The sequence below is a fragment of the Streptomyces sp. NPDC111656 genome, from assembly GCF_055656965.1.
Window position 1 is genome coordinate 511,353 of record NZ_JBVKCA010000006.1, and the last position, 57,671, is coordinate 569,023.

At 71.4% G+C, this 57,671-nt stretch carries 45 protein-coding genes (2 of these 45 cut by a window edge); 21 read left to right on the forward strand and 24 right to left on the reverse strand.

Translation table 11 applies throughout. The features are described from left to right. The 4 genes from ACZ7M3_RS21335 to fxsA form a co-directional block, all read left to right on the forward strand. A protein-coding gene (locus ACZ7M3_RS21335) for an Lrp/AsnC family transcriptional regulator (RefSeq protein ID WP_028803629.1) crosses the window boundary here: on the forward strand, positions 1-238 show its 3' portion. The gene continues 203 nt to the left of window position 1, outside the view; only the last 238 of its 441 coding nucleotides appear in the window; its start codon lies off the left edge, out of view; the stop codon is at positions 236-238. 47 nt (positions 239-285) lie between these two features. Further along, entirely contained in the window at positions 286-1,902 is a 1,617-nt protein-coding gene (locus ACZ7M3_RS21340) for an amidohydrolase (RefSeq protein ID WP_472065143.1), read from the forward strand. A gap of 539 nt (positions 1,903-2,441) precedes the next feature. Beyond that, a complete protein-coding gene (locus ACZ7M3_RS21345) occupies positions 2,442-3,236 on the forward strand; it encodes a polyprenol monophosphomannose synthase (protein WP_351310674.1) in 795 nt (264 codons plus the stop codon). 132 nt (positions 3,237-3,368) lie between these two features. Then, the gene (fxsA, locus tag ACZ7M3_RS21350; protein WP_472065145.1) at positions 3,369-3,944 is read left to right on the forward strand and encodes an FxsA family membrane protein; all 576 of its coding nucleotides are present in this window, start codon (positions 3,369-3,371) and stop codon (positions 3,942-3,944) included. Positions 3,945-4,146: 202 nt separating this feature from the next. Here fxsA and ACZ7M3_RS21355 read toward each other — a convergent pair whose 3' ends face one another. From ACZ7M3_RS21355 to yczE, 4 genes are all read right to left on the reverse strand, one after another. After that, positions 4,147-4,521 carry an RNA polymerase-binding protein RbpA gene (locus ACZ7M3_RS21355; protein ID WP_003977404.1) on the reverse strand — a complete coding sequence of 125 codons (375 nt, stop codon included), beginning with the start codon at positions 4,519-4,521 and terminating at the stop codon, positions 4,147-4,149. A gap of 255 nt (positions 4,522-4,776) precedes the next feature. Next, on the reverse strand, positions 4,777-6,126 hold the full coding sequence (locus tag ACZ7M3_RS21360) for an MFS transporter (RefSeq protein WP_472065147.1): 1,350 nt from the start codon (positions 6,124-6,126) through the stop codon (positions 4,777-4,779). Between the two features lie 43 nt (positions 6,127-6,169). Further along, a complete protein-coding gene (locus tag ACZ7M3_RS21365; protein WP_472065149.1) occupies positions 6,170-6,937 on the reverse strand; it encodes a glycerophosphodiester phosphodiesterase in 768 nt (255 codons plus the stop codon). Next, positions 6,934-7,623: a membrane protein YczE gene (yczE, locus tag ACZ7M3_RS21370; RefSeq protein WP_472065151.1), complete on the reverse strand. Its 690-nt coding sequence runs from the start codon at positions 7,621-7,623 to the stop codon at positions 6,934-6,936. Before yczE ends, ACZ7M3_RS21365 begins: the two co-directional genes overlap by 4 nt. Positions 7,624-7,757: 134 nt before the next feature. Between yczE and ACZ7M3_RS21375 the strand changes: the two genes are divergently transcribed. Next, positions 7,758-9,257: an SCO1417 family PLP biosynthesis transcription factor gene (locus ACZ7M3_RS21375; RefSeq protein ID WP_121416749.1), complete on the forward strand. Its 1,500-nt coding sequence runs from the start codon at positions 7,758-7,760 to the stop codon at positions 9,255-9,257. Positions 9,258-9,398: 141 nt separating this feature from the next. Here the strand turns inward: ACZ7M3_RS21375 and ACZ7M3_RS21380 are convergent, their stop codons facing one another. Further along, positions 9,399-10,964, reverse strand: a complete 1,566-nt coding sequence (locus ACZ7M3_RS21380; RefSeq protein WP_472065153.1) for a P-loop NTPase family protein — start codon at positions 10,962-10,964, stop codon at positions 9,399-9,401. Between the two features lie 37 nt (positions 10,965-11,001). Continuing rightward, the gene (locus tag ACZ7M3_RS21385; RefSeq protein WP_235455802.1) at positions 11,002-11,196 is read right to left on the reverse strand and encodes a hypothetical protein; all 195 of its coding nucleotides are present in this window, start codon (positions 11,194-11,196) and stop codon (positions 11,002-11,004) included. A gap of 358 nt (positions 11,197-11,554) precedes the next feature. On the opposite strand from ACZ7M3_RS21385, the gene ACZ7M3_RS21390 reads away from it, so the two are divergent. The 5 genes from ACZ7M3_RS21390 (at position 11,555) to ACZ7M3_RS21410 (ending at position 16,935) form a co-directional block, all read left to right on the forward strand. Further along, positions 11,555-11,947, forward strand: a complete 393-nt coding sequence (locus ACZ7M3_RS21390; RefSeq protein WP_472065155.1) for an ankyrin repeat domain-containing protein — start codon at positions 11,555-11,557, stop codon at positions 11,945-11,947. Between the two features lie 300 nt (positions 11,948-12,247). After that, positions 12,248-13,666 (forward strand): HEAT repeat domain-containing protein, encoded by a 1,419-nt coding sequence (locus ACZ7M3_RS21395; RefSeq protein ID WP_382177920.1) that lies wholly within the window; start codon positions 12,248-12,250, stop codon positions 13,664-13,666. 139 nt (positions 13,667-13,805) lie between these two features. Then, entirely contained in the window at positions 13,806-14,930 is a 1,125-nt protein-coding gene (locus ACZ7M3_RS21400) for a glycosyltransferase family 4 protein (RefSeq protein ID WP_351310687.1), read from the forward strand. Next, entirely contained in the window at positions 14,927-16,081 is a 1,155-nt protein-coding gene (locus tag ACZ7M3_RS21405; RefSeq protein WP_351310689.1) for a glycosyltransferase, read from the forward strand. The genes ACZ7M3_RS21400 and ACZ7M3_RS21405 overlap by 4 nt, the downstream gene beginning before the upstream one ends. Beyond that, positions 16,078-16,935: an SGNH/GDSL hydrolase family protein gene (locus ACZ7M3_RS21410; RefSeq protein ID WP_472065158.1), complete on the forward strand. Its 858-nt coding sequence runs from the start codon at positions 16,078-16,080 to the stop codon at positions 16,933-16,935. The genes ACZ7M3_RS21405 and ACZ7M3_RS21410 overlap by 4 nt, the downstream gene beginning before the upstream one ends. 27 nt (positions 16,936-16,962) lie before the next feature. On the opposite strand, the gene ACZ7M3_RS21415 is transcribed toward ACZ7M3_RS21410, so the two are convergent. From ACZ7M3_RS21415 to ACZ7M3_RS21435, 5 genes are read right to left on the reverse strand one after another with little or no spacing between them, the layout of a single operon-like run. Next, complete coding sequence (locus ACZ7M3_RS21415) at positions 16,963-17,832, reverse strand: 5-oxoprolinase subunit C family protein (protein WP_097226459.1); 870 nt, start codon at positions 17,830-17,832, stop codon at positions 16,963-16,965. Then, positions 17,829-18,500 carry a 5-oxoprolinase subunit B family protein gene (locus ACZ7M3_RS21420; protein ID WP_472065160.1) on the reverse strand — a complete coding sequence of 224 codons (672 nt, stop codon included), beginning with the start codon at positions 18,498-18,500 and terminating at the stop codon, positions 17,829-17,831. The genes ACZ7M3_RS21415 and ACZ7M3_RS21420 overlap by 4 nt, the downstream gene beginning before the upstream one ends. Continuing rightward, entirely contained in the window at positions 18,497-19,255 is a 759-nt protein-coding gene (locus ACZ7M3_RS21425) for a LamB/YcsF family protein (protein WP_355616705.1), read from the reverse strand. The genes ACZ7M3_RS21420 and ACZ7M3_RS21425 overlap by 4 nt, the downstream gene beginning before the upstream one ends. 30 nt (positions 19,256-19,285) lie before the next feature. Then, entirely contained in the window at positions 19,286-20,116 is an 831-nt protein-coding gene (locus ACZ7M3_RS21430; RefSeq protein WP_121416754.1) for a putative hydro-lyase, read from the reverse strand. After that, complete coding sequence (locus tag ACZ7M3_RS21435) at positions 20,113-21,432, reverse strand: MFS transporter (RefSeq protein ID WP_472065163.1); 1,320 nt, start codon at positions 21,430-21,432, stop codon at positions 20,113-20,115. The genes ACZ7M3_RS21430 and ACZ7M3_RS21435 overlap by 4 nt, the downstream gene beginning before the upstream one ends. A gap of 172 nt (positions 21,433-21,604) precedes the next feature. Between ACZ7M3_RS21435 and ACZ7M3_RS21440 the strand changes: the two genes are divergently transcribed. The 4 genes from ACZ7M3_RS21440 (at position 21,605) to ACZ7M3_RS21455 (ending at position 29,833) form a co-directional block, all read left to right on the forward strand. Next, positions 21,605-22,309, forward strand: a complete 705-nt coding sequence (locus ACZ7M3_RS21440; RefSeq protein ID WP_121416755.1) for a GntR family transcriptional regulator — start codon at positions 21,605-21,607, stop codon at positions 22,307-22,309. Between the two features lie 327 nt (positions 22,310-22,636). Continuing rightward, a complete protein-coding gene (locus ACZ7M3_RS21445; protein WP_472065165.1) occupies positions 22,637-24,154 on the forward strand; it encodes a hypothetical protein in 1,518 nt (505 codons plus the stop codon). A gap of 37 nt (positions 24,155-24,191) precedes the next feature. After that, positions 24,192-25,073 (forward strand): hypothetical protein, encoded by an 882-nt coding sequence (locus ACZ7M3_RS21450; RefSeq protein WP_472065167.1) that lies wholly within the window; start codon positions 24,192-24,194, stop codon positions 25,071-25,073. 62 nt (positions 25,074-25,135) lie between these two features. Beyond that, the gene (locus ACZ7M3_RS21455; protein WP_472065169.1) at positions 25,136-29,833 is read left to right on the forward strand and encodes a hypothetical protein; all 4,698 of its coding nucleotides are present in this window, start codon (positions 25,136-25,138) and stop codon (positions 29,831-29,833) included. On the opposite strand, the gene ACZ7M3_RS21460 is transcribed toward ACZ7M3_RS21455, so the two are convergent. From ACZ7M3_RS21460 to ACZ7M3_RS21500, 9 genes are all read right to left on the reverse strand, one after another. Beyond that, positions 29,830-31,380: a GMC family oxidoreductase gene (locus ACZ7M3_RS21460; protein WP_388523207.1), complete on the reverse strand. Its 1,551-nt coding sequence runs from the start codon at positions 31,378-31,380 to the stop codon at positions 29,830-29,832. The two genes, ACZ7M3_RS21455 and ACZ7M3_RS21460, sit on opposite strands and share 4 nt — an antisense overlap. Before the next feature lie 50 nt (positions 31,381-31,430). Continuing rightward, the gene (locus tag ACZ7M3_RS21465; protein ID WP_472065171.1) at positions 31,431-33,014 is read right to left on the reverse strand and encodes an APC family permease; all 1,584 of its coding nucleotides are present in this window, start codon (positions 33,012-33,014) and stop codon (positions 31,431-31,433) included. A gap of 91 nt (positions 33,015-33,105) precedes the next feature. Beyond that, complete coding sequence (locus tag ACZ7M3_RS21470; RefSeq protein ID WP_472065173.1) at positions 33,106-34,572, reverse strand: aldehyde dehydrogenase family protein; 1,467 nt, start codon at positions 34,570-34,572, stop codon at positions 33,106-33,108. Further along, a complete protein-coding gene (locus ACZ7M3_RS21475; RefSeq protein WP_472065175.1) occupies positions 34,565-35,710 on the reverse strand; it encodes an aromatic ring-hydroxylating oxygenase subunit alpha in 1,146 nt (381 codons plus the stop codon). Before ACZ7M3_RS21475 ends, ACZ7M3_RS21470 begins: the two co-directional genes overlap by 8 nt. Positions 35,711-35,721: 11 nt before the next feature. After that, entirely contained in the window at positions 35,722-36,876 is a 1,155-nt protein-coding gene (gene solA / locus ACZ7M3_RS21480; protein WP_472065177.1) for an N-methyl-L-tryptophan oxidase, read from the reverse strand. 48 nt (positions 36,877-36,924) lie between these two features. After that, the gene (locus ACZ7M3_RS21485; RefSeq protein ID WP_472065179.1) at positions 36,925-39,486 is read right to left on the reverse strand and encodes a GcvT family protein; all 2,562 of its coding nucleotides are present in this window, start codon (positions 39,484-39,486) and stop codon (positions 36,925-36,927) included. Between the two features lie 44 nt (positions 39,487-39,530). After that, the gene (locus ACZ7M3_RS21490; RefSeq protein ID WP_472065181.1) at positions 39,531-40,187 is read right to left on the reverse strand and encodes an MBL fold metallo-hydrolase; all 657 of its coding nucleotides are present in this window, start codon (positions 40,185-40,187) and stop codon (positions 39,531-39,533) included. Then, entirely contained in the window at positions 40,184-41,269 is a 1,086-nt protein-coding gene (locus tag ACZ7M3_RS21495) for an S-(hydroxymethyl)mycothiol dehydrogenase (RefSeq protein WP_121416765.1), read from the reverse strand. Before ACZ7M3_RS21495 ends, ACZ7M3_RS21490 begins: the two co-directional genes overlap by 4 nt. A gap of 244 nt (positions 41,270-41,513) precedes the next feature. Continuing rightward, complete coding sequence (locus tag ACZ7M3_RS21500) at positions 41,514-42,335, reverse strand: IclR family transcriptional regulator (RefSeq protein ID WP_472065183.1); 822 nt, start codon at positions 42,333-42,335, stop codon at positions 41,514-41,516. 215 nt (positions 42,336-42,550) lie between these two features. On the opposite strand from ACZ7M3_RS21500, the gene ACZ7M3_RS21505 reads away from it, so the two are divergent. Further along, positions 42,551-42,871, forward strand: a complete 321-nt coding sequence (locus ACZ7M3_RS21505) for a bifunctional 3-phenylpropionate/cinnamic acid dioxygenase ferredoxin subunit (protein WP_095855871.1) — start codon at positions 42,551-42,553, stop codon at positions 42,869-42,871. A gap of 34 nt (positions 42,872-42,905) precedes the next feature. Continuing rightward, positions 42,906-44,099 carry an NAD(P)/FAD-dependent oxidoreductase gene (locus tag ACZ7M3_RS21510; RefSeq protein ID WP_472065185.1) on the forward strand — a complete coding sequence of 398 codons (1,194 nt, stop codon included), beginning with the start codon at positions 42,906-42,908 and terminating at the stop codon, positions 44,097-44,099. A 177-nt stretch (positions 44,100-44,276) separates the two neighbouring features. Here the strand turns inward: ACZ7M3_RS21510 and ACZ7M3_RS21515 are convergent, their stop codons facing one another. Then, on the reverse strand, positions 44,277-44,840 hold the full coding sequence (locus ACZ7M3_RS21515) for a hypothetical protein (protein ID WP_472065245.1): 564 nt from the start codon (positions 44,838-44,840) through the stop codon (positions 44,277-44,279). 689 nt (positions 44,841-45,529) lie between these two features. Here ACZ7M3_RS21515 and ACZ7M3_RS21520 point away from each other — a divergent pair. From ACZ7M3_RS21520 to ACZ7M3_RS21540, 5 genes are read left to right on the forward strand one after another with little or no spacing between them, the layout of a single operon-like run. After that, the gene (locus ACZ7M3_RS21520; protein ID WP_472065187.1) at positions 45,530-48,418 is read left to right on the forward strand and encodes a sensor histidine kinase; all 2,889 of its coding nucleotides are present in this window, start codon (positions 45,530-45,532) and stop codon (positions 48,416-48,418) included. Beyond that, positions 48,415-48,855: a roadblock/LC7 domain-containing protein gene (locus tag ACZ7M3_RS21525; protein ID WP_054237190.1), complete on the forward strand. Its 441-nt coding sequence runs from the start codon at positions 48,415-48,417 to the stop codon at positions 48,853-48,855. The genes ACZ7M3_RS21520 and ACZ7M3_RS21525 overlap by 4 nt, the downstream gene beginning before the upstream one ends. A 9-nt stretch (positions 48,856-48,864) precedes the next feature. Then, the gene (locus ACZ7M3_RS21530; protein ID WP_054237191.1) at positions 48,865-49,260 is read left to right on the forward strand and encodes a DUF742 domain-containing protein; all 396 of its coding nucleotides are present in this window, start codon (positions 48,865-48,867) and stop codon (positions 49,258-49,260) included. 24 nt (positions 49,261-49,284) lie between these two features. Then, positions 49,285-52,914 (forward strand): hydantoinase B/oxoprolinase family protein, encoded by a 3,630-nt coding sequence (locus ACZ7M3_RS21535; protein ID WP_472065190.1) that lies wholly within the window; start codon positions 49,285-49,287, stop codon positions 52,912-52,914. Continuing rightward, entirely contained in the window at positions 52,895-53,500 is a 606-nt protein-coding gene (locus tag ACZ7M3_RS21540; protein WP_472065192.1) for a GTP-binding protein, read from the forward strand. Before ACZ7M3_RS21535 ends, ACZ7M3_RS21540 begins: the two co-directional genes overlap by 20 nt. Before the next feature lie 118 nt (positions 53,501-53,618). Here ACZ7M3_RS21540 and glpK read toward each other — a convergent pair whose 3' ends face one another. The 3 genes from glpK to ACZ7M3_RS21555 form a co-directional block, all read right to left on the reverse strand. Next, a complete protein-coding gene (gene glpK / locus ACZ7M3_RS21545) occupies positions 53,619-55,139 on the reverse strand; it encodes a glycerol kinase GlpK (protein WP_472065194.1) in 1,521 nt (506 codons plus the stop codon). A gap of 55 nt (positions 55,140-55,194) precedes the next feature. Further along, on the reverse strand, positions 55,195-55,935 hold the full coding sequence (locus ACZ7M3_RS21550) for an MIP/aquaporin family protein (RefSeq protein ID WP_472065196.1): 741 nt from the start codon (positions 55,933-55,935) through the stop codon (positions 55,195-55,197). A gap of 424 nt (positions 55,936-56,359) precedes the next feature. Then, positions 56,360-57,671, reverse strand: partial view of an EAL domain-containing protein gene (locus tag ACZ7M3_RS21555; RefSeq protein ID WP_472065198.1) — the 3' portion only. The gene runs 314 nt beyond the window's last position; the window shows 1,312 of its 1,626 coding nt (coding positions 315-1,626); its start codon lies off the right edge, out of view; it ends in the stop codon at positions 56,360-56,362.

The window sequence follows — 57,671 nt, forward strand, 5'->3', positions numbered from 1 at the left end:
GGTGAAGCCTTTCGACCCGAGCGCCCCCGACGACATCGCGGAACGCCTCGCCGACGTGCCCGAGATCGAGGCCTGCCACAGCGTCGCGGGCGACGAGAACTACATCCTGAAGGTGCGGGTCTCGACCCCGCACGAACTGGAGGAGCTCCTCGCCCGCCTGCGCACCCTCGCAGGCGTGTCGACCCGCACGACCGTGGTGCTGTCGACGCCGTACGAGGCGCGCCCGCCCCGCATCTGACCCACCCGGGGACCGACCGGACACCGGCAGGCGCGAGACTGTTCCCCATGAGTGAGAGCACCGCCACGTCGGACACCGTGCTGTTGCGCGGTGGAGAAGTCCACAGTCCCGCCGACCCCTTCGCCACCGCGATGGTCGTCGAACGCGGACAGATCGCCTGGGTCGGCTCGGAGGGCGCGGCCGACGCCTTCGCCGACGGGGTCGCCGAGGTCGTGGACCTGGAAGGCGCACTGGTCACCCCGGCGTTCACCGACGCCCACGTCCACGCCACTACCACCGGGCTCGCGCTCACCGGCCTCGACCTGTCCCACACGCCCTCCCTGGACGCCGCCCTCGCCCTCGTACGCGAGTTCGCCGCCGCCCGCCCCGCCGACCGGGTGCTGCTCGGCCACGGCTGGGACGCGGCCCGCTGGCCCGGCGGCCGTCCCCCGACACGCGCCGAACTCGACGAGGCGGCCGGCGGACGCCCGCTCTACCTCTCCCGCATCGACGTGCACTCCGCCGTGGTCACCACCGCGCTCCTGGACCTGGTCCCGGGGGTCACCGCACGAGCGGGGTACGCCGCCGACGGCCCCCTGACCCGGGACGCCCACCACGCCGTGCGCGCCGCCGCGCTCGGCGCCGTGACCCCGGCCCAGCGCACCGAGGCCCAGCGCGCCGCGCTCGCCCACGCCGCCTCGCTCGGCATCGGATCCGTGCACGAGTGCGCGGGCCCGGAGATCTCCTCCGAGGACGACTTCACCGGACTGCTGCGCCTCGCCGCCGAGGAAGCCGGCCCCCGGGTCGTCGGCTACTGGGCCGAACAGGATGTCGAAAAGGCCCTGGCGCTGGGCGCGCTCGGCGCCGCGGGCGACCTCTTCGTCGACGGGTCCCTGGGTTCGTACACCGCCTGCCTGCACCAGCCCTACACCGACGCCGACCACACCGGTACCGCCTACCTGGACGCCGCCGCCGTCGGCGCGCATGTGGTCGCCTGCACCGAGGCGGGCCTTCAGGCGGGCTTCCACGCCATCGGGGACGCCGCCGTGACCGCCGTGGTCGAGGGAGTCCGCGCAGCCGCCGAGAAGGTCGGCCTGGCCCGCGTGCGCGCCGCCCGGCACCGCGTAGAGCACGCCGAGATGCTCACCCCGGAGACCATCGCCGGCTTCGCCGAGCTCGGCCTCACCGCCTCCGTGCAGCCCGCCTTCGACGCGCTGTGGGGCGGTGAGGACGGCATGTACGCCCAGCGTCTGGGCGCCGAGCGGGCCCGCGCCCTCAACCCGTTCGCGGCCCTGCTGCGCACCGGCGTGCCGTTGGCCTTCGGTTCCGACAGCCCCGTCACCCCCCTCGACCCCTGGGGCACCGTGCGCGCCGCCGCGTTCCACCGCACCCCGGAGCACCGGGTCTCCGTGCGCGCCGCGTTCACGGCGCATACGCGCGGCGGGTGGCGGGCGATCGGACGGGACGACGCGGGAGTCCTGGTGCCGGGCGCGCCCGCCGACTACGCCGTGTGGCGCACCGAGGAACTGGTCGTGCAGGCCCCCGACGACCGGGTCGCACGCTGGTCGACCGACCCTCGTTCGGGTACTCCTGGACTGCCCGATCTGAGCCCCGGCGGCGACCTGCCGGTGTGCCTGCGTACGGTCGTCGGCGGGCGGACGGTCTTCGTACGGCCGGGCGAGTGATCTCCGGGGGTGGCGCCGCGGTGATCATCCGTCGCCGCCCCGTCGCGCGACCTGCGCATCCTCCGCGCTGACCAGGCAATTGAGGGAAAAACGGCAGGTCAGACGGGTGTTGACAGCTGGCCTCAGGGGGCCGGTAGGTTCGGCCGGGTCCACCACCGGACGTCCGACCGGAGAACTTCCACGCAGTCGCCGGAGCGCCGCTGGGTCAGGGGTGGTGTGCCGCACCGGCGCACCACCACTGGGAGCCAGGCTCAGCGCCAGTGCGACGGCGAGGGAACGTTCATGCCTGTCGGAAGGGTGTGACCCGGGTGGGGCCCGGACGTCCAGTAGACAACGGCTTTCGGTCGATCCGCAGCCAGCGGGTCCCAGGTCGGCCCGAAGGGCGCCGGGCCCCGATCCGCAGTACGGTGCTCCGGCGCGGCGGGCTCTCTCTTACCCGGCTCTTGCCGAATCGACACCCCCGTACTAACGCGCGGACGCGTCAGTGCAGGCTGCGGCCACTATGGTGGACCCCTGCGTACGGACATGAAGGGGCAGTAGTGAACGACGGCGACGGGACCCTCGCGGCAGGAGCCAAGGGGAGGCAGTTCGGCCCGCTCGGCACGGCCTTGGTGATCATCCCGACCTACAACGAGGCGGAGAACATCAAGAAGATCGTCGGCCGGGTACGAGCCTCGGTGCCCGATGCACACGTTCTCGTGGCGGACGACAACAGCCCGGACGGCACGGGCAAGCTCGCCGACGAGCTGGCCGCCGAGGACGACCATGTCCAGGTGCTGCACCGCAAGGGCAAGGAAGGCCTGGGCGCCGCGTATCTCGCGGGCTTCGCCTGGGGCCTGGAGCACGGCTACGGCGTCCTCGTGGAGATGGACGCGGACGGCTCGCACCAGCCCGAGGAACTGCCCCGGCTGCTGACCGCGCTCAAGGGCGCCGACCTCGTGCTGGGGTCGCGCTGGGTGCCGGGCGGGCGGGTCGTGAACTGGCCCAAGTCCCGCGAGTTCATCTCGCGCGGCGGCAGCATGTACTCCCGCCTCATGCTCGACGTGCCGATCCGGGACGTCACCGGAGGCTTCCGCGCCTTCCGCCGCGAGACCCTCGAAGGTCTCGGACTCGGTGAAGTCGCGTCCCAGGGGTACTGCTTTCAGGTGGACCTGGCCCGGCGTGCGGTCAAGTCCGGTTTCCACGTCGTCGAGGTGCCCATCACCTTCGTCGAGCGCGAGCTCGGCGACTCCAAGATGAGCCGCGACATCCTCGTGGAGGCGCTGTGGCGGGTCACCACGTGGGGCGTGGGGGAGCGGGTCGGCCGGATCACCGGCCGGAAGCGCACGTCGTAGGAGCGCTTGTGCGGTGGGGGGCGGGCCCGGGTGGGGTCGCCCCCCACCGCCACTTCGCCCTCACGTCACTCCACAGCCACGGCTGATCATCCGCTTATCCCGTACTGAGCTGTGCCCAGGCACACTGGGTGCATGACGACTGGCGCACCGACCCCTACATACCCCGCGCGGCCGCGGCGATCCCGGCTGCGCGCCTACCTGCCGCTCGGCATCGCCGTCTGGCTGGTACTGGAGATCTGGCTCCTGACCCTGGTCGCGGGCGCGGCGAGCGGTTTCGCGGTCTTCCTGCTGCTGGTCGCCGGTTTCATCCTCGGTTCCGTGGTCATCAAGCGGGCCGGCCGCCGTGCCTTCCGCAACCTCACTGAGACGCTGCAACAGCAGCAGAGCGGGGTGCCTCCCACGACCACGAGCGGGGGCGGCGAAGGCAACGGGCTGATGATGCTCGGCGGTCTGCTTCTGATGATCCCCGGGCTCATCTCCGACGCGCTGGGCCTGCTCCTGCTGATCCCGCCCGTCCAGAAGGCGCTGAGCCGTTACGCCGAGCGCGCCATCGACCGCAGGATCCGCGAGGCCGCGCCGGGCAGCGTCGGTGACGCCTTCCAGCAGGCCCGTATCCATCGCCCCGACGGCAAGGTCGTCCAGGGCGAGGTCATCAGGGAAGAGAACCCGACGACGGACCCGGGCCCGCGGCCGCCACTGAACCGCTGACCACGCACCGGCGCAGTTCCCACCGGCCCTTCAGGGGCGCGGGGAACTGCGCGACCAGCCCCCACCGGCCCGCGGGTGAAAACCCACGGGCTCGGACGGGGGGCGCCGCCACGCGCACAACGCACAGAGCCGCGGGCCCCGTACGACATGCGTACGGCGCTCGCGGCTGCGTGCGTGGTATGCCGCCCAACCCCCGGAGGGGTTACGCGGACTTGCGGCTGTCCCGCGGATGCACCGCGATGTTCATCGCGCCGGAGCGAAGAACGGCCAGACGCTCCTCGAGGACCTCTTCGAGCTCCTCGCGAGTGCGCCGCTCCATCAGCATGTCCCAGTGCGTGCGCGCGGGCTTCGCCTTCTTTTCCTCAGGGCCGTCGCCGTCGACGAGAAGTGCCTGGGCCCCGCAGACCTTGCACTCCCACTCCGGCGGAATTTCGGCCTCCACCGAGAAGGGCATCTCAAACCGGTGCCCCTTCTCGCATGCGTACTCCACGGCCTGGCGCGGGGCCAGGTCGATGCCGCGGTCCGTCTCATAGCTGGTCACTACGAGGCGTGTGCCGCGAAGAGCTCGCTCACTCATGAATCGTGCCTCCCGGGCTTGTCGCCCACAGGACAGGTGTCGCTGTCGTCGTCATCCGGTCAACGTCCGGTCGGCGGTAAAGATTCCCGTTCCGGGTCATGCGTCGCCGTCGTAGCCGCCCCTTGTTGTACCCACCGGCGCCCGGTTTGTCACATCTGGCAGCAGATGTCACCCAACGCTTCAGTATCTTTGACGCGCAGTAACGGTACGCCTGGCAGGCCAAACGCGTACACTACCGGCCTTTGGCCTCAGGTGCTAAATCCTGTCCGGTACGGGATTACCCGCGTCGTGCACGGCCTGCCGCACCGGAACCCTCGCGAGCAGCACGAATCCGATGACGAAGAAGGCCACGAGCGAGATGATCGCGTCCCGATAACTTCCCGTCAGCTGGTAGGTCAAACCGAACAGAAGCGGGCCGAGCCAGCTCATCCCCCGGTCGCTCATCTCGTACGCGGAGAAGTACTCGGCCTCCTTCCCGCTCGGCACCAGATGGGAGAACAGCGAGCGCGAGAGCGCCTGGCTGCCGCCCAGGACCAGGCCGATCCCGGCGGCCAGGACGAAGAACCAGACCGGCGCGCCCGCCGGCAGGAAGTACCCGGCGCCGAGCGTCACGGTCCAGGCGACGAGCGAGCCGAGGATCGTGCGCTTCGCACCGTACGTCCGTGCGAGTCGGCCCATCCCCAGGGCGCCTCCCACCGCGAGCACCTGCACCAGCAGCACGGCGACGATGAGGGTCGACTGGCTCAGCCCCAGCTCCTCCGATCCGTACACCGACGCCTGCGAGATGACCGTCTGGATCCCGTCGTTGTAGACGAGGTAGGCCACCAGGAAGGCGAGGGTGAGCGGTTTGCCCCGCATGTCGCGCACGGTCGCCGCCAGCTGCCGCCATCCGTGCCCCGGCGCCTGCCCCGCGGATGCCGTGGGCCGGTCCCGCAGCCGCTTCAGCGGTACGAGGGTGAAGGCGCCCCACCAGATGCCCGCCGAGGCCAGACAGATGCGGACGGCCGTCGACTCGGAGACACCGAAGGAGTCGTGGGCCGAGTACAGGACCAGGTTCACGACCAGCATCAGCGAGCCCGCCGCGTAGCCGAAGGCCCAGCCGCGGGACGAGACCGCGTCACGCTCCTCGGGCGGGGCGATCTGCGGCAGGTAGGAGTTGTACAGCACCATCGACACGGCCACCGAGGCATTGGCGACGATCAGCAGCAGACCGCCGAGCAGATAGCGGTCGCCGTCCAGGAAGAACATGCCCGTGGTGGCCGCGGCGCCCAGATAGGCGCAGAGCGCGAGCAGGGGCTTCTTGCGGCCGCTGCGGTCGGCGGCCGCGCCCGCCATCGGCATCACGAAGATCGACAGAATGACGGACGCCGAGACCGCGTAGGCGAAGAAGGAGCCGGCGCGGACCGGGATGCCCAGGGGATGGACGAAGCCGTCCGCGTCCGCCGCGTGCTTGGCGACGGATGTGAGGTAGGGGCCCAGGAACACGGTGAGCACGTTCGTCGAGTAGACGGAGCACGCCCAGTCGTAGAAGTACCAGCCACGCTGCTCGCGCCGCCGTTCGGTGACCTCGTCGGTCGCCTGTGCCCGCACGGTCTCGGTGCCCACCCCGTGCCCCTCGCTTCCCGCTGAACGGACCGCGCGAGAGGGCTCAGACCCAGGTGCCCCGGTCCTCCAGGACCCTGCGCAGCGTGTCGATGTGATCGGTCATGATGCCATCGACGCCCAGGTCCAGGAGCCGGTGCATCCGATCGGGTTCGTTGACCGTCCACACGTGGACCTGCAGGCCGCGCGCGTGGGCGGCGCGCACGAAGCGCCGGTCGACCACCGGCACGCCCGACTGGGACTCGGGCACCTGGGCGGCGATCGCCGAGTCGCGCAGCGCGGCCGGGATGCCGTACGAGCGCAGCCGCAGCCCGACGACACCCTTGGTGCCGTACGAGGTCGCCAGCCGAGGTCCGGCCAGACGCTGGGCGCGGAAGACCCGCGCCTCGGAGAACGAGCCGACGCAGACGCGGTCCCAGGCGTCGAGGCGGCCGATGAGGTTCAGCAGGGGGTGGAGGGCGGGCTCGGCCTTGACGTCGACGTTCCAACGGACGTCGGGGAACGTTTCGAGGAGCTCCTCGAAGAGGGGGACCGGTTCCTTGCCCGCCACGCGCGCGTGGCGCACGTCGTCCCAGGGGAGGTCCGCGATCCGGCCCGCGCCGTCCGTCACCCGGTCCAGGGTCGCGTCGTGGAAGGCCACGAGCTTGCCGTCCGACGTGGCGTGCACATCCGTCTCGATGTAGCGGTAGCCCGCTTCCACCGCGCGGCGGAACTGGGCGACGGTGTTCTCCAGACCGTCCGCCGCGCCGCCCCGGTGGGCGAAGGGGATCGGGCCGGGGTGGTCGAGGTACGGATGGCGTATGCGCGGGCTCACCCTGGAAGTATCGCTCGTTCCGGTTGACCGGCGGCAACGACGGTGCTGCCGCCCGGTGCCGGGCGGACGGCGAACACGCGCAGGAAGAGCTGGGCGAGCGGCCCGATCGCGACGGCGTACAGCACCGTGCCGATGCCGACCGTGCCGCCGAGCGCGAATCCGGTGGCGACGACCGCCACCTCGAGGACCGTGCGGACCAGCCGGACCGAGCGGCCCGTACGCCGGTGCAGGCCCGTCATCAGACCGTCACGGGGACCCGGACCGAAGCTGGCCGAGATGTAGAGGCCCGTCGCCACGCCGTTCAGCACGATGCCCGCCACGAGCAGCGGAATCCGTACGGCCAAGGAGTGGGCGTCCGGCACCAGGGCGAGGGTGCCGTCCATGGCGATACCGACCACGAACACGTTGGAGACCGTGCCGAGGCCCGGGCGCTGGCGCAGCGGGATCCACAGGAGCAGCACCGCCGCCCCCACGAAGATCGACACCACGCCGATCGTCAGACCGGTCAGTGCGGCGAGCCCCTGGTGCAGCACGTTCCAGGGCTCCAGACCGAGGCCCGACTCCACCAGCAGGGCCGAACTCGCGCCGTACAGCGCGAGGCCCACGTACAGCTGGACGAGGCGACGAGGAAGCCGTCGTCCGGATCCCCCGCGTTCTTGGCGTGGGGAGGCGGCGTGTGTGGACAAGAGGTACCCCCTGTGGTGTGACCCGTGAGGGTCCGTGATGACCCGCGGTGGTGATGGTGGCCTGGCCCGTGACATTCTGTGGCCTGAAGGAAGGCGCCATCCAAGGCCAATCCGAGGAAGGTGGACTGGGAATCATGACGCAGTGGACTTCGGCGATGGGGGCCGCGCAGCTCGCCCGGCTGCTCAACTCCCAGCAGGAGCGCCCCGCGGGGCCCGGCACCCGCCGCCCGCCCGCCTATCGCGCGCTCGCCGACGGCATCCGGCTGCTCGTCCTCGAAGGCCGGGTTCCGGTCGCCGCGCGGCTGCCCGCCGAGCGGGAGCTCGCGCTGTCCCTCTCCGTCAGTCGTACGACGGTCGCGGCGGCCTACGAGGCGCTGCGCGGCGAAGGGTTCCTGGAGTCCCGCAGGGGAGCGGGCAGTTGGACCGCCGTCCCGGCCGGGAACCCGCTGCCCGCGCGCGGCCTCGAGCCACTGCCGCCCGAGGCCCTCGGCTCCATGATCGACCTCGGCTGCGCTTCACTCCCCGCGCCGGAGCCCTGGCTCACCCGTGCCGTGCAGGGCGCCCTGGAGGAGCTGCCACCGTACGCGCACACGCACGGCGACTATCCGGCGGGGCTGCCCGCGCTGCGCGCGATGATCGCCGAGGGGTACACCGCGCGCGGCATTCCGACCATGCCCGAGCAGATCATGGTGACGACCGGCGCGATGGGCGCGATCGACGCCATCTGTCATCTCTTCGCCGGGCGCGGCGAACGCATCGCCGTCGAGTCGCCCTCCTACGCCAACATCCTCCAGCTGATGCGGGAGGCGGGCGCCCGGCTCGTCCCCGTCGCCATGGCCGAGGGGCTCGCCGGCTGGGACGTGGAGCGTTGGCGCCAGGTCCTGCGCGACGCCGCGCCCCGGCTGGCGTACGTCGTCGCCGACTTCCACAACCCGACGGGAGCCCTCGCGGACGAGGATCAGCGCCGCCGCCTGGTGGACGCGGCGCGGTCGGCGGGGACCGTACTGGTGGTCGACGAAACGATGAGCGAGCTGTATTTGGAGGAGGGGCTGTCGATGCCCCGCCCCGTGTGCGGCTTCGACCCCTCCGGGTCCACGGTCATCACCGTGGGGTCGGCCAGCAAGGCGTTCTGGGCGGGGATGCGGATCGGGTGGGTCCGTGCGGCCCCCGACGTCATCCGCAGTCTCGTCGCCGCGCGCGCGTACGCCGACCTCGGAACGCCCGTGCTGGAGCAGCTGGCCGTGAACTGGCTTTTCAGCACCGGGGGATGGGAGCGGGCCGTGGAGATCCGGCGTGCGCAGGCCCGGGAGAACCGGGACGCGCTAGTCGTCGCCGTGCGCCGTGCGCTGCCCGACTGGGAGTTCACTGTGCCGCGGGGCGGGCTGACGCTGTGGGTGCGCACCGGCGGGCTGTCCGGCTCGCGGATCGCCGAGGCGGGCGAACGGGTGGGGGTACGGGTGCCCTCCGGGCCGCGGTTCGGGGTCGACGGCGCCTTCGAAGGGTATGTGCGGCTGCCGTTCACCGTGGGGGGAGCGGTGGCCGAGGAGGCGGCGGTCCGGTTGGCCGCGGCGGCGCACCTGGTGAAAACGGGCGCGACCGGCGGCAACGAAGCCCCCCGCACGTTCGTGGCCTAGCGGCCGACCGGGACCCCCCAGGTGGTTTCGTCGGCTGCACGTGAGTGGGGGCCGGGGGCGCAGCCCTCGCCCAGGGGCGCGGGGAACTGCGCGACCAGCCCCCACTCACCCGCAGCCGAACTCCACCACCAGGGAGCCCGCTCAGCCCTCCGCCACCGCGGCCTCCGCAGGGATCGGGTCCGCCTCTGCCGGTGCCGGAGTCGTGCGTTCCGGCAGCAGGTCGAGGACGGCGCGTCGATGGGTCTCGCTGGTGGCGTCGTCGTAGGGGTCCGGCGTAGCCGGAACCTGCAGGCGCAGCACGGGACCCGCGCCCAGCCGGGCGTATCCGCGGCCGGGCGGCACCTCCCGCGTAGGAGTGGTGTGCGGCGGCGCGCCGAGGACGGCTTCCAGCTGGACCGGAGACGCCGGACCGAGGACCACGCGCGCGCGGGTGTGCTGCTGCACGGCCTCGCTGACCGCCTCGAGATCCTCGAACTGCTCGGCGATGACGACCGTGACGCCCGCCGCGCGCCCGTGCCGGAGCGGGACCTGAAGGAGTGCCTGGGGATCGTTGCGGCCGTCGGCGGCGGCGAAGTGTCCGAGCGCGCTCGGCCGGTCGAGCAGGATCCACAGGGGGTTCTTGGTGTCGTCGGGGGCGGGGTGCCCCGCCTGCCGCGCACGGTTGGCGGAGATCAGCCGCCGCTCCGTCTCGTTCGCGGCCCACTCCAGACTCGCGAGCGCCCCGGCGAGGCCGGACTCGACGGCGAGGACGCCGGCCCGGCCGGTCAGGCACGCGTACTCGCCGGTGCCGCCGCCCTCGACGATGACGACATCGCCGTACTGAAGGGCCTGGAGCGCGATGGAGCGCACGAGTGTGGTCGTGCCGCTGCCGGGATTGCCGGCGATCAGCAGGTGCGGCTCGGTGGAGCGGATGCCGGTGCGCCAGACGACCGGGGGGACGTCTCGCTGTTCCTCCCCGTAGGTGAGGGGGAGGGTGCGCTGGACGTCGGCCGGGTCGGTGAAGCCGAGGACCGTCTCGCCGGGTGAGGTGACGAATCGCTGGGCGGCGATGTCGGTGGGAAGCGGCGGGAGGACGGTGACGGTGAGCTCGTTGCCCTCCTCGTCCCAGTCGAAGTGGTACTCGCGACCGCGGCCCGACTTGGCGTGCAGAAGCTGCTCGATCCGGGCCCGGGACTCCGCCTCGCCGTCCGTGAAGTACGCCGGGTAGCGGATGAGCAGCCGGGACACGCGCCCGTCGTCGTCGAAGTCGTGCGTGGGGAAGGCCTTCTCCCAGTCGCCGCCGTGGGCGTACAGGGGGGCCGGGTCCTCGGCCACGGAGAAGTACGGGACGAGGGCGTCGTACAACGACTGGAGTCGTTGGATCTGCGCCTCGTCGGGGCCCGTGGGCTCCGACGAGGCCGGCTGACGGCCCGTCCATGCTGCCGCCGCCATCAGGGTGATGGCGGCGAGCAGCGGTCCGTACGGCACCAGCGCCACGACCAGGATCACCGAGGCCACCAGGAACAGCAGCGGCCCGCGCCGGTCCTTGGGGGTGGCGGCCCACTTGCGCCCGCCGGCGGCTGCCAGCCGGCGCAGTCCACGGGTGACCGTGATGAGTGGATGGAGGACGTCGGTGGCGCTGTCGGCTGCCGTTCGGGCCAGCTCCCGGCTTCGGGCGATCTGTGCGCTGCCGTTGCGGAGGATGCGGGGGAGAGGGCGCCGGGCCACTGCTGTCTCCTGAAGGTGCGTGCGATGGGCAGGGATGTCAGAACTTGATCCCGCCGAGGAGGCTCGCCAGGCTCTCCCCGCCCGCCTTGATGCTCGGCGCGATGGCCGTGCTGGCGAGGTAGAAGCCGAAGAGCGAGGACACACAGGCGTGCGACGCCTTGAGTCCGTCCTTGCGGAAGAAGAGGAAGACGATGATGCCGAGCAGGACGACGCCTGACATGGACAGAATCATTTGTGTTCTCCTGGTTCGTGGGGACAGTCACCATGAGTACTTCCAGGATCACAGGATGTATCCATACGATAAAAGGTGCAACTGAGTGAATTTCGGCCGATTTCATCCAGTCGGCGGAACCGTTCCGGGCCCCTGAGCGGGCCTGTCGCCCCCTGTCGGCTCTCGGGTGGCTTGTGGTGATCTTTACCTCGGTCGGCGCCGGTCGTGTGCCGCCGGAGCCAGTACGCTGGCGAATCACCCGTACGGCCGCACTCTTCGCTGTCGTACGGACCTGCGCATGACAGCCCACCGCTGTCGTACGCTCCCGCAGTCCCCCATGACGTAGCTGTCGTTGTCCTTGTGAGAGGTGGTCCGGCCGATGAGTGAAGCCCCCGACCCCGAAGTCGTGGAGCTGGCGACCAAGATCTTCGATCTGGCGCGCCGAGGGGAGACCGAGGCGCTCGTGGCGTACGTCGACGCGGGTGTTCCGGCCAACCTCACCAACGACCGCGGTGACTCGCTGGTGATGCTCGCCGCCTACCACGGCCACGCCGAGGCGGTGCGCGCCCTGTTGGAGCGCGGCGCCGAGGCCGACCGCATCAACGACCGCGGCCAGACCCCCCTCGCGGGGGCCGTCTTCAAGGGCGAGGCGGCGGTCATCCGCGTGCTTCTGGACGGCGGCGCCGACCCGGCCGCGGGCACCCCCTCGGCCGTCGACACCGCCCGGATGTTCGGCAAGACGGAACTACTCGAGTGGTTCGGCGCGCACTGATCCGTCCGCGCTGACCAGGTACAACACCGAAAACGGGGGAGGCGGTACGGGGCCGCCGGAAATACGGTCGCGGCAAGAAGAACTGCCGAGTCATCATGACGTCGTGATTCACGGACGCGATGGCTGGGCAGGTGTTGCCGCACCGCGCGGGCCGTGACGCGGCCCGTATGGGCCACCGACGAGAGGCAGAGGAAGATGGTCTACAGCAAGCAAGAAACGGCGGGCGCTCCGACGTGTTGTCACGCGGCCAGGTAATGCAGGATCCCGGTTGCGTCGACGCTTGATGTGAGGCTGTTTCCCATGTTCGATCCGGTCATAGCGCCCAGCGGTACGCTGCTCGGCCTGCTTCAGAGGGGCCGCGGCGACGGTACGCTGCACGCGCTCACCGCACCGCGAGCCGAAGCGCTCGCGGCACTGAACCACTGTGTGCTGCGCGATCCCCGCCACGACTGGCAGGTGGAGAACCGCTCCCTGTACTACGCCCGTCTCTACCTCGATCTGAGCGGTGAGCTCGACGAGATCGAGCGGCACCTCTTCGACGCCGAGGACGTCCTCGACGACTGCGAGTCACGCACGGGGCTCGCCCTCGCGGTCCTCGGCCACCTCGCCTCGTACGGCAGGCGGGACGCCCTGGAACTGCTGCGCAGGTACGCCGCCTCGGGCACCAACTGGGCCTGGGCCCTGGACGAGCTGGCCCTGCGCGACGACGACGCGGGACTGCGTGCCCTCGCCGTGCCCGTCCTCGCCCGCTTCCCGGCCGATCCGGAGGGCGAGGCCGCGCTCGTCGCCCAGGTGCGCGACGCCTTCGAGCCCCGGCCCTGGCGGCTGTGGGCGGACGACTCCCGCGAATCCATCGCCACGCGTGTGCGGGCCGCCCAGGAACAGGGCTCCTTCGACCGATGGCAACGGCAGTTGCGCCCCACCGGACCACGTCCGGGGTGGAGCGTGCGGGCCGTGTTCGAGTGGGCCCAGCAGGGCCTCGACCGCGGAGCCGCACTCCATGTGCCGGCCGCGCGCTGCCTCACGGCCGTCGCGGGCCCCGAGGACCGGCCCGAGATTCTCCAGGCCGCCCGGGACGGCGGCGACGGAGCCCGCTGTACCGCTCTGCGCTACCTCGCCGACAGCAACGATCCGGACGCTCTCGACCTGATCGAGGCCGCCGCGACCGGCGGCACGGCGACCGTCGGGGAGGCCGCCGTCGACGCGTTCGAACGTATGCGCAGTGTCGCCGCCGTCGAGCGGGCCCGACGCTGGGCCGAGCGGCCCGACGCCCTCGGCGCCGCCGCGGGACGGATGCTCGCCTGCCGGGGCGGCACCAAGGACAGCGAACTGGTGCTGGGCGCCCTGCGTGAGGCCGTACGGGGCGAGGGCCCCGACGCGCCCACACTCTGGACCCTCGTCGATGGAGCCGGACGCCTCGGCATCGTCTGCGCCGCCCCCGTCCTGCGTCATGTCTACCGGGAGACGGCGTCCTCCCATCTGCGCGGGCGAGCCGCCCGCGCCCTCGCCGCCACCGACCCCTCCTTCCCCGCCGGCTTCGCCGTCGAGTGCCTGTGGGACTGCGAGGAGTCGACCCGCGAGGTGGCCGCTCGACACGCCGAAACCGGTGACGCGCGCGTCGTCGATCAGTTGCGGCGGCTGGCGTCGGATCCGGCCGAGGAAGCGGAAGTGCAGACAGCCGTGCGCAGCCGGATCGGGCCCGACGCACCCGCAGTATGAACATGAAGTGACTCGCGGGTCAGGAGGGCGTGGCCGCGGGCTGACCTGGAAAAGCGTGCAGTACAACGCTCACGGGGCGTTCCCCGGTAGGAAAGATCGACGTTGACGCGGCCACGTCCAGCACGGCGACAACACGGGTATGCGTGTCGTCATCGTGACCGAATCCTTTCCCCCCGATGTGAACGGCGTGGCCCACTGCGCGCTCCAGACCGCCCGGCACCTCGTCGATCGCGGTCACGCTCCCCTCGTCGTCGCCCCGGCCACGGCGGCCGGGCACGGGCCCGACGCCCTCGCGCCGTGCCCCGTCGTCCGTGTCCCCTCCCTACCGCTCCCCGGCTACCCCCAGGTCCGCGTCGCTCTCCCCAGCCGACGCGTCGCCACCGCGATCACCGAACACCGCGCCGACATCGTCCACCTGGCCAGTCCCTTCATCCTCGGCGTCCGCGGCATGGCGGCCGCCGCCCGGCTCGGCGTCCCCGCCGTCGCCGTCTACCAGACCGACCTCGCCGGTTACGCCCGTACGTACGTGGGCGCGGGCGAAGCCACCGCCTGGCGGCGCATACGCTCCGTCCACGCCGCCGCCGACCGGACGCTCGCCCCGTCCAGCGCGGCCCTGCACGACCTGGAGGCACACGGTGTGCCCCGGGTGCGGCTGTGGCCGCGCGGTGTGGACACCGTCCGCTTCCGCCCCGAGCACCGGGACGAGGCCCTCAGGCGCGAACTGGCGCCGAACGGTGAGCTCATCGTCGGCTACGTCGGCCGGCTCGCCCCCGAGAAACAGGTCGAACTGCTCGCCGGAGCCTGCGGCCTGGAAGGCGTACGCGTCGTGATCGTGGGCGACGGGCCCAGCGAGACGAGCCTGCGCGAGGCGCTGCCCGGCGCCGTCTTCCTCGGGCGTCGCACCGGCGACGAACTCGCCCGGATCTTCGCCTCCCTGGACGTCTTCGCGCACACCGGCCCCTTCGAGACCTTCTGCCAGACCGTCCAGGAGGCCATGGCCAGCGGCGTACCGGTCGTCGCACCCGCTGCGGGCGGACCCCTGGACCTGGTCGCACACGGCCGTACGGGGCTGCTGGTGCCGCCCCGCGACGAGGCCGCCGTGCGCGACGCGGTGGCGGCGCTCGCCGCCGATCCGGCGCTGCGAGCGGCCTACGGCGCCGCCGGGCGGGCCACCGTCGAGGGCCGCACCTGGGCGGCCGTCGGCGACCAGCTCATCGACCACTACGCCGATGTGCTCTCCGCGCGGACGGTGGTGGCGGCATGAGCCTGCGCATCGTACGGCTGGCCAACTTCGTCGCCCCCGCGTCGGGCGGTCTGCGCACCGCCCTGCGGGAGCTCGGCAGCGGCTACCTCGCCGCCGGACACGAGCCCGTGCTCATCGTCCCCGGCGAGCGTGCCACCGACCGCCAGACCGAGCAGGGGCGGGTCATCACGCTGCCCGGTCCGCTGCTGCCCGGAACCGGCGGCTATCGCGTCCTCACGGACAAGCGGCGGGTCGCCCGCGTCCTGGAGTCGCTCGCGCCCGACCGCCTCGAGGTCTCCGACCGGACCACCCTGCGCTGGACCGGGGTCTGGGCGCGGCGCGCCCGGGTGCCCGCGGTCATGGTCTCCCACGAGACCGCCGACGGCGTGCTGCGGACCTGGGGGCTCTCCGAGGGAATGGCCCGCAAGGCCGCCGACGCCCTCAACATCCGTACGGCGCACACCTACGCGCGGGTCGTGTGCACCACGGAGTTCGCGGAGCGCGAGTTCGTCCGCATCGGGGCCCGCAATGTCGTACGGGCCCCGCTGGGCGTCGACCTGGTCGGCCGGCACCCCGGGCTGCGCGATCGCGAGGTGCGCGAGCGGTACGCGCGCGCGGACCAGGTGCTGCTCGTGATGTGCTCCCGGCTGTCCGTGGAGAAGAGGCCCGGTACGGCGCTCGACGCGCTGGAGGCGCTGCTGCGGCGCGGCGAGCGTGCCGTGCTCGTCGTCGCCGGGGACGGGCCGCTGCGGGCCCGGCTCGAACAGCGGGCCCGGGAGCGGCGGCTGCCCGTCACCTTCCTCGGGCATGTCGCCGACCGCGCGCTGCTCGGCGCGTTGCAGGCCTCCGCCGACGTGTGCATGGCTCCGGGGCCCGCCGAGACGTTCGGGCTGGCCGCCCTGGAGGCGATGGCCTGCGGTACGCCCGTGGTGGCCAGCGCGGTGTCGGCGCTGCCGGAGGTGGTCGGGTCCGCCGGAGCCACCGCCGCGGACAGCGGGGACTCCTTCGCGGACGCGGTACGCCTGCTGCTGGGGCGTCCCGAGGCCGCGCGCAGGGAAGCCGCACGCGCGCGTGCGGAGTGTTTCGGCTGGGGCACCGCGGTGGAGGCGTTCCTCGCCGCGCACGACGCGGTGGTCGAGTCCCGGCCCCGCCTCCAGGAGGGCGTCGGATGAGACCCCTTCGGTTCGTCGCCCTCGGTGACTCGTTGACCGAGGGCGTGGGCGACCCCGTCGGCGAGGCGTGGCGGGGCTGGGCCGCGCTGCTCGTCGACGGGCTGTCCGACGGCCCGGACACGTCCGTGGAGTTCACCAACCTCGCGGTGAGCGGGGCCCAGACGCGCGACGTCCTGGAACAGCAGACCCCGGCGGCGCTGGCCCTGGGTCCGGACGTGGTGTCCGTCGTGATCGGTGTGAACGACACCCTTCGCTGCACCTTCGACATCCACGCCGTGGCCGCGCGGCTCGACCAGGTGTACGCGGCGTTCCGGGCCCAGGGCACCGTCCTGCTGACCGCCTGCCTGCCGGATCCCGGCGCGATGCTCGGGCTGCCAGGCGTGCTGGCCAGGCCCCTGGCCCGGCGGCAGCGGGCCGTCAACACGGTCGTGCACGCCCTGTCCGAGCGCCATGGAGCCGTGCATCTGCACGCGGCGGAGGGTGTCTGGCTCACGGACCGCGCGATGTGGAGCGCGGACCGGCTGCACCCGGGGGAGCGGGGGCACCGGCAACTCGCCCTGCGTTTCCACGCGCTGCTCGAACAGGAGGGCATCGCCACCGGCGACACCCCCTCCGCCGAGCCGGAGTTTCCCGCGCCCACACGGTCGGCCAGTCTGTGGTGGCTGGCCACCGCGGGGACGGGGTGGGTGGCCCGGCGGTGCACCGATCTGCTGCCGCAACTGCTCACCCTGGCCGCCGCCGAGGTGCGCCACCGGGCGCGCGGCACCAGCGCCCGGCTCGACCTCAGTGCCTCGCACGCCGTGGCGTCCGCGCTGGCCGCCCTGTCGGTGGCGGAACAGCCGGACGCGGCATGACGGTTCGAGGCGGTGGGCCGACGCCCGTCAGCGGCGGCGCACGACCATGAAGCGCACCGGCGTGCCCGGGACCGCCTGAGCGGCCGCGGGGAGGTCGGCCCCACGGACCACCGCGATCACCGGGTACCCCCCGGTGGTCGGATGGTCGGCGAGGAAGACGACCGGTCTGCCGTCGGGCGGCACCTGCACGGCGCCCAGCACCATGCCCTCACTGGGGAGTTCACCGGAAACGGCCCTCTCCAGTGAGGGCCCTTCCGTACGCAGCCCTATGCGGTTGCTCGCGGAGGACACCCGGTAGGTGCCCGTCGCCAGGGTCCGCAGGGCCGAGGCCGTGAACCAGTCGTCGCGCGGGCCCGGAGTCACCCGCAGGACCAGCTCCGAGGGCGGCCCCGGATGCGGAACCACGTCCACACGCGTGTGCACGCCGTCGGGGCGCCCCAGAGGCAGCACCGTGCCGTCCGTCAGCGGCGGCGGACCGAGCCCCGAGAGGAGGTCCGTGGAGCGGCTGCCGAGGACCGGATCCACGGCCACTCCGCCGGCGACGGCCACATAACTGCGTACCCCCGCGCGGGCCGGGCCGATGTCCAGCAGCGCTCCGGCGGGGACGCGCACGGGCGCTCCCCAGGGCGCCGGACGGCCGCCCACCGTGACCGGGCAGGGCGCGCCCGTGACGGCCACGGTGACCGCCGAACGCGGACGCAGGGCGCATCCGTTGAGCGTCGTCTCCAGTACGGCCGCCTCGACGGGGTTGCCGACGAGCCGGTTGGCCAGCGCCGCGGCGGGCGCGTCCAGCGCGCCGGAGCGGGGCACGCCGAGGTGGGCGTGGCCGGGGCGGCCCCGGTCCTGGACGGTGGTCAGGGCCCCGGCGCGCACGACGGCGAGGGCCCGGTCGGTCATGAGCACCCCACCGGTACGAACCGGACGCGCGTCCCGGGGACGAGCAGCGCGGCCGGCACGCGCGCGTGGTCCCACAGCACCGCGTCCGTCGTGCCGATCAGCTGCCAGCCGCCAGGGGAGGAGCGTGGGTAGACGCCCGTGTACGGGCCCGCGAGCGCCACGGAACCCGCCGGAACCGCCGTCCGCGGAGTCGCCCGGCGCGGCACGTCGTACCGGGCGGGCAGCCCCGTGAGATAGCCGAAGCCGGGCGCGAACCCGCAGAAGGCGACTCGCAACTCGGCCGCCGCGTGGATCGCGGGCACCTCGTGCTCGGGCACTCCCCACAGAGCCGCGACATCCGCCAGGTCGGGACCGTCGTACCGTACGGGGATCTCGATCGCCTCCTCCGCGCGCGCGGCGTGCGGAGGGATCTCCCACCCGGGGAGCTGCTCCGCCAGCCGCCGGGGGTCCTCCAGACCGTCCAGGAGGACCGTTCGGGCGGCGGGCACGATCTCCGCGGCCGAGAGCGAGCCCTCGGCGCGGCGGCGCAGCAGTTCGGCGTGCAGGGCCTGGGCCGCCGCGACCGAGGAGACCTCGACGAGCAGGGCGTGGTCACCGACCGGCAGCGCCCTCGTGCCGCCGGTCGCCGGAGACGTCTGCGTGTCGTGGGCGGCCGGAACAGCCTTCATACGAAGGCCTTCACGTGGACGCCCGAGGACTCCAGACGCGCGCGGACCCGATGTGCCAGGTCCACCGCGCCCGGGGTGTCGCCGTGCAGGCACAACGAGCGGGCGCGGACCGGGATGCGCGCCCCGGAGTGCGACGTGACCATGCCGAAGCGGGCCAGGCCCAGCGAGCGTTCGACGACCGCCTCGGGGTCCGTGATCACCGCGTCGGCCTGGGTACGGGGCACCAGGGTGCCCTGCTCGGTGTAGGCGCGGTCCGCGAACGCCTCCGTGGCGGTGGGCAGTCCGGCCTGCTCGGCCAGCTTCAGGAACCGGGAGGACGGGAGACCGAGGACGGGCAGCGCGGCGTCCGCGAGCAGCACGCCCTCGACGACCGCCGCCGCCTGCTCCTCGTCGTGCACGACGCGGTTGTAGAGCGCGCCGTGCGGTTTCACGTACGACACGCACGCCCCGGCCGCGCGTGCGAAGACCTCCAAGGCACCGATCTGGTAGGCCACTTCGGCCGCCAGCTCGTCGGGCGGCACGTCCATCGCGCGCCGCCCGAAGCCCGCCAGGTCGCGGTAGGAGACCTGGGCGCCGATCCGTACACCCCGCTCGGCCGCCAGCTCGCACACCCGCCGCATGGTGGCCGCGTCCCCGGCGTGGAAGCCGCAGGCCACATTGGCGCTGGTCACGACGGACAGCAGTTGTTCGTCGTCGGTCAGCCGCCAGCGGCCGAAGCCCTCGCCGAGGTCGGCGTTGAGGTCGATCGGGGTCATGAGGTGCGGTCTCTCCTTCGTAGGTCGTTCTCAGGCCACGCGGTACTGCTCGTCGCGGGCGTCGGTGAGGAACATCTGGCCCGGTGCGTGGGTGATGGCGAAGGGCGGGCGGGACGCCATCACGGCCGCCTGGGGCGTCACCCCGCAGGCCCAGAACACCGGGATGTCGTCCGGCTCGGCGTCCACCGCGTCCCCGAAGTCGGGGCGCGAGAGATCCTCGATGCCCAGCCCCGAAGGCTCGCCGCAGTGCACCGGGCTGCCGTGCACGGCGGGCAGCAGGCTGCTCTCCCTGATCGCCGCGGCCACATGCTCGGGAGGGACCGGGCGCATCGACACCACCATCGGTCCGTGCAGCCGCCCGGCGGGGCGGCTCTCGCGTTCCGTCACGTACATGGAGACATTGCGGCCCTGCTCGATGTGACGCATCGGGACGCCCGCCTCGGTCAGCGCCCACTCGAAGGTGAAGCTGCATCCGATGATGAACGACACCAGGTCGTCGCGCCAGCGGTCGATCACGTCCGTGGGCTCGTCGACCAACTCGCCGTGCTCCCAGACCCGGTAGCGCGGGAGGTCGGTGCGCAGATCCGCGTCCTGGGCGAGCGGGGTGGTCCAGGAGCCGGCGTCCGTGACGTCGAGGACCGGGCAGGACTTCGGGTTGCGCGTGCAGAACAGCAGCATGTCGTACGCCCAGTCGGCGGGCACCGAGATCAGGTTCGCCTGGGTGTGGCCGGTGGCGACTCCGGCAGTGGGGCCGGACACGCCCGAACGGAACCGGGCGCGCGCCTCCTTGGGGGTCCACCGGTGCGCGTGGCCGTCGATGTGGAGGAGGCTCGAAGGGCGTTCCTGGAGGGTGTGCTTCACAGCAGTTCCTTCCCACGCGTCTCGGGGAGTCCGATCAGTGCCAGGGCGGCGAGGGCGTAGCCGATCGCGCCGAAGACCAGAGCGCCGCCCACACCCCAGCTGTCGGCCAGGAAGCCGACGGTGGTGGGGAAGGCGGCCCCCACGGCGCGCCCGGTGTTGTACGTGAAGCCCTGCCCCGTGCCGCGCACCGCCGACGGGTACAGCTCGCTGAGGAAGGAGCCGAACCCGCTGAAGATCGCCGACATGCAGAAGCCGAGCGGGAAACCGAGCACAAGGAGAAGCGTGTTGGCGCCGCTCGGGATGTTGGCGTAGGTGAGGATGCAGGCCGCGGAGAGGATCGCGAAGAGCAGGATGTTCCGTTTGCGGCCCAGCTTGTCGGTGAGATAGCCGCCGGTGAGGTAGCCGATGAAAGCCCCGGAGATCAGGAACGTGAGGTAGCTGCCGGTGCCGACGACGGACAGACCGCGCTCCGTCTTCAGGTACGTGGGCACCCAGGTGGCCAGCGTGTAGTAGCCGCCCTGGACGCCGGTGGAGAGCAGGACCGCGAAGAAGGTGGTGCGCAGCAGGCCGGGGCCGTCGGCCGAGGCGGGCTTGAAGATCGCGGCGAACGAGCCCTTCTCGGCGCTCTTCTCGCGCACGGCGGCCGCCTCCGGGGCGTCCTGTACCCGGCGCCGCACCCACACGACGAGCAGTGCGGGCAGCGCGCCGGTCCAGAACATCACGCGCCAGGCGAGGTCGTCGCCCAGGAACTGGAAGACCAGGGTGTAGATGATCACCGCAAGCCCCCAGCCGACGGCCCAGGAGCTCTGGATCGCGCCGAGCGTGCGCCCCCGGTGCCGGGCGCTCGAGTACTCGGCGACGAGGATCGCGCCGACCGCCCACTCACCGCCGAAACCGAGGCCCTGAAGGGCACGGAAGACCAGCAGCGTCTCGTAGTTGGGCGCGAATCCACAGGCCACCGTGAACACCGCGTACGTGATCACGGTGATCATCAGTGCCTTGACACGTCCGATCCGGTCCGCGACCACACCCGCGATCGCGCCGCCGACCGCCGAGACGACCAGCGTGACGGTGGTGAACAGGCCGGTCTGGCCGCTGTCCAGGCCGAAGTACGCCGCCAGCGCGACCATGCTCAGCGGCAGCGTGAAGTAGTCGTACGAGTCCAGGGCATAGCCGCCGAACGCGCCGGCGAACGCCCTGCGGCCCTGCGGACCGAGGGCGCCCAGCCAGGCCAACGCGCCGTCGTCCGAGGTGAGTTCACCCGCTTCGGGGTGTGCGCCGGTGGTCAGGGCCTGTGGTGGAGGGGTCGTGCTCATGGGCACCTCGCAGTGGGAGGACGGAGGGTGCTTGAGGACTGAGCCGTGCCGTGCGGAAGTCGTCGGCGCTCGGGTGAGCGGGTGGCGCCGTGTGTAGCAAGGTAGAGGATCGTTGAACGATCCCTCAATACCCGTGTTGTTTCGTTCTCATTTCTGCGATTGAATTCCGGGCATGGCAGAGCTGACGGGACTGGCCGACGATCGCGCCCTGCTGGGCCGCACCAGCACCGCCGAGCGGGTCTCGGACATCCTCAGGAGCCGCATCGCCGAGGGGTACTTCCCGCCCGGGACACGACTGTCCGAGGACAGCATCGGCGGGGCGCTCGGCGTCTCCCGCAACACACTGCGCGAGGCGTTCCGGCTGCTCACGCACGAACGACTCCTGGTGCACGAGCTCAACCGCGGGGTCTTCGTACGGGTGCTGACCGTCGAGGACGTCGAGGACATCTACCGCACCCGCACCCTCGTCGAGTGCGCCGTGGTCCGTGGCCTCGGTGAGCCGCCGTACGCCGTGGACGACCTCGCCCAGGCCGTCGCCGACGGGCAGCGGGCGGCGCGCGAAGGTGACTGGAAAGGCGTCGGTACGGCCAACATCCACTTCCACCGGGAACTGGTGGCGCTCGCCGGGAGCGACCGCACCGACGAACTGATGCGCAGCGTCTTCGCCGAACTGCGCCTCGCCTTCCACGTGGTGGCCGACCCGCGGCGACTTCACGAGCCGTACCTCGCGCGCAACCATGAGATCCTCAAGACGCTCCGGGCGGGCGACCGTGACGGGGCCGAGCAACTGCTCGCGGTCTATCTCGACGACTCGCTCACAGGGGTCGTGGAGGCCTATGCGCGGAGGGTCGCCGACGGGGCGCAGGGGATCGGCTGAGGCGGGTCGTGGTTCTCGGGGACGGCCGCGGTGGCGGTTCGCTCCGCTGCACTCGCCGCTGCCCTCGCGGGACGGCGACCGCGAGGCGCTGTGTGGAGCCGGTGTGACGTGCTGCGCGGAGCCGGTGTGAGGCGCTGTGTGGAGCCGGTGTGACGTGCTGCGCGGAGCCGGTGTGAGGCGCTGTGTGGAGCCGGTGTGACGTGCTGCGCGGAGCCGGCGTGAGGCGCTGTGTGGAGCCCGTGTGACGTGCTGCGTGGAGCCGGTGTGACGGCGGTCGCTTCTGCGTCGTTTCGACCGTTGTCAGACCGAGGACCTAGTCTGTGCACCGTGACTTCGCCTGCATCGACGGACAGCGTTCCGCCCCAGCTCAGCGCGGGGCCGCGCCCCGCTCCGGGCCCGGCCGCCGACGAGGGCCTGGCGCGGCGGCTGCGCGCGCTCGCATGCACCGCGCCGCTGCACGACCTCGATGTACGCAAGGCGAATCTCGCGGGCGAGTACACGGTGTACGGGATGGCCGAGGTGGCCCTCGCCGCCATCGACCTCGTCACACTGAACATGGACTTCGACACGGGCGCCGACCACGACCAGATAGTGGCCCGGCTCATCCCGCGCATCGCCGCGCAGGCCCCGCAGCGCCCCGTCGCCGAGCACGAGCGCGTGGCCAGGTGGGTCCTGGAGAACCTGATCAACGTCGGCAGCGTCGACCGCGGCTTCCGGGCCGTATACGGCACCTTCGCCCCCGACGGTTCCTATGTGCGCCGCGACTACGACTTCAAGCTGATCGAGGAGGTGCCCGGGTACGGGGGGACCGTCTACCTCCGTACGACGGACGAGGCGGTCAACGTTCTCGTCGGCGCCCTCGACACCGACGTCACCAGCGCGCAGATCGCCGCCGAGGTCAAGCTCGAGGTGCTGATCAGCCGCGGCCGCCTCGCCGACGCCCAGCTCGCCGCCGAGCAGGCCCGGTACCGGACCGTGCAGTACTCGGAGACGCTCCGCAGGGCGCTCGACGCGACCCGGCGCAATGTGCGGGCCGTCGACTGGCTCCAGGCCGTGCCCGACATGATCGCCGAGGCGCTCGACCACGTCGCCGACCGCTACCGCCACGAGAACGCGATCCTCACCAACATCCGCAAGGCCCGCGACGAGTCGGAGGACCCCGAGCAGAAGCGCCGCGCCGCCGAGCTCGTCGACATCGTCAAGGACTGCATCCGCCGGCACACGCAGTTGCAGTCCCGGCTCCTGGAGGCCGGGCCCCTGTTCCGCGCCGAGCAGGACCGGCAGGCCTTCGCCACACCCATGACGACCTCGGGGATCGACCTCTACGGCCACCTCGTCGCGCCCGTCCTGCCGCTGCCCGTCGCACAGGCTCGGCGCGTGACGGACGCGTTCTTCGCGCGCGGGACGGGGCTGCGCACGCCGGTGGCCGTACGGGTGGGGGATCTTGTCGAGCTCCTGCTGACACCGCCCCTGGAGCGGGAGCACCTCGGCGCGGAGATGCCCGAGCCGGACCTGATCGCCACGCCGGACGACAGTCGGTTCAGTGAGGAGCAGCTCGCCGCCGCGATGGAGCTGCTGGATCTGCCGGCGGACGCGCCGCGACGACTGTCCGGGCTGCTGGCCGAAGCGCGCCGTCGGGATCCCGAACTGCCCTACCTCGTCGCCCTGTTGGCCGTTCACGCGGCCAGTCCGCCGGTGGGCACCGCGTATCGGCAGGGTGAGGAGAAGTTGTTGTTCGCCGTGGATGACGGGGTCGAGCTCGATGATCCCGAGTTCGGCGGGGCCGATCTGATAGTGGGGATGGCTTTGCTGGACGCGGCGGGGATGGCGGCGGATCGGTCGTGAATCCCAGCCTCGTAACTCTGTACAAGGAGCCTCTGTCGTGACCGAGCAGCACGTCGAGTGGAGTGAGCCGGATGCCGTCGCCGCGCCGGCGAACGCTCCCGTCACACCCGCCGACGCCGCCGACGCGGCGCGGCTCGTCGCCTTCGGGCTCCAGCCCAAACTGCAGCCCGCGCGGGACCAGGAGTACGCGGAGCTGTTGCGGCGGTACCGCGAGGACCCGGCGTTCGCCCGGCTCGCCGACGCCGTGGCGGCCGGGCTCGGGCTGGTCGTGCTGGAGGTGTCCCCGCGCGCGGGGATGGCCGTGACGGCCGCCGAGGACTCGGTGTTCGCCGTCCGGATGGGCGACTACGCCCGCCGTACCTCGGCCGACTCCGCGGACCGCTTCCTGCACGGCCTCGCCCACCTCGCCGTCGCCGCGATGGCCTTCCCACGCCCCGAGGACCTCGCGGACGACGGGTACATCGGGCGGGTCTCGGTCAACGGCGTCGACGCGTTCGTACGACAGGCCTGCCGCCGTCTGGAGGAGCGGGCCGATGAGCAGGGCGAGAACACCGATCCGGCGACCGAGGCGCCCGGCCTGGAGGCGGCCTGGCGGATCTGGGCACGGCGCAGCTCCACCGGGGCCACCAAGGACGCGCGAAGACTGTCCGGTTCGACCACCGGCATCATCGGCAAGGCCGTCGCCTTCCTCACCGACTCCGGCTTCCTCCAGCGGACCGGGGACGACTCCGGGGGGACGTACCGGACGACGGCCCGCTATCAGCTCCAGGTGCGGGACTTGGCGGGCAGCGCCGCGATGGCCGAGCTCCTCGAGCTGGGCGTCGTCCCGGTGACCGACGGCACCCCGACGCTGCTGCCCGCCGATCACACCGACGACCTGGAGCTGGTGGCCGACGCAGGCCTGCCGTTCCACTCCTGAACCCATCCTCCGTTACGTATCTCCCCTACGCATCCGAAGACTTACTACGAGAGTCCGCCGCCATGTACGAGCTGTCCCGGGTCCGCCTCTACTCCATCGGGCCTGCTGGCGCGCGCTATGCCGACACCGTCCTTGACCTGAGGGGTGTCGGCGAGCCCGTGCCCGACCCCGCCCCCACCCAGGCGGAGTTCTTCGAGGAGGAGCCCGTCGGGCCGCCGCGCCGGCCCGCGCCCGCGGGCGTGCTCTTCCTGGAGAACGGCGGCGGCAAGTCGGTGCTGCTCAAGCTGATCTTCTCGGTGATGCTGCCGGGCCACCGCAACACCCTGGGCGGCGCCAGCTCCGGTGTGCTGCGCAAGTTCCTGCTCGCCGACGACTGCGGCCATGTCGCACTGGAGTGGCAGCACACGCTGACCGGCGAGTGCGTCGTGGTCGGCAAGGCCAGCGAGTGGCGGGGACGGCAGGTCTCCAACGACCCGCGGAAGTTCGCCGAAGCCTGGTACTCCTTCCGGCCCGGTCCCGGCCTGAGCCTGGACAACCTGCCCGTCGCCGAGGCGACCGCCGTCCGGCCGCCCGTCGAGGGCGCGTCCGGCGCGCAGGGACGGCGGCGCACCATGAAGGGCTTCCGCGACGCCCTCACCGAGGCCGGAAAGGCGTATCCGCACCTCGAAGTGCACTGGGAAGAGATCCACGACCGCTGGAACGAGCATCTGACGGACCTCGGCCTCGACCCCGAACTCTTCCGCTACCAGCGGGAGATGAACGCCGACGAGGGTGAGGCCGCCGGTCTCTTCGCGGTCAAGAAGGACTCCGACTTCACCGACCTGCTGCTGCGCGCGGTCACCGACACCCGGGACACCGACGGGCTCGCCGACCTGGTCGGCGGCTTCGGCAACAAGCTGGGGCGGCGCGCCGAGCTGATCGCCGAGCGGGACTTCACGGCGGGGTCCGTGGATCTGCTCGGCCGGATCGTCGAGGCCGCCGAGGCACGGGCACGCGCGCGTGACATCCACGCGGGCGCCGAGCGGCGTACCCGCACCCTGGCCCGGCGACTGTCCGCTCGCGGCGTGCGGGAGCGCGTCCGCGCCGGTGAGCTCGCACAGCGCGTGACCGCCGCCGCGTACGCCGTCACCCACGCCGAGGGCGCCCGCGAGCGCGGCGCCCTCATCGCCGCCGAACTCGCCTACCGGCACGCCTCGTTGGCGCTCGCCGGGGCCGAGAAGTCGGCGGCCGCCCAAAAGCGCGAACTGGCCGACGCGCGCACCCTGCACTCCTCCTGGCAGGCCGCCGAGCTCGTGCTGCGGCACCGTGCCGCCGCCGACCGCTCCGCGCGCGTGGCCGCCGCGATCCTCGAGGCCGAGCGGGACGCCGCGCCCGCGCTCGCCGCCCGCGCCAAGGCCGCCGTCGACCTCGTCCGCGCGCTGCACCGCGCCGCCGATGGAGCCGAGGCGCTCGCCAACGAGGAGGAGGAGCGCTCCGCCGGACTCCAGGAGGTCGGCGAGACCGCGTACGCCGACTCGACCGCCGCGGCCACCGCCGCCCAGCGCGCCCGCAGCGAGGTCGGACATCTGCGCCAGCGCCTGAGCGAGGTCGAGCAGGAGACCGCCGAGGCGGTCCGCGCCGGCTGGCTCGACGACAGCGCCCCCGACGCCGACCCGGCCCGCGCCGCCCTCGCCGCCAGCGACGCCGAGAAGGTGGCCGTCGCGGAGTGGGACACCGCGCGGGAGGCCTCGCGACGGGCCTCGGAGCACGGCCGCGAGGCGGCGTCCGCCGAGTCCCGCGCCGAACTGACGGCCGCCCGCGCGGCGGACGCGGCGACGGCGGCCGAGCGCGCGTACGACGGCGAGCGCCGTACGGCCGAGGCACTGGCGGGGGAGGAGCGGCTCGCGGAGCTGCTCAGCCTGCCGGGTGCCGTCGGAACGCGGCACGGCGGGGTACCGGTGCCCCGGACGGCCGGGGACGCCGCTGCCTCGATCGGCCACGGCAAGGGCGGCGACACCGGCCGAGGCGCCCGCGGCAACTCCGCCGACGTCTGGGCGGAGACCGAAGGCGCCCTCACGCCCGAGGAGTTGGACCAGTACGCCGACGAACTGCGCGAGCTGCTCGACGACGGAGTCGCCTCCGCCGAGCGCCAGCTCTTCGAGCTGCGCACCGCGGCGGCCGACGACGCCCGCATCCTCGGCGCCCTCGGCGACGGCGGACTCCTGCCGCCCGGCCCCGACGTGCTGGCCACGGTCGAGTACCTCGGTGAACACGGCATCCCCGCCCTGCCCGGCTGGCGCTATCTCGCGCAGGCCGTCGACCCCGTCGACCACGCGCGCGTACTGGCCGCCAGGCCCGAGCTCGTCGACGGCGTGATCATCACCGACCCGGACACCCACGCGCGGGCCCGTGAGGCGCTCAGCGAGGCGGCGCTGCTGCCGCGCTCCGCCGTCGCCGTCGGCACGGCCGCCGCGCTGCTCGCCCCGACCCCGGCCGCCGACGCGGGCGACGGCGGCGTCTTCCTCGTACCGCCGAACCCGGCCATGCACGACGAGCACGCCGCCGACGAGGAACGGCGGACGCTGCGCACCCGAGCGACCGAGCGGGACGAGGAGATCCGCATCCTCGCGGCCCGGCTCGGCAAGGACCGGGAGCTCGCGGCGCGGCTCGCCTCCTGGCGCACCGGCTGCCCCGCCGGGCGGCTCGTCGAACTGGCCGCGGAGGCCCGGGACGCGCGCGCGTTCGCCGAGGAGGCCGAGGCCGAACTCGCCGAGGCGCGCACCGTGCGGGCCGAGGCCGACGAGGCGGCGGCCGAGGCGGCCCTCGTGCGCGACGAACGCCAGGACGCCGCCCAGCGCGCCCGGCGCGCGGCCGACGCCCTCGCCGGACTCGCTTTCCGCCTGCGCGAACGCGCCGGCTGGCAGGTCAAGGTGCGCGAACTCGCCGACGAGGCCACCGAGTCGGAGGCCCGCGCCCAGGTCTGCCTGGAGCGCGCCCGCGCCGCCGACGAGGACCGCCGTGCCACCCAGCGCGCCGCCGACGACGCCCGCCGCACGGCCCGCGCGCTGCGCGCCGAGCGCGCCGAGATCGCGGGCGCTCCCGACGACGTACCGCAGGACGCGTCGGAGACGGCGAAGTCCTCGCTGCCCGCCCTGCGTGAGGCCTACCGGGCCGCGTCACAGCTGTACGAGAAGGTCGGCGTCGGCGCCGATCTGCGCGCCGAGCAGGCCCGCGCCGAGAGCGACGAGACCGCGGCCCTCGCAGAGCTGGACCGGCTCAGCAACAAGGTGCGCACGCGCGCCGCACAACTCCTTCAGGCGCCGGACGGTTCCGACGGGCCGTCCCGGCAGGCCGCGGCCGCCCGTGCCGAGGAGCTCGTGCAGCTCCTGGAGACCCGCATGTCCACCGCGAGCGAGCAGCTCGGGCGGCTGCGCGGCGAGGCCGAGCGGCACGCGCCCGAGGACGGCGAGGCCCACACCGAGCTGTCGCAGGAGCTGGTCCCGCGCGACGCCGAGCACGCGCAGTCGCTGCTGCGCACGGCCACCGGTGAACTCGCCTCCCGCGCCGAGGCGCTCAGCCAGGCACGCGAGGCGCACGCCGAGCTGCTCGACGCGCACCGCGCCGCCGAGGACGCGGCCGGTGGCTTCGACGAGACGGCCGCCCTGCTCAGGGACCTGCTGCGGGAGCACTCCGACGAGGAGCAGGAGGAGCCCGAGCCCTACCCCGGTACCCTCGAGGAGGCCCGGCACTCCGCCGCCGAGACCCGCCGCTCCCTGCGCGGCTGCGCCGCCGACCTCTCCGCGGCCGAGGGCGCCGTGCGCGAGGCGAGCGACATCCTCGTACGGCATGCCAACTCCAACCGGTACGAGCAGGTGCGCACCCCTGCCCGGCAGCAGATCCGTGAGCTGCCGGCGTCCGCGCTGCCCGAACACGCCCAGAAGTGGGCGGACGCCTTCGCGCCCCGACTGCGGGTGCTGACCGACGAGTTGGCGCAGCTGGAGCGCAACCGGGACTCGATCGTGGACCGGCTGCGGGGGCTGGTGGAGTCGTCGCTCGCCACCCTGCGGTCCGCGCAGCGGCTGTCCCGGCTGCCAGAGGGGCTGGGCGAGTGGTCCGGGCAGGAGTTCCTGCGCATCCGCTTCGACGAGCCCGATCAGGCCACGCTCGCCGAGCGGCTCGGCGAGGTCGTCGACGAAGCCACCCGCGCGGCGGTCAAGAAGAACTCCGACATGCGGCGCGACGGCATGTCACTGCTGCTGCGCGGAGTCAGCGCCGCCCTCGAGCCGAAGGGCGTCGCCGTCGAGATTCTCAAGCCGGACGCCGTACTGCGTGCCGAGCGCGTCCCCGTCGGGCAGATGGGTGACGTCTTCTCCGGCGGTCAGCTGCTGACCGCGGCCATCGCGCTGTACTGCACGATGGCCGCGCTGCGCAGCAATGACCGGGGTCGTGACAAGCACCGGCACGCCGGCACGCTCTTCCTCGACAACCCCATCGGACGCGCCAACGCGACCTACCTGCTGGAGCTGCAGAGGGCCGTCTCGGACGCGCTCGGCGTCCAGCTCCTCTACACCACCGGCCTGTTCGACACGACCGCGCTCGCTGAGTTCCCCCTCGTCATCCGCCTGCGCAACGACGCCGACCTGCGCGCCGGGCTGAAGTACATCAGTGTGGAGGAACACCTCCGACCGGGACTGCCGCGAGAGGCTCCCGCCGGGGAAGCCGTGCACACGGAGATCACGGCGACGCGGATGTTCAAGAGGCCCTCACCCCAAGGGGCCTAGCGGTCCTCCTTCAAAAGATCCGCGCACTTCTCGCCGATCATCATGGTCGTGATGCAGGGGTTGACGGAGATGAGATCCGGCATCACCGAACCGTCCGCGACCCGCAGCCCCTCGACCCCCTTGACCCGCAGCCGCGCGTCGAGCGGGGCCGAGGAGTCGTCGTCCGCGCCCATCTTCACGGTGCAGGACGGGTGATAGACGGTGTTGTGGGTCTTGTGGATGTAGTCGAGCAGCTCGTCGTCCGTCCGCACGTCCGGCCCGGGGGCCAGCTCCGCGCCCGCCCAGCCGCTCAGCGCCGGCTGGGAGGCGATCTTCCGCGCCAGTTTCAGCCCGTACGTCATCACACGCACGTCGTGCTCGTGCGTGAAGTAGCGCGGATCGACCATGGGCTTGTCCCGGTAGTCCCGGGTGCGCAGTCGCACCGTGCCGCGTGACTTCGCGCGCGTCACGTTCGGCGTGAGGCAGAACGCGTTCTCTGACGTCGGGAACCCGTGCCGAGCCGTGTTCATGTCGAACGGCACCGAACCGTAGTGGTACATCAGGTCGGGCCGGTCCAGGCCCGGTTCGGTGTCGTAGAAGATGCCCGCCTCCCACCACTGGCTGGACGTGGTGGTCATGGGCTGCTTGGCCTCCCACATGATGACGCCCTCGGGGTGGTCCTGGAGGTTCTTGCCGACCCCCGCCGAGTCCACCACCACCTCGACCCCCACCTCGCGCAGATGCGCGGCGGGCCCGATGCCCGACAGCATCAGCAGCTTGGGAGTGTCGATGGACCCGCAGGACACGATCACCTCGCGGCGTGCGCGCACCGTCCGGGTGTGGATCAGGTCCGGGTCCAGGTACTCGGCGCCCACACAACGGCGGCCGTCGAGCACGAGCTTCTTGGCCCGTACCCCGGTGCGCACCTCCAGGTTCGGCCGCTTGCCCATGACCGGATGCAGATACGCGACCGACGAGGACTGCCGGATGTTGTTCTCGTCGGAGTTGATCTGGAACCAGTTGGCGCCACGGACCACGGTCTTGCCGGTGTTGAACGCGGTGGTCGCAATGCCCGCCTGCGCACACGCCTCCAGCAGCGCGGAGCCGCAGGGGTCCGCGCCCTTCAGCGTGCGCAGTTTCACCGGGCCGGTGCGGCCGTGGTGGTCGCCGGGAGCGTCGTTCGACTCCAACCGCCGGTAGAGCGGGAAGAGTTCGGCCGCGCTCCACCCCGTACAGCCCGCGGCGGCCCAGTCGTCCAGGTCCTCCGCGGGTGCCCAGAAGGCGATGCAGGAGTTGTGCGAGGAACAGCCGCCGAGCACCTTGGCGCGCGCATGCCGCATGAAACTGTTGCCGCTGACCTGCGGTTCGACCGGGTAGTCCCAGTCGTATCCGGACTCCAGCAGTCCCATCCAGCGTTCCAGCTTCAGGATGTCGTCGTCGCCGACATCGCTGGGGCCCGCCTCGAGGACGCACACGGTGACGGACGGATCCTCGGAGAGCCGGGCCGCGACCACGTTGCCCGCGGTGCCGCCGCCGACCACGACATAGTCGAACTCATCGACATTCATGGGGAGTTGACCTCCTTGATTTGCTCTTCGGTCGGTCGTGTGACGGTCCTTCAGTCGGTCGCGGGAGTCGCGGGGGTCGCGGGGGTCACGGGAGTCGCGACGGAAGCCGTCGCGGAGGCCTGGAACTGGTGCTCGGCGAGCACCCCGGTCCGGTGCCGCTGCACCAACCAGTAGTAGGCGAAGCCGCCGCCCGCGACGACGCCCACGAACAGGACGGCACCCCAGCGCAGGTACCAGTGGTACGGCGCGGCCGCGTTGTAGACCGCGGAGCGCGGCCAGATCAGGTTGATCGTCATGACCGCGCCCCACACCACGGCGACGATGTTGACGAGCAGCCCCCAGCGGCCGAGCGAGAACTTGCCGTCGCCCGCGGGCTGCCACTTGCCACGCAGCCGTGCGACCAGCATCGGACCGGTGACCAGCAGATATGCCAGGTAGATCATGATGATGCCGATGCTGGTGACCACGGTGAAGATCTGCGGCTGGCGGATGTTGACCACCAGGATCGCCAGTGCGAGCAGACCGATGATCACGGTCGGCAGGACCGGCGTCTGGAAGCGCGCGTTGACCTTGGCCAGCTTCGAGGAGGCGGGCAGGTTGTTGTCGCGGGCCATCGCGAAGGCCAGCCGGATCGCCGCCGTGTGCACGGCCAGGGCGCACACGGTGACCGCGATCAGCACGCACCACAGCATCGCCTTGCCGGCCGTCGGGCCGAGCACGTCGAGGACGATGTACTGCAGACCGTCGGTGGAGAGCTTGTCGCCCTTCAGGCTGGAGACGCTCATCAGCGCGAGCAGCAGCACGAGCCCGCCGAGGACGAACGAGGCGACGATGGCACGGATGATGGCGCGCGGCGCGTTGCGCGACGGGTCGAGGCACTCCTCACCGAGCGAGGAGGCCGTGTCGAATCCGTACATGACGTACGCGGACGCCAGCGAGGCCACCAGGAACGCGCCGAGGTAGCCGAACGACTGCCCGTGGCCGGTGCCCTGGGTGTCCATCACCACCTGCGGGCCGCGTGTGATGTGCACCGCGAACAGGATGATCAGTACGACGGTGGCGATCAGCTCGATGAAGACGCCCGCCGTGTTGATGGTCGCCATCAGCTTCACACCGAAGGCGTTCACCAGGGTGGTGAACAGGATCAGTACGGCCGCCAGCAGAACCGCGTTGGTGGCGACGTCGTACTTGCCCGTGCCGTCACCCACGAACTGGAAGGTGGAGGAGATCTGGGGAAGCGTCAACTGATAGGCGAGTGCCACGGCCGAGATCGACACGATCGACGCGAGCAGCATCATCCAGCCCGCGAGCCAGCCTATGTGCGGATTGCCCACCTTCTTCGACCAGTTGTAGACGGAGCCGGCCACGGGATAGCGGGCGGCGAGCTCGGCGAAGCAGAGGGCGACCATGAACTGGCCGATGAAGACCATCGGCCAGGACCACCAGTAGGCGGGGCCACCGCTGCCGTAGCCGAAGTAGAAGAGCTGGAAGGTTCCGGTGAGGATGGAGATGTAGCTGATGCCGGCGGCGAAGGTGTGGAAGTTGCCAAGGGTGCGCTTGAGTTCGGGCTTGTAGCCGAACTCGGAGAGTTCGGCGTCGTCGTTCTGCTCGGTCGCGGATGGAAGGGTGGTCATGAGCGGCCTCCTGGATCAGGGGAGAGGGGCGCGGCTCGTGCGGGTGGTGGGGGGAATCAGGGGATCAGATCATCCGGACGTCACCGGGGGATTACGCGAACCACCCCTGTGGGGACGGGTTGGTGTTGCGCCAGATGTGCTTCGCCTCGCGGTACTCGGCGAGGCCGGCGGGTCCGAGCTCGCGCCCGAAGCCCGACTGCTTGAAACCGCCCCATTCCGCCTGAGGGACGTAGGGGTGGTAGTCGTTGATCCAGACCGTGCCGAGCCGCAGCCGGGCCGCCACGCGCTGGGCCTTGGCCTCGTCGGTGGTGAAGACGGCGCCCGCGAGTCCGTAGATCGTGTCGTTGGCGAGCCGTACGGCCTCCGCCTCGCCGCTGAAACGCTCCACGGTCAGCACCGGCCCGAAGGACTCGTCCTGGACCACGGACATGTCGGACGAGCACTCGTCCAGCACGGTCGGCGGATAGTAGAAGCCCGCCTCGAACTCGGGCCCGGAAGGCCGCGCGCCGCCGCAGCGCAGCACCGCGCCTTCCGCCAGCCCCTTGGCTACGTACGCCTCGACCTTGGCGCGATGCGCCGCCGAGACCAGCGGCCCGCTCTGTGCCCGCTCGTCGAACGGGCCGCCGAGTCGGATCTCCGAGGCCCGGCGGACGACCTCGTCGACGAACCGGTCGTGCAGCGAGTCCTCGACCAGCAGCCGGGCCCCGGACGAACAGACCTGCCCCGAGTGCAGGAAGACCGCGGTCAGCGCCATGTCGACGGCCGTCTCGAAGTCGGCGTCGGCGAAGACGATGTTCGGGTTCTTGCCGCCGAGTTCCAGGGCCACCTTCTTCACCGTCCCGGCCGCGGCGGCCATCAGCCGCCGCCCGGTCTGCAGCCCGCCGGTGAAGGAGACGAGGTCGACGTCCGGGTGATCGCCGAGCGGGGCCCCTGCCTCGGGGCCCGCGCCGAGGACGAGGTTGGCCACTCCGGGCGGCAGCCCGGCCTCCTCCAGCAGCCGCATCAGATGGATCGCCGTGTGCGGGGTGAGCTCGCTCGGTTTGAGGACGAAGGTGTTGCCCGCGGCGAGCGCCGGGGCGACCTTCCAGGCGGTCTGCAGGAGCGGATAGTTCCAGGGTGTGATCAGCGCGCACACCCCGACCGGTTCGTACACGACCCGGCTGTCGACGCTCGCCGTACCGGTCTCGACGACCCGGCCCGTCTCGGCGGTGGCCGCCCGCCCGAAGTAGCGGAAGCAGTTCGCGATGTCGTCGATGTCGTACTCGCTCTCGACGAGCCGCTTGCCCGTGTCGAGCGACTCGGCGCGAGCGAGCGCGTCCTTGTCCCGTACGAGGAGGTCGGCGACGCGCAGCAGCAGGTCACCGCGGTCCGCGGCCGGGGTCGTGGGCCAGGGACCCTCGTCGAAGGCGCGGCGCGCGGCGGCGATCGCCTCCACGGTGTCCTTGCCGCCCGCCTCGTCGACGACACCCACCAGGGAACCGTCGGCGGGGCAGTGGATCTCGCGCGTGCGCTCGTCGAGAGCGCTCCGCCATGTACCGTCGATGAACAGGTCAGGCACTGGGGCCTCCCAATTGCTGGATCAGCCACTCGTGGAAGATCCCGATGTGGTGCTCGGTGGGCACCAGGACACCACCGTTCCGGTAGGCCCGCGAGGTCATGGCCGGCTGCGTACGTTCACACGCCTCGAAATCCTGTTCGTTGACCCGGTGGAAGAGCTCGACCGACTTGGACACGTCCGCGCCGGACTCCACGACCTCCGGCGCGTAGAGCCAGTCGCACTCGACGACCGTGCGGTCCTCGGCGAGCGGGAACATGCGGTGCAGGATGACATGGTCGGGGACCAGGTTGATGAAAACCGTCGGTTTCACAGTGATCGCGTAGTAGCGACGGTCCTGGTCGTCCGCTATGTCCGGCAGCCGGCCGAAGCCCTCGCTGCCGTCGACCGTGAAGCCCTGGATGTCCTCGCCGAACTCGGCGCCGTGCCCCACGTAGTACTGGGCCGCGTAGCCTTCGGCGAACTCAGGGAGGACGTCGACGAGTTCGGGGTGGATCGTCGCGCAGTGGTAGCACTCCATGAAGTTCTCGACGATCAGCTTCCAGTTCGCCTTCACGTCGTAGGTGATGCGCTTGCCGAGGGCCAGCTTCTCAGTGCCGTAGTACTCGATGGCGGCCGCGTCGCCCAGACGCTCCACGGCGGCGCCCATCACCGTCTCCTCGAAGGAGGGTGGCTCGTCGGCCAGGCACACCCAGGCGTACCCGAGCCACTCGCGCAGCGCGACCTTGACCAGGCCGTACTCGACGCGGTCGACGTCCGGCATCTTGATCAGGTTCGGCGCGGCGACCAGCTTGCCGTCGAGGTCGTAGGTCCAGGCGTGATACGGGCACTGCAGAGTGCGGCGGACCTCCCCGGACTCCTCGGTGCACAGCCGGGCCCCGCGGTGACGGCAGATGTTCAGGAAGGCGCGCAGCTCACCCGTGCGGGAGCGGGTGATCAGGACGCTCTCGCGGCCCACCTGGACGGTGCGGAAGGCGCCGGGCCGGGCGAGATCCGCGGAGCGGACGGCGCAGAACCACATCGACTCGAACAGCGACTCCTGCTCCTGCCGGAAGATCTCCGGGTCGGTGTAGTAGTGCCCTGGGAGGGTGGCGATCAGGCTGGGGGAGATGGGGGACGGGGAGACGGGGGTCGTCGTCACGTGCGTACTCCTCAGGCGGGCGCGGCGGCGAGGCGGTGGGGGTCGAACAGCCCGATCGGGTGATCGGTGGTGCCGGTCAGGGCGAGGTCGGCGACTATCTCGCCGACGACCGGCACGAACTTGAAGCCGTGCCCGGAGAATCCGCAGGCCACGGTCACGGACTCCGGGTGGGCGGGGTGGCGGGCGATGACGAAGTGCTCGTCGGCAGTGTTGGAGTACATGCAGGTGGCGGCCTTGAGGAAGGCGCCCGGCAGATCCGGGATGTGCCGGGACATGTGATCCGCCATGGCCTGGACCTCGTCCTCGTGGACCGTCCGGTCGATGGTCTCCGGGGTGGTCACGACCCCCTTGCGGAAGAAGGCGACCTTGGCGCCCAGGTCCGGCCCGTCGATCGACGGGAAGCCGTACGCCTGGACTCCGGCCGCGTCCTCCCAGATGTAGATCGGGTGGTTCTCCGGCAGGAACGGCTGGACCCCGCCCCTCGGCTGGAACCAGTACATGACCTGGCGCTCGATCGTGAACGGCACCCCGAGGTCGGTGAGCAACCGCGGTGCCCACGCGCCCGGGCAGATCACCAGGTGGGCCGCCGTGTAGGTGTTCTCGGCCGTGTGGACGCGTACGCCGTCCCTGTACGGCTCCCAGCGGGTCATCGGTTCCTCGAAGTGCAGGTCCGCTCCCTGCCGGGTGGCGAGCTGGAGGTGCGCGGCGACGGTGTTCTCGGGGCGCACGAGCCCGGCGCGCGCCTCGAACAGCGCGACCTCGTCGTCCTTCGGGGTCAGGGTCGGGAAACGCCGGCGGATCTCGGAGGCGTCCAGCATCTCATGCGGCAGGTCCCACTGCTCGGCGGAGAGCAGCGAACCGGAGACCGTCCGCGAGTCGGGGCGTCCGACCATGACGCCACCGCACAGGGTGGCGATCTCCCGGCCGGTCGCCCGCTCCAGCTCCTCGTACAACTCGTACGAGCGCAGCAGCAGCGGCACGTACGCCGGGTCCTCGAAGTAGGACTGGCGGGTGATGCGGGAACCGCCGTGGCTGGAACCGCGGTTGTGCACCGGGCCGAACTTCTCCAGGCCGAGCACGCGGGCACCGCGGGCGGACAGATGGTGGGCGGCGGCGCTGCCCATACCGCCGAGACCGATCACGATCACGTCGTACGTGGGGGACACAGGGGCCTCCTTTTGCCGTGTGGCCGGGCTCTTGTCTATTGATCGATCTCAGCGGCGGATTCGGTTCATCTTCGGGTCGAAGAGGGGTTCTTCCGCGACGGTCGCGGGGACCTTCTCGCCGAAGTACTCGATGTGCACGCCCGTACCGGTCGGGAGCGCCGGCAGCCAGGCGTACGCGACGCAGCGGCCCAGCGTGTAGCCGTACGAGGCGCTGGTCACGTAACCGGCCGGGGCGCCGCCGACGTAGACGGGCTCCTTGCCGAGCACGACGGCGACCGGGTCGTCGAGGAGGAGGGGGGTGAGCCTGCGCGCGGGTTCCTCCGCGGCGAGACCTTGCAGCGCCTCCTGGCCGACGAACCCGTCCTTGTCCATCCGGACCGCGAAGCCGACCCCCGCCTCGAACGGGTTGTGCTCGTCGGTCATGTCCACGCCCCAGGCGCGGTAGCCCTTCTCCAGTCGCAGACTGTTGAAGGCGGAGCGCCCGGCCGCGATCACGCCGTGCTCACGGCCCGCCTCCCACAGCGTGTCCCAGAGCCTGAGCCCCAGATCGGCGGACGTATACAACTCCCAGCCCAGCTCGCCGACGTACGACAGCCGCATCGCCGTCACCGGAACGTGTCCGAGACAGGTCTCCTTCGCGCGGAAGTAGCCGAAGCCCTCGTGCGAGAAGTCGTCGCGGGTCAGCGGCTGCACGAGCGCGCGGGCGAGCGGACCCCAGACGCCGATGCAGCAGGTGCCGGAGGTGATGTCCCTGATCCGTACTCCCCCACTCTCGGCTTCGCTCGAGCGGGAGGTGCCCCCACCCGGGGCGTGCCGGACCAGCCAGTCCAGGTCGGTGGGGGAGTTGGCGCCCACCTGGAAACGGTCCGGGGCGAGGCGCGCGACGGTGAGGTCGGAGCGTACGCCGCCCGTCTCGTCCAGGAGCAGCGTGTAGGTGACCGCGCCGGGCTTCTTGCGGAGGTTGTTGGTGGTCATGCGCTGGAGGAAGTCGAGGGCCCCGGGCCCGGTGACTTCGAGGCGGCGCAGCGGGGTCATGTCGTACAGGGCGACCTTCTCGCGGGTCGCCTTCGCCTCGGCGGCCGCGATGGGCGACCAGTAGCGGGCCGACCAGGCGTCGCGCTCGGGAAGCCGCAGACCGTCCACGAGCGGGGCGTTCGCCTCGTACCAGTGCGGGCGCTCCCAGCCGCCGCCCTCCAGGAAGTACGCGCCGAGTTCCTGCTGCCGGGCGTAGAAGGGGCTGACGCGCAGGGGGCGCGGGCGCTCCATCGGCTGGAGGGGGTGCAGGACGTCGTACACCTCGACGAACTGCTGCGAGCCGCGTTCGCGGACGTACGCCGGTGAGCGCTGCGCGTCCTCGAAGCGTGTGAGGTCGCATTCGTGCAGGTCGATGGAGGCGCGCCCGTCGACCATCCATTCGGCGACCGCCTTCGCGACCCCCGCGGAGTGGGTGACCCAGACGGCCTCGGCCAGCCAGAATCCGCGCAGCTCGCGCGATTCCCCGAGCACCGGCATGCCGTCCGGGGTGAAGGAGAAGACGCCGTTGAAGCCCTCCTCGATCTCCGTCTCGCGCAGGGCGGGCATCAGCCAGCGGCAGTCGTCCCAGCTCGGTGCCCAGTCCTCCTCGGTGAAGGGGTACGACGACGGCATCTCCATGTCGTGCGCGCGCGCCTCGTCGTAGGGGAGGATCCCGAACGGGTCGACGGGCAACGGCTTGTGGGCGTAGCTGCCGATGCCGATGCGGTCGTGGTGCTCGCGGAAGTAGAGGTCGCGGTCCTGGAAGCGGAGGATGGGCTTCGAGGCGTCGGCGGCGGCGTGGGCGGTGGTTTCAGCGGTGGCTTCCGGGGCCGCTTCGGGGGTGGCCTGTGCGGTCGCTTCCGAGGTGGCTGCGGCCAGTTCGGGGAGCTGCTTGGTCTTTGCGTACTGGTGTGCGAGCGGCTGAAGGGGGACATCGACCCCGGCCATCCGGCCGATGACCGGGCCCCAGAAACCGGCCGCGGAGACGACGTGGTCGGCGGGGAAGGTGCCGCGGTCGGTGACCACGGCGGTGACCTTGCCGTCCTCCTGTTCGATACCGGTGACCGTGTGGCGGTCGAGGAAGCGGGCGCCCCGTTCCGTGGCGCGTTCCCTCTGGGCCCGGGACGCGAGGACGGCACGGGCCAGGCCGTCGTCGGGGGTGTGGAAGCCGCCGAGGACGGCCGACTGGTCGATGAGCGGCCACAGTTCTTTGCAGCGGGCCGCGCTGACGATCTCGCCGCGTACGCCCCACGAGGCGGCATGGCCGGCCTTGCGGTGCAGGTCGGCGAGGCGCTCGGGCGTGGTGGCGAGTTCGAGACCGCCGACCGGGTTGAAGCAGGAGACGCCGTCGACCTGGAGCGAGTTGAACTTCTCCACGGTGTACCGGGCGAACGCCGTGAGCGTCTTGGACGGGCTGGTCTGGAACACCAGGCCCGGCGCGTGCGAGGTGGAGCCGCCCGGGGCGGGCAGCGGCCCCTGTTCGAGAACGGTGACGTCGGTCCAGCCGCGGGCGGTCAGCTCGTCGGCGAGCGAGCAGCCGACGATGCCGGCGCCGATGATGACGACACGGGGATGGTTTGCGGGCGTGCTGGACATGCCCCTCCTTGCCGGGGTGGGGAGTGGACGCGCTCGGTGGTGGATCAGACGGTGGGGACGTGGGGGCGCTCGGCGGCGATGGTGGTGTCCTCGCCGTGCCCGGTACGGACCACCGTGTTGCCGGGGAGGGTGAGGAGCCGGTTGCGGAGCGAGGCCTCGATGGTGGGCCGGTCCGAGTACGAGCGGCCGGTCGCGCCGGGGCCGCCGTGGAAGAGGGTGTCCCCGGTGAAGACCGTGTCGAGGAACGGGGCGTAGAGGGAGCAACTGCCCCAGGTGTGGCCGGGGCTGTGGATCACCTGGAGTTCGATGCCGGCGACCGTCAGGACCCGGCCGTCGCGCAGTTCCCCGTCCGGCTTGCGCCCGGGGTGGGTGAAGGACCACAGCTCGTTGTCGTCGGGGTGCAGGAGTACGGGCGCGCCGGTCAGCACGGAGAACTCGGCGGCCGCGTCGATGTGGTCGTCGTGCGCGTGGGTGCAGACGATCGCGGTGACACGGCGTCCGGCGACGGCCTTGTGGATCGTACGGGCGTCGTGGGCGGCGTCGACGATCAACACCTCCTCGTCGTCGCCCACGAGCCAGACGTTGTTGTCGACGTCGAAGGTCTCGCCGTCGAGGCTGAAGGTGCCCGAGGTGACGACGCGTTGGACCCGTACCGCGTGGTCCTGTGCGCGACCGTGTCCCTGGGGCCCGGCTCGGCTCACAGGACCACCACCGACCGCAGTACCTCACCGCGGTGCATCTTCGCGAACGCCTCCTCGACCTGGTCGAGGGAGATGGTCTCGCTGACGAAGGCGTTGAGGTCGAGCAGCCCGTACAGGTACTGGTCGATGAGGAACGGGAAGTCGCGGCTCGGCAGGCAGTCGCCGTACCAGGAGGACTTCAGCGCGCCGCCGCGCGAGAACAGGTCGATCAGCGGGAGGTCGATCTTCATCTCGGGGTCGGGGACACCCACCTGGACGAGCACACCCGCGTGGTCGCGCATGTAGAAGGCCTGTTTGTACGTCTCCGGTCGGCCCACTGCGTCGATGGCGATGTCGACCCCGAAGCCGTCGGTGAGCGCACGGACGGCCTCGACGGGATCCGTCCCGCGCGAGTTCACCGTGTGGGTGGCGCCGAACTTCTCGGCCTGGTCGAGCTTCTTGTCGTCGATGTCGATGGCGATGACCTTCATCGCGCCGTTGAGACAGGCGCCCGCGATGGCCGCGTTGCCGACGCCTCCGCAGCCGATGACGGCGACCGTGTCGCCGCGCCCGACGTTGCCGGTGTTGACCGCGGCGCCGTATCCGGCCATCACACCGCAGCCGATCAGGCCCGCGGCCTCGGGGCGGGCGGCCGGGTCGATCTTCACCGCCTGCCCGGCCGCGACCAGGGTCTTCTCGGCGAAGGCGCCGATACCCAGCGCGTTGCTGAGCGGGGTGCCGTCGAGCAGCGTCATCGGCTGGGTGGCGTTACGGGAGTCGAAGCAGTACCAGGGGCGCCCGCGGCGACAGGAGCGACAGGTTCCGCAGGGCGCCCGCCAGGCAAGGACCACGTAGTCGCCCGGGACCAGGTCGGTGACGCCGTCGCCGACCGCCTCGATCGTGCCGGCCGCCTCGTGGCCGAGCAGGAAGGGGAAGTCGTCGGTGATCGCGCCCTCCCGGTAGTGCAGATCCGTGTGGCAGACCCCGCATGCCTGGACGTTGACGAGCACCTCTCCGGGGCCCGGGTCGGGAACGACGATTGTCTGCACCTCGACGGGTGCGCCCTTCTTGACGGCGACTACGGCACGGACCTCGTGTGGCACGACAAGCTCCTCTGCTGTTGCGCAATGCACGATGGGTTGCGCGATGAGGAACATATTGAGAACGCCGTCATGGGGTCGTCAAGGGGTCGGCGTTAACCCTTGGCAAAAGGAACGGGCCGCCCGAAACGTGCCGGACACACGGACTGGACACACGGGCTGGACACACGGGCTGGACACACGGGGACACACGAAGGGGCGGGGCCGGGAGAATCCCGTGCCCCGCCCCTTCGCTCCTGAGGTGCTCTCAGAAGCCGTACCCCATCCGGCGCGACAGCTCGGCCCCCGCCGCCACCGTCCGCTTGGCCAGCTCCGGCAGCCGATCGGAGTTCAGCCGGTACACCGGCCCCGACACGCTGATCGCCCCGATCACCTTCCCGTCGTGCGCCCGGATCGGCGCGGCCACGGCGGCGAGCCCCAGCTCCAGTTCCTCGATGGTGACCCCATAGCCCTGCTCGACCACGGCCTCCAACTCGGCGCGCAGCACGGACGTACCCGTGATCGTGCGCTCGGTGAAACGTGGCAGGGTGCGCGCGAGCAGACCTTCGCGCAGGGTGGGCGGCATGTGCGCGAGCAGCACTTTGCCGCTGGAGGTCGCGTGCAGTGGGGTGCGCCTTCCCAGCCAGTTCTGCGCGGTGACCGACGCGGTGCCGCGCGCCTGCATGATGTTGACCGCCGCGTCGTCGTCGAGCACCGCGACGTTGACGGTCTCGCCCAGTTCGTCGGCGAGCTCGCGGCAGACCGGGACGCCCTCCTGGGAGATGTCGAGGCGCACCGCCGCCGCCCCCGCCAGACGCAGTACCGCGGCCCCCAGGTAGTACTTCCCGCGGTCCTTGGCCTGGGCCACCAGGCCGCGGTTCTCCAGGACACCGAGCAGGCGGAAGGCGGTGGACTTGTGCACGTCCAGCTCCTCGGCGATCTCGGTGACCCCGGCCTCGCCGACCCGGGCGAGAATCTCCAGCACGCTCACGGCGCGGTCCACCGACTGGACGGCGCTGCCGGCCCCTCTCCCGTGCTGTTTCTCGGAACCGTCCCCGGTGTGCTCAGCCTGCTTCTGAGTGCGGGTCATAGCTCAACTCTCACCACCTGACGGCCCGGTTTGGGCCGCATCTGCGGGAAGCCCTTGACGTGACGGGACCCCCGCGCGGATTCTGTTGCGCATAGCGCTCCCTCGTGCGCCATGCGAAACACCATGTTACCGAAGCGTCCGGAACCCGAAAGGTCTCCGGACCCACCTGGACCAGGAGGTCCCGGACGAAGAGTCCAGGACCGAGAGGGGGGCCCATGATTCCCGTCTGCCGCCTCGACGACCTCCCCGCGGGCGAATCCGTCCGTGTCGACACCACGCCGCCCATCGCGGTGTTCAACGCCGACGGCGAGTTGTACGCCATCGACGACACCTGCACCCACCAGGACGCCTCCCTCTCGGAGGGCTGGCTGGAGGGCTGCCTGATCGAATGCCCGCTGCACGCCGCCTCATTCGATCTCCGTACGGGCCTGCCGACGTGCCTGCCCGCGCGCCGCCCCGTCCGCACCCACCGCGTCACCGTCGACGACGGAATCATCCACGTCCACCTGGCCGCGGAGGAGGGCACCGCCGCATGAACGCCCTGACCGAGTGCGCCGAGGAGCGCGCCTCATGAGGACCGTGACCGTCGTCGGTGCCTCCCTCTCCGGGCTGTACGCCGCCCGAGAGCTCCGGGCCCAGGGGTTCGACGGCCGCCTGGTGATCGTCGGGGACGAGCCCCACCACCCGTACGACCGCCCACCCCTTTCCAAGGACTTCCTCACCGGCCGCGCCGACGAGACCCAACTCGCCCTCGCCGACGCCGAGGAGACCGCCGAACTCGAGGCCGAGTGGCTGCTCGGCGTACGCGCCCGCGGACTCGACGCCCGGGGGCGCACGGTCCTCCTCCACGACGGCCGCACCGTCTCCACGGACGGCGTGGTCATCGCGACCGGCGCCTCGGCCCGCCGACTCCCGGGGGACGGCCTCGTCGGCGTGCACACCCTGCGCACCCTCGACGACGCCCGCGCCCTGCGCGCGGAGCTCTCCCGGGGCCCGCGCAACGTCGTCGTCATCGGCGGCGGCTTCATCGGCGCCGAGACCGCGTCCTCCTGCGCCGGACTCGGCCACGACGTCACCGTCGTGGAGGCCGCACCCCTGCCCCTCGTTCCCCAACTCGGCCCCGAGATGGCCGCCGTGTGCGCCGCCCTGCATCGCCGCGGTGGTGCGGGCCTCGTGACCGGCATCGGTGTCGCCGGCCTGCGGGGGAGCGGCACCGTCACGGGTGTGGAGCTCGCCGACGGCCGAGTCCTGCCCGCCGATGTCGTGATCGTGGGTATCGGCGCCACCCCCAACACCGGCTGGCTCGCCGGTTCGACGCTCGCTCTGCACGATGGCGTGCTGTGCGACGACGGTTGCGTGACCGCACTGCCGCAGGTGGTCGCCGTCGGCGACGTCGCCCGCGTCGGAGGCGCCCGCGCCGAGCACTGGACCTCCGCCACCGAACAACCCCGCGTCGCGGTACGCAACTTGCTCGCCGGGCGCACTGTCGAGAGCGCACGGTCCCTGCCCTACTTCTGGTCCGATCAGTACGGCGCGCGGATCCAGTTCGCGGGGCGCCGGCACGCGGCGGACACCGTCCGCGTCACCGAGGGCGCGCTCGACGACGGCGCACCGGCCGAAGGCGGCCTTCTCGCCCAATACGAGCGCGGCGGCCGCACCACAGCCGTGCTGTCCATCGACCGCCCCCGCCCCTTCATGAAGGCACGCCGTGAACTGGCGTGCAGCGAGGACCCGGTGGAGCCGGCGGGCGCCGTGGCGAGCTGATGGCCCGTGGGCGGACCCACGGACCGGGACCACCTGGACCACCACGTTCACGGGGTCCACGAGGCCCGCCCCTTGGCCGGTGCCGTGCCCGGCCGTGAGCCGGGCTCAGTCATGAGCCGGGCCCAGCTGCGAGTCGTACCGTACTCAGTCGCGAGCCGTACTCGTCGCGAGCCGTACTCAGGGGTGCGACAACTGCCCGGCGCCGCCCTGCCGCCGTATTCGCTCCTGAGCGCGCTCCGTCGCGCGTGCCTGCCGTCGGGCCCGGCGCCGCTCGCGCCTCAGGGTCCTTGCCGTGCTGCTCGGTTCGGACACCACGCCGTTGCGCTGGTTCCACACCTGGCGGGTGACCCAGACGTCGAGGGCGGCCCAGGTGGCCACCACCGTGCTGGCCACGCTGCTCAGGACCATCGGGAAGGCGAGCCAGGACTCCCCCAGCGTGGACAGAAAGGCGATCACGGCCTGGATCAGCGTCACCGCGATGATCAGCACCGCACGCACGGCCGACGTACGCACCGGATCGGGCAGCCGTCGCCGACGCGCGGGCTCCTCGATCCACAACGGCCGGTAGTACGCCTGCTCTTCGTATCCGTCCGCGTGCCCGGCGACGGCCCGCGCCTGCCCGCCGACATGCCGCTGACCGGCAGCAGCACCCTCCCCGACCGCCTGCTCATGACCACCGGTGGCCGTGCCCCGCCCGCCCACCGGCTCGGGCCCGCCCTCGGCCACGGCCCGGGCGCTCATGCGCTCGCTTCCGATCCCGGCGGCACTCGTCCGGTCGGTCTTCCGGCCGCGTCCCTCCAGGGCCATGCTCTGCCGGCTCACCCGATCGCGCCCGTCCGTGACAACGCCTTGTCCGCCCACTTCGTCGCGTCCGTCCGCCAAGTCCGCCGGTATGTCGCGACCCGGTGTTCGTGTGGCCGATCGCACCGCCACAGGCGCCGCAGTACCCACCCCTGGTGTCCCGCCCCGCTCCGCCGTGCCCATCAACTTGTCACTCCCCACCGCCCAGCAGACCCTCGCACGGGTGTCAGTACGACACCTGCTCCCCAGTGGCTGCCCGGCTTGCGCTGTTTTACGCCGCCTGGACGCGGCATGCGGCCCCTGTGGCCGATTCCGCCCCCATTTCCCGTAGAGAAGGACGAACAATGTGCCCCGAAGATTCCCAACAAGCGAAAAATTCCGGCCAACTGACCAAGTTCACTGGCCCGATGAGCTCCGGCTCGCCATGCCGGATTCGGGGCGGCAATCTCCCCCAATGAACGGACAACTGCCCATCTCCGGTTCCCTCAAGAGCCCGGGTTCCACCCTCTTCACGCCGGGCGACCGCCCGGACACGTCTTCGAGTTACCTGTGGGTCAGTAGTAGGCTCACGCCGTTTGTTGACGCACAGGTGTGCCCCCGGGCCGGAGGGGGTCGAGCTGGGGGAGGCCATGCGCTTTCGCGGGAAGTCCATCCGCCGGAAGATCGTGGCGCTGCTCCTCGTGCCACTCCTCTCCCTGACGGGGATCTGGGCCTTCGCGACGGTACTCACCGGCCGCGCGGCCAACCAGCTGTTCAACGTGTCGGACGTCGTCGAGAAGATCGGCTACCCCACCGAGGACACCATCAGCGTTCTCCAGCAGGAACGCCGCCAGACACTCGTCTATCTCGCCGATCCCCGCGCCTCCGACGCGCTGGCGGCGCTGAAGCGCAGTCGCACCGCGACCGACCGGGCCGTGGCGAAGGTCCGCAAGAACGCCAAGGACGAAGACGTACGGGACGAGATGAACGGGGGCACCTCACAGCGCCTCACCACCATCCTGGACGCCCTCGACGGCGTCGACTCGCTGCGCCGCAGTGTCGAGGAGGGCACCGTCAACCGGGCCCAGGCCCTCGACCTCTACAACCGTCTGGTCGACCCCTGTTACACACTGATGGCCAACCTCCACGTCGTGGACAACGTGGAGATGGACAAGCAGGGCCGCGCCCTCGTCAACGTCGCCAACGCCCGCGAACTGCTCTCCCGCGAGGACGCCCTCCTCGGTTCCGCGCTGGTCGCGGGCCGCGTCACCCGCGACGACATCCGCGACATCTCCGATCTCGTCGCGCAGCGCACCCTGCTGTACGACATCAGCCTGCCGCTGCTGCCCTCCTCGGAACGCGGCCGCTTCGAGCGCTACTGGTCGAACGCCGACACGGCTCCCCTGCGCGTGGCGGAGCAGGCTGTCGTCACCTCCCCGGCCGGATCCCCGCACGGTGTCACCGCGCAGAGCTGGGACCGGGCGGCCGGACACGTGCTCGACGAACTCGCCGACCTCGACGACAAGGCCGGCGACCACTACCAGGACCGTGTCAGCCCCGTAGCCACGGGCGTCATCGTCAAGGCGGTCATCGCGGGTGTCCTCGGACTCATCGCCCTGCTGGCCTCGCTCGTCATGTCCGTACGCATCGGCCGGGGCCTCATCCGCGACCTGCGCCGACTGCGCCTGGACGCCCACGAGGCGTCCGGCGTCCGACTCCCCAGCGTCATGCGCCGCCTCTCCGGGGGCGAACAGGTCGACATCGAGACCGAAGTGCCCCGCCTGGAGTACGACAAGAACGAGATCGGCGAGGTCGGCCAGGCCCTCAACACCCTTCAGCGCGCGGCCGTCGAAGCCGCGGTCAAACAGTCCGAGCTGCGGGACGGTGTCTCCGAGGTCTTCGTCAACCTCGCCCGCCGCAGCCAGGTCCTGCTGCACAAGCAGCTCACCCTCCTCGACACCATGGAACGCAGGACCGAGGACACCGACGAACTCGCCGACCTGTTCCGCCTCGACCACCTGACCACCCGCATGCGCCGGCATGCCGAGGGCCTGGTCATCCTGTCCGGCGCGGCCCCGTCCCGACAGTGGCGCAAGCCCGTCCAGCTCATGGACATCGTCCGCGCCGCCGTCGCCGAGGTCGAGGACTACGAGCGCATCGAGGTACGCCGACTGCCCCGCGTCGCCGTCACCGGGCCCGCGGTCGCCGACCTCACGCACCTGGTCGCCGAACTCCTGGAGAACGCCACGGTGTTCTCACCCCCGCACACGGCCGTGCAGGTCGTCGGCGAACGCGTCGCCAACGGTTTCACCCTGGAGATCCACGACCGCGGTCTGGGCATGGCGGCCGAAGCGCTCCTCGATGCCAACCTGCGGCTCGCGGAGACCCCCGAATTCGAACTGTCCGACACCGACCGGCTCGGTCTCTTCGTGGTCAGTCGGCTCGCGCAGCGGCAGAACGTCCGTGTCTCCCTCCAGCCCTCCCCGTACGGCGGGACCACCGCCGTGGTGTTCATCCCCGACGCGCTGCTCACGGACGACGTCCCGGACACCAACGGCATCGGCTTCCGTCTCGACCGAGCGTTGCCCTCGAAGGAGGGCAAGATCGAGGAGGACCGCAAGGCGGTGCTCTCCGACGTACCGGTGCGTCTCCCCGGCCTGCCTGCCGCGATCCTGGACGGGCCGGTCGAACTGGAGGCGCCGGTCGATCTGGACGCGCTCGGCGGTTTCCCGGGCGCCCTCGACGACGAGGACGCCGAGCAGGGCGGTCTGTTCCGGCCGCGCCGCTCCATAGCGGGTGTCCCGGTCGAGCAGCGCCGGCCCCAGCAGCAGCCCCGCGCAGGCGACGCGGGGACGGCCCGCTCCGGAGACGACGACCACGCGGGGGGCCCGGTCCCCCTGCCGCGCCGCAGAACTCCCAAGCTGGTCAGCTCGCACGGTCGTCCCGTGACCCGGGCGAGGCCCCGGCGCGGCGAGGCGGGCGAGGAGCCCGCCGACGCGCTGAAGCCGGTGGAGAGCCTCGAACCGGTCCTGGAGCCGGTGGAGAGGCAAGGCATCGCGGAGAGGGCGAGCGCACGGTCGTCGACCGCCCGGCGTACTGACCGCACCGAGACCTCCGGGCGCCGCAACGGCGAACGCCCCGAGACTCCGGGCCTTCGCTCCGAGGCGTCCGGCCTCCGAGAGGCCCCCGCTCTCCCCCGGCGCACTCGCTCCGCCGGCTCGCCGTCGGGCAGAGTCGGGACCACCCCGGGCTCCGCCGCCGCGACGCAAGGGGCAGAATCGGGTGCGAGCCCGCTGCCCCGCCGCGTCCGACAGGCCAATCTGGCCCCCCAGTTGAAGGACGGACCCGAACGGCGGGCCGAGCGCGACAAGGACCACACCCCGAAGGGGGCGGAACTCGCCGATCGCGACGCCGACGAGGTACGCAGCCGGATGGCCTCGCTCCAGCGGGGCTGGCAGCGGGGCCGCGAGAAGAACGCCGCGGGCGACGGGGCCCAGGGCGGCACAGCACCAGGAACGACGAAGGGGGACGGTCGATGACCGCACCGAAGGCCACAGGGCCCACCGCGACCAGCAAGACGTCGGGAGAGCTGAACTGGCTGCTCGACGACCTGGTGGACCGCGTGGCCAGCATCAGCAAGGCGATCGTGCTCTCCGGCGACGGCCTTGCCACCGGGGCCTCCAAGGATCTGACCCGGGAGGACAGCGAGCACCTGGCGGCGGTCGCCTCCGGTTTCCACAGCCTCGCCAAGGGCGTCGGCCGCCACTTCGAGGCGGGCGGTGTCCGGCAGACCGTGGTCGAGCTCGAGGAGGCCTTCCTCTTCGTCACGGCCGCCGGCGACGGCAGCTGTCTCGCCGTCCTTTCGGACGCCGACTCCGATGTCGGGCAGGTCGCCTACGAAATGACGCTCCTGGTGAAGCGGGTCGGTGCACATCTGGCCGCCGCTCCGCGCACCGATCTGCCCTCGGGCGGGTAGTGGGATGGCATGAGCGGAGACGGTCAGGGAAAACGCCACTGGTTCGACGACGACGCCGGACCGGTGGTCCGTCCTTATGCCATGACACGCGGGCGCACCACCAGCCCGGCCCAGCATCGCCTCGACCTGATAGCAGTGGTCGTCACGGAGCCCCACGCGGACGACCCCGAAGCCGACCATTCGCTGTCCCCGGAACACGTGGACATCGTCGAGCTCTGCCGCGACACCCCCCAGTCGGTCGCCGAGCTCGCCGCCGAGCTCGACCTGCCCATCGGAGTGGTCCGGGTCCTCATCGGGGACCTCGTGACCGAGGAAATGGTCCATGTGACACGTCCCGTACCCCCTGCCGAGCTGCCGGACGAGAGTATTCTGCGCGACGTGATCAGCGGCCTCCGGGCGCTCTGAGCTGGGCGGAAGCGGGGAGCAGACGTGACAGGCTGGCAGTTCTGGGTCGACCGAGGCGGCACCTTCACCGACATCGTCGCGCGACGCCCGGACGGCCGCCTGCTCACGCACAAACTGCTGTCCGAGAACCGGGCGAGGTACGCCGACGCGGCGGTGGCGGGCATCCGTGAACTCCTCGGCAGTGGCCAGGACGCCCAGGGCGCGCGGATCGACGCCGTCCGCATGGGAACCACCGTCGCCACCAACGCCCTCCTGGAACGCAAGGGGGAGCGCACCCTCCTCGTCGTCACCCGAGGCTTCCGCGACGCCCTGCGCATCGCCTACCAGAACCGCCCCCACATCTTCGCCCGCGCGATCGAACTGCCCGAGCTGCTCTACGAACGCGTGGTCGAGGTCGACGAGCGGATCGCCGCCGACGGCACCGTCCTGCGCGCCCCCGACCTGGACGCCCTTGCCGGGCCCCTCCAGGAGGCGTACGACTCCGGGATCCGGGCCGTCGCCGTCGTCTGCATGCACAGTCACCTCCACCCCGCCCATGAAGAGGCCGTCGGCGAGCTGGCGGCACGCACCGGCTTCCCGCAGATCTCGCTCTCCAGCGAGGTCAGCCCGCTGATGAAGCTCGTCCCGCGCGGTGACACGGCCGTCGTCGACGCCTACCTGTCGCCCGTGCTGCGCCGCTACGTCCAGCACGTCGCCGATGAGCTCCAGGGCGTGCGACTGATGTTCATGCAGTCCAACGGAGGCCTCGCCGAAGCGGGTCAGTTCCGCGGCAAGGACGCCATCCTGTCCGGTCCGGCGGGCGGCATCGTCGGCATGGCCCGGATGTCGCAGCTCGCCGGCTTCGACCGTGTCATCGGCTTCGACATGGGCGGCACCTCCACGGACGTCTCGCACTTCGCGGGCGAGTACGAGCGGGTCTTCACCACCCGGATCGCCGGGGTCCGGCTGCGGGCGCCCATGCTGGACATCCACACCGTCGCCGCGGGCGGCGGCTCGGTGCTCCACTTCGACGGCTCCCGCTACCGGGTGGGCCCCGACTCGGCCGGCGCCGACCCCGGCCCCGCCTGCTACCGCGGTGGCGGCCCGCTCACCGTCACGGACGCCAACGTCGCACTCGGCCGCATCCAAGCCACCCACTTCCCCAAGGTGTTCGGCCCCGATGGCGACCAGCCCCTCGACGACACCCTCGTCCGCGACCGGTTCGCCGCCCTCGCGCGCGAGATCCGTGAGAAGACCGGTGACGACCGCACCCCGGAGCAGGTGGCGGAGGGTTACCTGCAGATCGCCGTGGCCAACATCGCCAACGCGGTCAAGCGGATCTCGGTCCAGAAGGGTCACGACGTCACCCGGTACGCGCTCACCACCTTCGGCGGCGCGGGCGGCCAGCACGCGTGCATGGTCGCCGACTCGCTCGGCATCCGCACCGTCCTCGTCCCGCCCATGGCCGGCGTCCTGTCCGCCCTCGGCATCGGACTCGCCGACACGACGTCCATGCGCGAGCAGTCCGTGGAGGCACCCCTCGAGGCCTCCGCGATGCCCGGCATCCTCAAGACCGCCGACGACCTGGAGAGCGCCGCCCGCACCGAACTCCTCGCCGAGGACGTGCCCGAGGACCGCATCCGCGTCACCCGTCGCGCCCAACTCCGCTACGACGGAACGGACACGGCGCTCACCGTCGAGCTCACCCAGCCCGACACCATGACCCACGCCTTCGAGGAACGCCATCGCGCCACCTACTCCTTCACCCTCGATCGTCCGGTCGTCGTCGAAGCCCTCTCCGTAGAGGCCACCGGACTCACCGAACCCCCCGATCTCTCCGCCCTCGCGACCTCTTCGTCCGCCCGCGGCGCGGCGCAGACGGTCAGCCTCCACACGGGCGGCGCCTGGCGCGACGTATCCCTGCACCGTCGCGAGGAACTGCCCCCCGGTGAAACGGTCACCGGCCCCGCGATCATCACCGAGGCCAGCGCGACGACCGTCGTCGACGACGGCTGGCGGGCCGCGACGACCGACGACGGGCATCTGGTCATGGAACGCGTGGCGGTTACGCAGAGTTCCGATCTCGGCACGGAAGCGGACCCGGTTCTCCTCGAGGTCTTCAACAACCTCTTCATGTCCATCGCCGAGCAGATGGGCGCTCGCCTGGAGTCCACGGCCCAGTCGGTCAACATCAAGGAACGCCTGGACTTCTCCTGCGCGCTCTTCGACCCCGACGGCAGCCTTGTCGCCAACGCCCCTCACATCCCCGTCCACTTGGGCTCGATGGGCACGAGCGTGCAGGAGGTCATCCGGCGACGCGGCGACAGCATGCGCCCGGGTGACACGTACGCGGTGAACGACCCGTACCACGGCGGCACCCACCTCCCCGACGTCACCGTGATCACCCCGGTCTTCGACACGGAGGGTGAGCACATCCTGTTCTACGTCGCCTCGCGCGGACACCACGCCGAGATCGGCGGCATCTCGCCGGGCTCCATGCCCGCGAACAGCCGCACCATCGAGGAAGAGGGCATCCTCTTCGACAACTGGCTGCTCGCCGAGCACGGCCGCTTCCGCGAGGCCGAGACACTTCGCCTGCTCACCGAGGCGCCCTACCCCTCGCGCAATCCGAAGACCAACCTCGCCGACCTGCGTGCCCAGATCGCCGCCAACCAGAAGGGCGTCGACGAAGTCGCCCGCATGATCGAGAATTTCGGCCTCGATGTCGTCCAGGCCTACATGCGGCACGTGCAGGACAACGCGGAGGAAGCCGTACGTCGCGTCATCGACGCCCTGGAAGACGGTGAGTTCGCCTACGAGACGGACTCCGGGGCGGTCATCCGTGTCCGAGTCTCCGTAGACCGCGAAAATCGTTCCGCCACTGTCGACTTCACGGGTACGTCCCCGCAGCTCGGCACCAACTTCAACGCACCCTTCGCGGTGGTCAACGCCGCCGTCCTGTACGTCTTCCGCACTCTGGTCGCCGACGACATCCCGCTCAACGACGGCTGTCTGCGCCCGCTCGACATCGTCGTGCCGCGTGGCTCGATGCTCGCTCCCGAGGCCCCCGCCGCCGTGGTCGCGGGCAATGTGGAGACCTCTCAGGCGATCACCGGCGCGCTGTACGGAGCCCTGCGCGTGCAGGCCGAAGGGTCCGGAACGATGAACAACGTCACCTTCGGCAACGAGCGCTACCAGTACTACGAGACCGTGGCCTCCGGATCCGGCGCGGGCGACGGCTTCCCCGGCGCCTCCGTCGTACAGACCCACATGACCAACTCGCGGCTCACCGACCCCGAGATCCTGGAATGGCGACTGCCGGTCCAGCTCGACGAGTTCGCGCTCCGGCCGGGCAGCGGCGGAGCCGGGCGCTGGAGCGGCGGGGACGGTGCCGTGCGCCGTATCCGGTTCCATCAGCCCATGACAGCCTCCACGCTGTCCCAGCACCGCAGGGTCCCGCCCTACGGCATGGCCGGCGGCGAGCCCGGAGCGCTCGGCGCCAACCGGGTGGAGCGCGCGGACGGCACGGTCACGGAACTTGGCGCAAGTGATACGGCGGACGTCGGCCCCGGCGACGTACTTGTCATCGAAACCCCCGGCGGCGGGGGCTACGGCCCTCCGTCCCACGACCCCCATCAAGCAGGAGAAGAGATCGATGATCTTCGGGCGTTCTGAGCGCGGCAAGCCCCCGGTCGAGCCCGTCACGCTCAAGATCCTGGTGGCCGGTGGCTTCGGGGTGGGCAAGACGACCCTGGTCGGCGCGGTCAGCGAGATCAAACCGCTGCGCACCGAGGAGGTGCTCACCGAGGCGGGCCGCCCGGTCGACGACACCAGCGGCGTGGAGGGCAAGCACACCACCACCGTCGCCATGGACTTCGGCCGCATCACGCTCCGCGAAGACCTGGTGCTCTATCTCTTCGGGACGCCCGGCCAGGACCGCTTCTGGTTCCTGTGGGACGAGCTCGCCTCCGGCTCCCTGGGCGCCGTCGTACTCGCCGACACGCGCCGCCTGGAGGACTGCTTCGCCGCCGTCGACTACTTCGAGCGGCGCTCCATACCGTTCGTGATGGGCGTCAACTGCTTCGAAGGATCGGCCGAGTATCCGGTCGACGAGGTCCGCCAGGCACTCGACCTCGACGACGACGTTCCGGTCGTCCTGTGCGACGCGAGAGACCGTGAGTCGGCCAAGGAGGTCCTCATCGAGGTCGTCCAGCACGCGATGGCGTACGGAGCCGACCGACGCGAACCGGTCACCACCTGACCCGCACATCCGGGCCTAACCACGCATACGGCCCGTACCCCCGCCGACCGGGGTACGGGCCGTCGTCCCGCACACGCGTGTGGCTCAGGCGAGACGCACGCGCGCGTGGACCCCTGTCTCAGCTGACGTCGTCCTCGTGCCAGCCGAAGCTCTTCTCCACCGCCTTGCGCCAGTTGTGGTACTCACGGTCGCGCACGGAGGCCTCCATGGACGGTGTCCACTCGACGTCCTTCTGCCAGTGCGACTTCAGCTCGTCGAGGTCGTTCCACACACCGGTCGCGAGCCCGGCCGCGTAGGCCGCGCCCAGACAGGTCGTCTCGGACACCCGGGGACGGATCACCGGCACACCCAGGACATCCGCCTGGTGCTGCATCAGCAGATTGTTCTTGGTCATGCCGCCATCCACCTTCAGGGTGGTGATCTGCACGCCGGAGTCCTGGAACATGGCGTCGACGACCTCACGGGTCTGCCAGCTCGTCGCCTCCAGGACCGCGCGGGCGAGGTGCGCCTTCGTGACGTATCGCGTGAGGCCGGTGACGACACCGCGCGCGTCCGAGCGCCAGTAGGGGGCGAACAGGCCCGAGAACGCGGGCACGATGTACGCGCCGCCGTTGTCGTCGATACTCGCGGCGAGCGTCTCGATCTCGTCGGCGTTGCGGATGATGCCGAGCTGGTCGCGGAACCACTGCACCAGGGCGCCGGTGATCGCGATCGACCCTTCGAGGCAGTAGACGGGCGCCTCGTTGCCGATCTTGTAACCCATGGTCGTCAGCAGCCCGTTCTTCGAGGGGACGGGCCGGTTGCCGGTGTTGAGCAGCAGGAAGCTGCCGGTGCCGTACGTGTTCTTGGCGGTGCCCACGTCGTAGCAGGCCTGCCCGAAGACGGCCGCCTGCTGGTCGCCGAGCGCCGAGGCGACGGGGACGCCCGCCAGCTGGCCCACGGCGGTGCCGTACACCTCGGCCGACGACCTGATCTCGGGCAGCACCGCCTCGGGGACGTTCATCGCCGCCAGGATCGAGGGGTCCCATTGAAGGGTCTCCAGGTTCATCAGCATGGTGCGCCCGGCGTTGGTGACGTCGGTGACGTGCCGACCGCCGTCCGTGCCGCCGGTCAGGTTCCAGATCAGCCAGGAGTCGATGGTGCCGAAGGCGATCTCGCCGCGCTCGGCACGCGCGCGCAGCCCCGGCACGTTGTCGAGCAGCCAGGCCGCCTTGGGGCCGGAGAAGTAGCTGGCCAGCGGCAGACCGGTCTGTTCGCGGAAGCGGTCCTGGCCGTCCGTGCCGCCCAGCTGGTTGCAGAGCGCCGAGGTCCGGGTGTCCTGCCAGACGATCGCGTTGTGCACGGGTTTGCCGGTGGCCCGGTCCCACAGGACCGTCGTCTCGCGCTGGTTGGTGATGCCGAGCGCGCTCAGCTGGTCGGCGCGCAGCCCCGCCTTGGCGATCGCTCCCGCGACGACCGCCTGCACCTTGGACCAGATCTCGGTGGCGTCGTGTTCCACCCAGCCCGGCTTGGGGAAGATCTGGCGGTGCTCGCGCTGGTCGACGGCGACGATCGCGCCGCTCCGGTCGAAGATGATGCAGCGGCTGGAGGTGGTGCCCTGGTCGATTGCGGCGACGTACTTCTCGGCGTTCTCCGTCATGACGTCCCCTTACGTCTTCTTCGTCAGAAGGCTGCGTTGGAAGGCTGCGTTCTCGTCAGAAGGCTGCGTTGTAGATCGCGGCTCCGATGGCGGCACCGGCGATCGGGCCGACCACCGGGATCCAGGAGTAACTCCACTCCGAGGTGCCCTTGTTGGGAATCGGCAGCAATGCATGGGTGAGGCGCGGTCCCAGGTCACGGGCCGGGTTGATGGCGTACCCGGTGGGCCCGCCCAGCGAGAGTCCGATACCGACCACGAGGAATGCGATGAGCTGGACGGGCAGTCCCGCGTCGCCGATCCCGGCCACGTGTTTGTGGCCACCGACCATGGCCAGGATGGGCAGCATCAGGCCGACGGTGGCGATGATCTCGGTGATGAGGTTCTGCACCGGATGGTCGATTTCTGGCCGGGTCGAGAAGATGCCCAGCGTCTCGATGGCGTTGTCCTCGTCGGCGTTGAGATTGAACTGGCCGAGATAGAGCAGCCAGCAGAGCACGGCGCCGACGATGGCGCCCGCGAACTGGCCCAGAATGTAGAAGGGCACGTCCTCCCACTTCGTCGATCCCTCGATGGCGAAACCGATGGTCACGGCCGGGTTGATCTGACCGCCGGACAGCGGCGCCGCGGTGTAGGCCCCGGCGAGCACGCCGAAACCCCATCCGAACGCGATGACGACCCAGCCGGCGCCCTGCGCCTTGGACTTGTTGAGGGTGACCGCGGCGCAGACTCCCGCGCCGAACAGAATCAGAATCGCAGTGCCGATCAACTCGCCGACAAAAATGTCGCCGTTGCTCATGGCGGCTCCTAGGCCTCGCCCGGAGCGGTCCGCTCCGGGCCACCGTGCGGGGTGCGTTTCCCATGGCTACTTCAGCCGAAGGCAGGGAGGTCCCGCGCCCCGCCCGGCGTTCGTGACGAGCGTGCCGTCGCAGCGGAATCGCCCGTGGGGGACGGCCTTGGAAACAGGTCGGGAACCCGAGCGGTGCGGTGCCTGAAGACGCCCGAATGCGGCGATGCCGACTGACATCCGGAAGTGTTCACCGGCGTCCAGAGGGCGTCAAGGTCGCCGACGGCAACGGTTGAAGGTCGTGAAACAGCCAAGATCGGGGCACGGTAAGGGGCCTGCCCGGGACACGGTCTCGGGCCGACCGTCCCTTCGCCCGCACCCGTCACAGGGGTCTCGGGCGGCACGGCCGTTACGCAGAAACCTCCCGGTCCCTCGCTCAACCGGCCTGTGCCCGCTCCGCCCCCGAACCACGCAGGACCTCGTGCCCCGGCAGTCCCGCCCGCCCCAGCACCCAACTCGCCCCGCTCAGCGACTTGGCGGCCTGCTTGAGCGGTGCCAGGCAGGCCGCCGCCTGTCGGTGGTCGGTCACGCTGCCCGGTGCGCACAGGACCGTGGCCAACGACAAGGTGACGGGTCGTCCGCCCGCCGACCAGGGCGCGTCGAGTACCGTGCCGGCCAGTGGGCCGAGAGTCTCCGGCTCCGCGAGGACGAGGAAGTCGTCGCCGCCGATGTGCCCCACGCGGGTCGTCCCGGAAGCCGCGTGCTGCAGCGTCCGCCCGACCGCCCGGATCAGCTCGTCGCCCGCCGCGAAGCCCGCACCGTCGTTGACCTGCTTGAAGTGATCGACATCGAGCCAACTGAGCGCGAACGTCCGGCCGTCGGCGATCCGCCGGTCCACCTCGCCGGTGATCGCGTCCGAACCGGGCAGCCTGGTCAGCGGGTTGAGCCCGGCTGCCTCCTCGACCCGGCTCTCGGAGAGCGCTCGTACGAGATCGGCCAGGCGTACGACCCCCACGCACCGCCCGTAGTGATCGACGACCGCGACATCGTCCGACGTACGGTCCGGCTCGCCGTCCGCCACCACGTCGAGGACCTCCCACGCGGTCGCGTCGACGCCGACCGTACGCGGCGGATCGCCGAGCTTGGCGGCCGGCCGGTCGGCGTACAGCGCATGCCCGTACGGCCCCGACATCGACAGCAGGAACCGTGACCGGTGCACTGAGCGGACCGGGATCCCGGAAGGATCCACGAGCAGCACACCGGACACGTCGGGCGAGCCGGTGAGCAGCGCCCGCACCTGCCCCGCGGACGCCGTCGCGGGCAGCAGCGCGGCGGGCCGCACGAACTGCCGCACCGACGGTCCCGACCGGGGGGCCGCCGTGACGCCGGGGGAGAGGGCCGGAACGTATACGTCCGCGACGGGCAGCCGTGCGGGCGGCGCGAACAGCTCGCCCTGCGCCAACTGCGCCCCCGCCGACACCGCGGCCGCGCACTGCAGCTCCGTCTCGACGCCCTCCACGGACAGCAGCGCGCCCAACTGCTCGCACAGCGTCCGCATCGCCCGGACCGCCGCCGGTCGCGTCAACAAGGACGCATCGAGCTTCACCAGCTCGGGCGCGAGGTCCGTGAGCAGCCGCAGGGGTACGTCGCCGTCGCCCACTCCGTCCGCACAGATCCGGAAACCTTCGCTCCGCACCGTGGACACCGCCTCCAGCAGGGCCTGGTGCGGCACGTGCGTGTACGGCGGC

Bases quoted from the DNA above. Each gene is read 5' to 3' on its own strand.
- ACZ7M3_RS21340 (WP_472065143.1), top strand. From the start codon at position 286: ATGAGTGAGAGCACCGCCACGTCGGACACCGTGCTGTTGCGCGGTGGA.
- fxsA (WP_472065145.1), top strand. From the start codon at position 3,369: ATGACGACTGGCGCACCGACCCCTACATACCCCGCGCGGCCGCGGCGA.
- ACZ7M3_RS21355 (WP_003977404.1), bottom strand. From the start codon at position 4,521: ATGAGTGAGCGAGCTCTTCGCGGCACACGCCTCGTAGTGACCAGCTAT.
- ACZ7M3_RS21375 (WP_121416749.1), top strand. From the start codon at position 7,758: ATGACGCAGTGGACTTCGGCGATGGGGGCCGCGCAGCTCGCCCGGCTG.
- ACZ7M3_RS21385 (WP_235455802.1), bottom strand. From the start codon at position 11,196: ATGATTCTGTCCATGTCAGGCGTCGTCCTGCTCGGCATCATCGTCTTC.
- ACZ7M3_RS21390 (WP_472065155.1), top strand. From the start codon at position 11,555: ATGAGTGAAGCCCCCGACCCCGAAGTCGTGGAGCTGGCGACCAAGATC.
- ACZ7M3_RS21395 (WP_382177920.1), top strand. From the start codon at position 12,248: ATGTTCGATCCGGTCATAGCGCCCAGCGGTACGCTGCTCGGCCTGCTT.
- ACZ7M3_RS21400 (WP_351310687.1), top strand. From the start codon at position 13,806: ATGCGTGTCGTCATCGTGACCGAATCCTTTCCCCCCGATGTGAACGGC.
- ACZ7M3_RS21405 (WP_351310689.1), top strand. From the start codon at position 14,927: ATGAGCCTGCGCATCGTACGGCTGGCCAACTTCGTCGCCCCCGCGTCG.
- ACZ7M3_RS21410 (WP_472065158.1), top strand. From the start codon at position 16,078: ATGAGACCCCTTCGGTTCGTCGCCCTCGGTGACTCGTTGACCGAGGGC.
- ACZ7M3_RS21415 (WP_097226459.1), bottom strand. From the start codon at position 17,832: ATGACCGACCGGGCCCTCGCCGTCGTGCGCGCCGGGGCCCTGACCACC.
- ACZ7M3_RS21420 (WP_472065160.1), bottom strand. From the start codon at position 18,500: ATGAAGGCTGTTCCGGCCGCCCACGACACGCAGACGTCTCCGGCGACC.
- ACZ7M3_RS21425 (WP_355616705.1), bottom strand. From the start codon at position 19,255: ATGACCCCGATCGACCTCAACGCCGACCTCGGCGAGGGCTTCGGCCGC.
- ACZ7M3_RS21435 (WP_472065163.1), bottom strand. From the start codon at position 21,432: ATGAGCACGACCCCTCCACCACAGGCCCTGACCACCGGCGCACACCCC.
- ACZ7M3_RS21440 (WP_121416755.1), top strand. From the start codon at position 21,605: ATGGCAGAGCTGACGGGACTGGCCGACGATCGCGCCCTGCTGGGCCGC.
- ACZ7M3_RS21455 (WP_472065169.1), top strand. From the start codon at position 25,136: ATGTACGAGCTGTCCCGGGTCCGCCTCTACTCCATCGGGCCTGCTGGC.
- ACZ7M3_RS21460 (WP_388523207.1), bottom strand. From the start codon at position 31,380: ATGAATGTCGATGAGTTCGACTATGTCGTGGTCGGCGGCGGCACCGCG.
- ACZ7M3_RS21465 (WP_472065171.1), bottom strand. From the start codon at position 33,014: ATGACCACCCTTCCATCCGCGACCGAGCAGAACGACGACGCCGAACTC.
- ACZ7M3_RS21485 (WP_472065179.1), bottom strand. From the start codon at position 39,486: ATGTCCAGCACGCCCGCAAACCATCCCCGTGTCGTCATCATCGGCGCC.
- ACZ7M3_RS21500 (WP_472065183.1), bottom strand. From the start codon at position 42,335: ATGACCCGCACTCAGAAGCAGGCTGAGCACACCGGGGACGGTTCCGAG.
- ACZ7M3_RS21505 (WP_095855871.1), top strand. From the start codon at position 42,551: ATGATTCCCGTCTGCCGCCTCGACGACCTCCCCGCGGGCGAATCCGTC.
- ACZ7M3_RS21510 (WP_472065185.1), top strand. From the start codon at position 42,906: ATGAGGACCGTGACCGTCGTCGGTGCCTCCCTCTCCGGGCTGTACGCC.
- ACZ7M3_RS21515 (WP_472065245.1), bottom strand. From the start codon at position 44,840: ATGAGCGCCCGGGCCGTGGCCGAGGGCGGGCCCGAGCCGGTGGGCGGG.
- ACZ7M3_RS21520 (WP_472065187.1), top strand. From the start codon at position 45,530: ATGCGCTTTCGCGGGAAGTCCATCCGCCGGAAGATCGTGGCGCTGCTC.
- ACZ7M3_RS21525 (WP_054237190.1), top strand. From the start codon at position 48,415: ATGACCGCACCGAAGGCCACAGGGCCCACCGCGACCAGCAAGACGTCG.
- ACZ7M3_RS21530 (WP_054237191.1), top strand. From the start codon at position 48,865: ATGAGCGGAGACGGTCAGGGAAAACGCCACTGGTTCGACGACGACGCC.
- ACZ7M3_RS21540 (WP_472065192.1), top strand. From the start codon at position 52,895: ATGATCTTCGGGCGTTCTGAGCGCGGCAAGCCCCCGGTCGAGCCCGTC.
- glpK (WP_472065194.1), bottom strand. From the start codon at position 55,139: ATGACGGAGAACGCCGAGAAGTACGTCGCCGCAATCGACCAGGGCACC.
- ACZ7M3_RS21550 (WP_472065196.1), bottom strand. From the start codon at position 55,935: ATGAGCAACGGCGACATTTTTGTCGGCGAGTTGATCGGCACTGCGATT.